The 57,671-nt window shown below is 70.6% G+C and carries 41 protein-coding genes (2 of these 41 only partly in view); 31 read left to right on the top strand and 10 right to left on the bottom strand.

The features are described 5' to 3' along the window. A protein-coding gene (locus tag AB0I81_RS13320; RefSeq protein WP_360654935.1) for an erythromycin esterase family protein crosses the window boundary here: on the bottom strand, positions 1 to 664 show its 5' portion. The gene continues 590 nt to the left of window position 1, outside the view; only the first 664 of its 1,254 coding nucleotides appear in the window; its start codon is at positions 662 to 664; its stop codon lies beyond the left edge, outside the window. 143 nt (positions 665 to 807) lie between these two features. On the opposite strand from AB0I81_RS13320, the gene AB0I81_RS13315 reads away from it, so the two are divergent. After that, positions 808 to 1,965 carry a LacI family DNA-binding transcriptional regulator gene (locus AB0I81_RS13315; RefSeq protein WP_360654932.1) on the top strand — a complete coding sequence of 386 codons (1,158 nt, stop codon included), beginning with the start codon at positions 808 to 810 and terminating at the stop codon, positions 1,963 to 1,965. Between the two features lie 31 nt (positions 1,966 to 1,996). On the opposite strand, the gene AB0I81_RS13310 is transcribed toward AB0I81_RS13315, so the two are convergent. Genes AB0I81_RS13310 through AB0I81_RS13295 form a run of 4 tightly spaced genes read right to left on the bottom strand, consistent with a single transcriptional unit; the run spans position 1,997 to position 5,858 of the window. Next, positions 1,997 to 2,854: a nucleoside hydrolase gene (locus AB0I81_RS13310; RefSeq protein WP_360654929.1), complete on the bottom strand. Its 858-nt coding sequence runs from the start codon at positions 2,852 to 2,854 to the stop codon at positions 1,997 to 1,999. 27 nt (positions 2,855 to 2,881) lie between these two features. Then, entirely contained in the window at positions 2,882 to 3,700 is an 819-nt protein-coding gene (locus tag AB0I81_RS13305) for a carbohydrate ABC transporter permease (protein WP_360655525.1), read from the bottom strand. Between the two features lie 5 nt (positions 3,701 to 3,705). Beyond that, a complete protein-coding gene (locus AB0I81_RS13300) occupies positions 3,706 to 4,593 on the bottom strand; it encodes a sugar ABC transporter permease (protein ID WP_360654926.1) in 888 nt (295 codons plus the stop codon). Continuing rightward, entirely contained in the window at positions 4,590 to 5,858 is a 1,269-nt protein-coding gene (locus tag AB0I81_RS13295; RefSeq protein WP_360654923.1) for a sugar ABC transporter substrate-binding protein, read from the bottom strand. The genes AB0I81_RS13300 and AB0I81_RS13295 overlap by 4 nt, the downstream gene beginning before the upstream one ends. Positions 5,859 to 6,046: 188 nt before the next feature. Here AB0I81_RS13295 and AB0I81_RS13290 point away from each other — a divergent pair, with 188 nt between their 5' ends. The 20 genes from AB0I81_RS13290 (at position 6,047) to AB0I81_RS13195 (ending at position 32,383) form a co-directional block, all read left to right on the top strand. Beyond that, positions 6,047 to 7,486 (top strand): pectinesterase family protein, encoded by a 1,440-nt coding sequence (locus AB0I81_RS13290; RefSeq protein ID WP_360654920.1) that lies wholly within the window; start codon positions 6,047 to 6,049, stop codon positions 7,484 to 7,486. A 4-nt stretch (positions 7,487 to 7,490) separates the two neighbouring features. Continuing rightward, positions 7,491 to 8,729 (top strand): hypothetical protein, encoded by a 1,239-nt coding sequence (locus AB0I81_RS13285; RefSeq protein ID WP_360654917.1) that lies wholly within the window; start codon positions 7,491 to 7,493, stop codon positions 8,727 to 8,729. 51 nt (positions 8,730 to 8,780) lie between these two features. Continuing rightward, positions 8,781 to 9,683, top strand: coding sequence for a nucleoside hydrolase (locus AB0I81_RS13280; protein WP_360654914.1), 903 nt, complete (start codon positions 8,781 to 8,783; stop codon positions 9,681 to 9,683). 19 nt (positions 9,684 to 9,702) lie between these two features. Then, the gene (locus AB0I81_RS13275; RefSeq protein ID WP_360654911.1) at positions 9,703 to 10,620 is read left to right on the top strand and encodes a transketolase; all 918 of its coding nucleotides are present in this window, start codon (positions 9,703 to 9,705) and stop codon (positions 10,618 to 10,620) included. Continuing rightward, positions 10,617 to 11,567, top strand: a complete 951-nt coding sequence (locus tag AB0I81_RS13270) for a transketolase C-terminal domain-containing protein (RefSeq protein ID WP_360654908.1) — start codon at positions 10,617 to 10,619, stop codon at positions 11,565 to 11,567. The genes AB0I81_RS13275 and AB0I81_RS13270 overlap by 4 nt, the downstream gene beginning before the upstream one ends. A 30-nt stretch (positions 11,568 to 11,597) precedes the next feature. Then, the gene (locus AB0I81_RS13265) at positions 11,598 to 13,094 is read left to right on the top strand and encodes an FGGY family carbohydrate kinase (RefSeq protein WP_360654905.1); all 1,497 of its coding nucleotides are present in this window, start codon (positions 11,598 to 11,600) and stop codon (positions 13,092 to 13,094) included. Continuing rightward, a complete protein-coding gene (locus AB0I81_RS13260; protein ID WP_360654902.1) occupies positions 13,084 to 14,100 on the top strand; it encodes a sugar-binding transcriptional regulator in 1,017 nt (338 codons plus the stop codon). The genes AB0I81_RS13265 and AB0I81_RS13260 overlap by 11 nt, the downstream gene beginning before the upstream one ends. A 260-nt stretch (positions 14,101 to 14,360) precedes the next feature. Further along, a complete protein-coding gene (locus AB0I81_RS13255) occupies positions 14,361 to 16,703 on the top strand; it encodes an Ig-like domain-containing protein (protein ID WP_360654899.1) in 2,343 nt (780 codons plus the stop codon). A 19-nt stretch (positions 16,704 to 16,722) separates the two neighbouring features. Continuing rightward, positions 16,723 to 18,711 (top strand): ABC transporter substrate-binding protein, encoded by a 1,989-nt coding sequence (locus AB0I81_RS13250; RefSeq protein ID WP_360654896.1) that lies wholly within the window; start codon positions 16,723 to 16,725, stop codon positions 18,709 to 18,711. A 9-nt stretch (positions 18,712 to 18,720) separates the two neighbouring features. Beyond that, entirely contained in the window at positions 18,721 to 19,719 is a 999-nt protein-coding gene (locus AB0I81_RS13245; RefSeq protein WP_360654893.1) for an ABC transporter permease, read from the top strand. Between the two features lie 6 nt (positions 19,720 to 19,725). Then, a complete protein-coding gene (locus AB0I81_RS13240; RefSeq protein ID WP_360654890.1) occupies positions 19,726 to 20,862 on the top strand; it encodes an ABC transporter permease in 1,137 nt (378 codons plus the stop codon). Then, complete coding sequence (locus AB0I81_RS13235; RefSeq protein ID WP_360654887.1) at positions 20,837 to 21,835, top strand: ABC transporter ATP-binding protein; 999 nt, start codon at positions 20,837 to 20,839, stop codon at positions 21,833 to 21,835. The genes AB0I81_RS13240 and AB0I81_RS13235 overlap by 26 nt, the downstream gene beginning before the upstream one ends. Then, positions 21,832 to 22,881, top strand: coding sequence for an oligopeptide/dipeptide ABC transporter ATP-binding protein (locus AB0I81_RS13230; protein ID WP_360654884.1), 1,050 nt, complete (start codon positions 21,832 to 21,834; stop codon positions 22,879 to 22,881). The genes AB0I81_RS13235 and AB0I81_RS13230 overlap by 4 nt, the downstream gene beginning before the upstream one ends. Next, positions 22,878 to 23,960, top strand: a complete 1,083-nt coding sequence (locus tag AB0I81_RS13225) for a sialidase family protein (protein WP_360654881.1) — start codon at positions 22,878 to 22,880, stop codon at positions 23,958 to 23,960. Before AB0I81_RS13230 ends, AB0I81_RS13225 begins: the two co-directional genes overlap by 4 nt. 41 nt (positions 23,961 to 24,001) lie before the next feature. Further along, complete coding sequence (locus AB0I81_RS13220) at positions 24,002 to 25,126, top strand: sialidase family protein (RefSeq protein ID WP_360654878.1); 1,125 nt, start codon at positions 24,002 to 24,004, stop codon at positions 25,124 to 25,126. A 22-nt stretch (positions 25,127 to 25,148) separates the two neighbouring features. Beyond that, on the top strand, positions 25,149 to 26,600 hold the full coding sequence (locus tag AB0I81_RS13215) for an ABC transporter substrate-binding protein (protein WP_360654875.1): 1,452 nt from the start codon (positions 25,149 to 25,151) through the stop codon (positions 26,598 to 26,600). A gap of 14 nt (positions 26,601 to 26,614) precedes the next feature. After that, positions 26,615 to 27,994: a DUF5060 domain-containing protein gene (locus AB0I81_RS13210; protein WP_360654872.1), complete on the top strand. Its 1,380-nt coding sequence runs from the start codon at positions 26,615 to 26,617 to the stop codon at positions 27,992 to 27,994. Further along, positions 27,991 to 28,992, top strand: a complete 1,002-nt coding sequence (locus AB0I81_RS13205; RefSeq protein ID WP_360654869.1) for a DUF5605 domain-containing protein — start codon at positions 27,991 to 27,993, stop codon at positions 28,990 to 28,992. The genes AB0I81_RS13210 and AB0I81_RS13205 overlap by 4 nt, the downstream gene beginning before the upstream one ends. Next, positions 28,989 to 31,082 (top strand): hypothetical protein, encoded by a 2,094-nt coding sequence (locus AB0I81_RS13200; RefSeq protein ID WP_360654866.1) that lies wholly within the window; start codon positions 28,989 to 28,991, stop codon positions 31,080 to 31,082. Before AB0I81_RS13205 ends, AB0I81_RS13200 begins: the two co-directional genes overlap by 4 nt. Beyond that, the gene (locus AB0I81_RS13195; protein ID WP_360654863.1) at positions 31,079 to 32,383 is read left to right on the top strand and encodes a glycoside hydrolase family 28 protein; all 1,305 of its coding nucleotides are present in this window, start codon (positions 31,079 to 31,081) and stop codon (positions 32,381 to 32,383) included. The genes AB0I81_RS13200 and AB0I81_RS13195 overlap by 4 nt, the downstream gene beginning before the upstream one ends. On the opposite strand, the gene AB0I81_RS13190 is transcribed toward AB0I81_RS13195, so the two are convergent. The 3 genes from AB0I81_RS13190 to AB0I81_RS13180 are packed head-to-tail and all read right to left on the bottom strand — an operon-like array spanning position 32,378 to position 37,944. After that, on the bottom strand, positions 32,378 to 34,156 hold the full coding sequence (locus tag AB0I81_RS13190) for an ABC transporter ATP-binding protein (RefSeq protein ID WP_360654860.1): 1,779 nt from the start codon (positions 34,154 to 34,156) through the stop codon (positions 32,378 to 32,380). The two genes, AB0I81_RS13195 and AB0I81_RS13190, sit on opposite strands and share 6 nt — an antisense overlap. Then, on the bottom strand, positions 34,153 to 36,009 hold the full coding sequence (locus tag AB0I81_RS13185) for an ABC transporter ATP-binding protein (RefSeq protein WP_360654857.1): 1,857 nt from the start codon (positions 36,007 to 36,009) through the stop codon (positions 34,153 to 34,155). Before AB0I81_RS13185 ends, AB0I81_RS13190 begins: the two co-directional genes overlap by 4 nt. Before the next feature lie 57 nt (positions 36,010 to 36,066). Further along, entirely contained in the window at positions 36,067 to 37,944 is a 1,878-nt protein-coding gene (locus AB0I81_RS13180) for a beta-L-arabinofuranosidase domain-containing protein (RefSeq protein WP_360654854.1), read from the bottom strand. Between the two features lie 134 nt (positions 37,945 to 38,078). Between AB0I81_RS13180 and AB0I81_RS13175 the strand changes: the two genes are divergently transcribed. Genes AB0I81_RS13175 through AB0I81_RS13165 form a run of 3 tightly spaced genes read left to right on the top strand, consistent with a single transcriptional unit; the run spans position 38,079 to position 43,614 of the window. Further along, entirely contained in the window at positions 38,079 to 39,785 is a 1,707-nt protein-coding gene (locus tag AB0I81_RS13175; protein ID WP_360654851.1) for a hypothetical protein, read from the top strand. Next, on the top strand, positions 39,779 to 42,451 hold the full coding sequence (locus tag AB0I81_RS13170) for a glycoside hydrolase family 78 protein (protein ID WP_360654848.1): 2,673 nt from the start codon (positions 39,779 to 39,781) through the stop codon (positions 42,449 to 42,451). Before AB0I81_RS13175 ends, AB0I81_RS13170 begins: the two co-directional genes overlap by 7 nt. Continuing rightward, the gene (locus tag AB0I81_RS13165) at positions 42,442 to 43,614 is read left to right on the top strand and encodes a GDSL-type esterase/lipase family protein (RefSeq protein WP_360654845.1); all 1,173 of its coding nucleotides are present in this window, start codon (positions 42,442 to 42,444) and stop codon (positions 43,612 to 43,614) included. Before AB0I81_RS13170 ends, AB0I81_RS13165 begins: the two co-directional genes overlap by 10 nt. Here AB0I81_RS13165 and AB0I81_RS13160 read toward each other — a convergent pair. Continuing rightward, positions 43,602 to 45,230, bottom strand: coding sequence for an acyltransferase (locus AB0I81_RS13160; protein WP_360654842.1), 1,629 nt, complete (start codon positions 45,228 to 45,230; stop codon positions 43,602 to 43,604). The two genes, AB0I81_RS13165 and AB0I81_RS13160, sit on opposite strands and share 13 nt — an antisense overlap. A 15-nt stretch (positions 45,231 to 45,245) precedes the next feature. Further along, positions 45,246 to 48,146: a glycoside hydrolase family 2 TIM barrel-domain containing protein gene (locus AB0I81_RS13155; RefSeq protein ID WP_360654839.1), complete on the bottom strand. Its 2,901-nt coding sequence runs from the start codon at positions 48,144 to 48,146 to the stop codon at positions 45,246 to 45,248. Positions 48,147 to 48,285: 139 nt separating this feature from the next. On the opposite strand from AB0I81_RS13155, the gene AB0I81_RS13150 reads away from it, so the two are divergent. The 7 genes in view from AB0I81_RS13150 to AB0I81_RS13120 are tightly spaced (each overlapping or abutting the next) and all read left to right on the top strand, a layout consistent with a single transcriptional unit that may run on beyond the window. Beyond that, the gene (locus tag AB0I81_RS13150) at positions 48,286 to 50,322 is read left to right on the top strand and encodes a beta-galactosidase (RefSeq protein ID WP_360654836.1); all 2,037 of its coding nucleotides are present in this window, start codon (positions 48,286 to 48,288) and stop codon (positions 50,320 to 50,322) included. Beyond that, a complete protein-coding gene (locus AB0I81_RS13145; protein WP_360654833.1) occupies positions 50,319 to 51,830 on the top strand; it encodes an alpha-L-fucosidase in 1,512 nt (503 codons plus the stop codon). The genes AB0I81_RS13150 and AB0I81_RS13145 overlap by 4 nt, the downstream gene beginning before the upstream one ends. Continuing rightward, complete coding sequence (locus AB0I81_RS13140; RefSeq protein ID WP_360654830.1) at positions 51,824 to 54,370, top strand: family 78 glycoside hydrolase catalytic domain; 2,547 nt, start codon at positions 51,824 to 51,826, stop codon at positions 54,368 to 54,370. The genes AB0I81_RS13145 and AB0I81_RS13140 overlap by 7 nt, the downstream gene beginning before the upstream one ends. Beyond that, complete coding sequence (locus AB0I81_RS13135; RefSeq protein ID WP_360654827.1) at positions 54,367 to 55,359, top strand: hypothetical protein; 993 nt, start codon at positions 54,367 to 54,369, stop codon at positions 55,357 to 55,359. Before AB0I81_RS13140 ends, AB0I81_RS13135 begins: the two co-directional genes overlap by 4 nt. After that, positions 55,350 to 56,738, top strand: coding sequence for an ABC transporter substrate-binding protein (locus tag AB0I81_RS13130; RefSeq protein WP_360654824.1), 1,389 nt, complete (start codon positions 55,350 to 55,352; stop codon positions 56,736 to 56,738). Before AB0I81_RS13135 ends, AB0I81_RS13130 begins: the two co-directional genes overlap by 10 nt. Then, entirely contained in the window at positions 56,725 to 57,603 is an 879-nt protein-coding gene (locus AB0I81_RS13125) for a sugar ABC transporter permease (RefSeq protein WP_360654821.1), read from the top strand. The genes AB0I81_RS13130 and AB0I81_RS13125 overlap by 14 nt, the downstream gene beginning before the upstream one ends. Beyond that, positions 57,600 to 57,671 carry the 5' portion of a carbohydrate ABC transporter permease gene (locus tag AB0I81_RS13120; RefSeq protein WP_360654818.1) on the top strand. Its footprint extends 759 nt past the window's final position, so only the first 72 of its 831 coding nucleotides appear in the window; its start codon is at positions 57,600 to 57,602; the stop codon falls past the right edge of the window. Before AB0I81_RS13125 ends, AB0I81_RS13120 begins: the two co-directional genes overlap by 4 nt.

The raw sequence follows: 57,671 nt of genomic DNA, 5'->3' as shown, positions 1-57,671 counted from the left end.
CGTTCATGTACTTGGCACGGTCCTGTTTCAGGTGGGTGACGAGGTGGTCGGCGGCGGCGATGGTTCTTTCCGTGGGCTGTTTCGATCTGCTCGCGTCGGTGAGGGCGGCCAGTGAGGTCTCGGTTTGGCGGGCGACGGCGGGGGCTGCCTTGGCGAGATAGCGCAGCAGGCGCTTCTTGTTGTGGTCGTAGCGTTGCATGTCGAAGCCGTAGAGGCGGACCTTGTCGTGCTCCTCGGGGGTGGTGGCGTTGTGGTCGCGGATCCACCTCAGCAGGTCCGCCGTCTCGCGGGTGCGGTAGATGTCGAAGCCGAGCGCCTTTGCCGCGTCCTCCGCGCTGCCTCTGCCGCCCATCACGTAGTCGTCGGCCTCGGCCGTGCCGCCGAAGTCGGCCTCCAGCGCTACCGTGCGGAAGCCGTGCTCCCGTACGAGCTTCTGGATGATCAGCTTGCGGGTCTGGGCGAACTCCTTGTTGCCGTGGGTGGCCTCGCCGACTCCGACCACGCGCTTGGCGGCGGCGTCGGAGAGTGGGGCCCGGGACAGCGGGGTCACGGCCTCGGATGTCACGTGTGTGGTGTCGACTCCTTCTCCGCAGCCGGCCGCCGCCACCAATAGCGCGGCCAGGGCGATGGTCAGCAGCTTCGGCCTCATCACGTGCTCGATCATGGGTCGATTTCATCGGATGCGAGGTCGGCCGGTCATCGTGCGCAGGGTTAGATCGTCGGGCGTGGTCATAGACCTCTGGTCATGCGTATGTGGACCTGGGTCGCGACCGTAAGCTTGGGTCGTGACAGCCGGGGGTGAGACGCGTGGTGACCCGCAATGACGTGGCGCGGCTGGCGGGTACGTCGCCCGCCGTGGTCAGTTATGTGATGAACAACGGTCCCAAGCCCGTGTCCGAGGCGGCCAGGAGGCGCGTGCTGGCCGCGGTCGAGCAGCTCGGTTACCGGCCGAACGCCGTCGCCCGATCGCTGCGTTCGCGCCGTACCTGGACCATCGGGGTGATCGCCTCCGACAGTGCGGGCGGCACCAGTCCGTTCTTCGGGCAGTTCACCCGGGCCTGCGAGGAGGTGGCCTGGCAGCGGGGTTACTCGGTGCTGCTCGGCAACTCAGCCGAGGATCCGGCGCGGGCGGAGGAGTATGTCAGGCGGTTCCTGGAGCGGCAGGTGGACGGGCTGGTGCTGATGCGGGTGCCGGTCTCGCATGAGCGGGCGGAGGAGATGCGGGGTCGTGTCCCGGTCGTCACCATCGACCACACCGCGCCGCCGCACTTCTCCCGGCTCGCGGTGGATGACGTGCAGGGCGGTTTCCAGGCCACCCGCCACCTGGTGGAGCATGGGCATCGGCGGATCGGGTTCGTCGGGGGGCCGATGGACATCACGCCCGTCAGGCTCAGGGCCGCCGGCTGGCGCCGGGCTCTTGGAGAGGCCGGACTGCTGTCCGACGGAAGCGGACCGCCTGAAGGAAGCGACGTGCCCGATGGAAGCGGACCGCCTGACGGAAGTGGCGTGCCCGGTGGAAGCGCGCAGCCTGACGGGAGCGGGCCGCCTCACGGGAGCGGCGTGCCTGATGGGGGCGGGCTGGTTGCGGAGGGGGCGTTGAGTTTGGAGGGTGGGTACGACGCGGCGTTGCGGCTGCTGTCCCCGGCCGGGCGGCCCACCGCGCTGTTCGCCTCCATCGACGATCAGGCCATCGGCGCCATGCGGGCCGCCGCCGACCTCGGGCTGCGGGTGCCGCAGGATGTGGCGGTGGTGGGGTTCGACGGGGCCAGGGAGGCGGCGTACACGGTGCCGGGGCTGACCACGGTCAGCCAGCCCATCGGCGAGATGGCCAGGCATGCCACGGAGACGCTGGTGGCGGCCATCGAGAAGGAGAGCGAAGGGCCGCTCACCAGGACTTTCACCGCCACCCTCGTGACCCGCGGCTCCTGCGGCTGCCCCGAACCCCGCCTGCACCGCCAAGCCTGAGATCGGAGGGTGGCGGCGGCCGGATCTGAGGTCAAGAGGCGGCGGCTACTATGCGGCGGACGATCTCCTGGGCGACCGGGGTCGCCGGGGCCGAGGTGGTGATGCGGGTTCGGCCGCCGCCGGGCTCGAAGGTGGTCGATCCGTCCGTACCGACCGTCACGTGGCCTTCCTCGCTGAAGGCGAACAGTTCGGGCGCCACCATGGTCAGCACCGTGATCGGGTCGTGCGGGCAGTTCCACTCCTCGTTCCAGAACCGCCACCACTGCTCGATCTCCGCCTTCAGCGCCTCCCCCAGCGGCCCGGCCGCCGCGATGGCCGACACGGCCGCGGCGTCCATCCGCACGGTGGTGGTGATCTCCAGGCCGGTGACGGTGATCGGGGCGCCCGAGCCGAAGACGATGGCCGCCGCCTCCGGGTCGCACTTGAGGTTGTGCTCGGGCGCGGGATCGTCGAAGCGCCCGCCCATGATCCACAGGTGGCGTACGTCGCGGGCGAAGGCCGGTGCGGCGGTGATCGCCCGCGCGATGTTGGTGAGCGGCCCGACCGCCACCACGTCCACCTCGCCGGGCGCCGCGGTCACCCGATCCACCAGGTACGCCACCGCGTCCCCCTGGTCCACCTCCTGCTCGGCGAGGTCGGGGAACAGCCGGCCCTCGTGCCCGGCCCACCAGACGTCCCGGCCGGTCAGGGTCTCGGTGGCGCCGGGGATGACGGTCAGGGGACGGGAGGCCAGGCCGGCCAGGCGCTTGGCCAGGCGGGCCCGCAGCAGCGTGTCGCCGTACACGGTCGTGCCGCCCAGCAGGTCCACCTCCGGCGAGCCGAGCAGGACGGCCAGCGCCAGGGCGTCGTCCACGTCGGTCCCGATGTCGGTGTCGAAAATGACGCGCATGCTTGGTGACCTCTCTTGGTGCGCGGGCTACTTCAGGCCCGTGGTGGCGATGGACTGGGTGAAGTGGCGCTGGAAGCGCAGGATGATCAGGAGCGGGATGACCGTCAGCACGATCGAGCCCGCGAAGAGCTGGCCGTAGTCGATGGTGAACTGGCCGCGCATGTTCGACAACGCGATCGGGCCGAGCTGGTGCGCGGCGTCGGTGCCGATGAGCAGCGGCCAGACGTAGGCCTGCCACTGGAAGATGAACAGCGTCAGCCCGGCGCTCACCAGTGCGGGCCGCGAGAGCGGCAGGTAGATGCGGGTGAACACGCCGAACCAGCCCAGCCCGTCGATGCGGGCCGCCTCGACCAGGTCGCCGGGGATGGCCAGGAAGAACTGCCGCAGCAGGAAGATGGCCAGGCCGTGGCCCAGTCCCGGCAGGATCAGGCCGGCGTAGGTGTTGGTCAGGTCCCAGTCGCGGAACAGCGTGGCGAGCGGGATCGCGATGGCGTCGAACGGGATGAGGAAGCTGAGCACCACGATCGCGAACAGCGCGCCCTGGCCCCTGAACCGCAGCGCCGACAGCCCGAACGCCGCGGCGGCCGAGATCAGCAGGCCACCGGCCACGGTGACCAGCGCCACGAACAGGGAGTTGAGAATGGCGCGGCCGAAGTCGCCGGTGGCCAGGCGTGCGTAGTTGCCCAGGGTGGGGTCGGCGGGCACCAGCGTCTGCCACGAGAGCCGCGAGATGTGCTGGAAGATGTCCGAGCCGCCGCGCAGCGAGCTGGACAGCGCCCACAGCAGCGGCAGCGCGAAGGCCAGGCCGATCACGGTGGCGAGCAGGGTGTAGAGGCGTCTGGTCATCACGGTCAGGCCCTTCCGCCGCGCAGGAGCCGGAACTGCACGGCGACCACCGCCAGCACGAGCAGTACCAGCAGGGTCACCTCGGCCTGCGCCATGCCGAGGTCGCCGACGGTGTAGGCGCGGGTGAAGATGTCGTACATGGTGACGTTGGTGGAGCCCTCGGGGCCGCCGTTGGTCAGCATCTGTACGGGCGCGAAGACCAGGAAGTTCGACACCGTGTCCGCCACCAGCACGAACGCCAGCGGCCTGCGCAGCAGGGGCAGCGTGACGTGCCAGAACCTGGCCCACGCCGAGGCTCCGTCGATGGCGGCGGCCTCGTACAGGGACTCGGGGATGTCCTGGAGGCCGGCGATCAGGAACATCATCCAGTAGCCGACGCCGATCCACGACAACAGCACGATCAGCGACCACAGGGCCTGGCCCGGTGAGGTGAGGAAGGGCTGCCGGGGCAGGCCGAGCACGGTCAGCACCGAGTTGAGCAGGCCGTCGGGGCGGTAGGCGACGCTCCAGATGGCGGCCGACACGGCGGGTGGGACGGCGATCGGCAGGATCACCAGCACCCGGAAGAAGCGCACGCCCGCGAAGCGGCGGGTGAACAACACGGCGAGAGCGAGCGCGGCGGCGATCTGCAGCGGGTTGACGATCAGGCTGAAGACGAGCGTGACCCGGACGCTCTGCAGGAACGTCGGGTCGGCGAAGAGCGCGGCGTAGTTCTCCAGGCCGACGAACGAGGTCCGGCCGGTGAGCAGGCTCGTGTGGTAGAGGCTGTCGGCGAAGGCCATGCCGGCCGGGATCAGGCGCAGGAGCAGGAGCGCGACCAGGGCGGGGGCCAGGAAGGCCAGCGAGATGAGCACCGGGCGGCCCACGCGCGGGCGAGGGGGGCTCGAAGTCATCGCAGGCGCGCCCAAGCCGTGGTGATCTGCTGGGTGGCCTGCGTCAGTCTTGTTCTCGGGTCCGAGCCGTTGCGGATGTCGGCGAACGCCTTGGTCATGATGTCCTCGAACTGGATGTAGCCGATCGACCGGGGCCGCGCGACGGCCGTGTGCCCGGCGTCGTACGTCATGATCTTGCCCACGCCCTCGCTCCTGTCGCCGCCAAGCGCTTCGAGGGTGGGCAGGTACCGCTCGAAGGCGGCGCGGTTGGCCGGGATGACCGTGGTGGCCTTGGTGGTCAGCAGGTTGCCTTCGGGGTCGAGGGCGGCGTACTCGAGGAACTGGCGGGCCAGCCGCTGCTTGTTCGAGGCCGGGTTGATGCCCCAGGACCAGGAGCCCGTCGGGGTGACCTGCTTGCCGCCGGCGAAGTAGGGGTAGGGCGCCACGCCCCAGTCCAGCCCCTTGGCCTGCGCGAACGTCCCGACGTTCCACGGGCCGCCGGCGTGGAAGGCCACCTTGCCCTCGGCGAACAGCGGAGAGGTCTGGAACGAGCCGACCCCGCGTGGCGCGAGCCCGCCGGTGAACAGGTCGCGATACCAGGTCATGGCCTTGATCCAGCCGTCGGTGGTGAGCGCGGGGGTGAGCATGTCGGGGCCGGTGATGCCGGAGCCGCCGCCAAGGGACTCGGGCAGGCTCTGGAGCTGGTAGTACTGCTCGATCTGCTCGGGGATGACCGCCCACTGGGCGCCGCCGCGCGCCTGCGCCTGCTTGCCGGCCTCGACCGTCTGCTCCCAGGTCCAGCGCTTGGCCGGGTCACCGGGCGGCGGGGGCACGCCGGCCTTCTCCAGCAGGGTCCTGTTGTAGAAGAGGAACTGGTCGGAGGTCCAGATCGGGACGGACCAGAGCTTGCCGCGGTGCTCGTTGACCTCGTACTGGGCGGGCAGGGCGGCCTGTTTGACCCGGTCCTTCAGGTCGCTGAGGTCGGCCAGGAAGCCGCGGGCTGCCAGCGCGGACACGCGCGGCTGGTCCACCGTGTAGACGTCGATCGAGTCGTCCCCTGCGGCCAGGCGCTGCTGGAGTGTGCTGTTGAGCTGGTCGAAGGGGATCTGGGTGTACTCGACCCGGACGCCCGGGTGCTTGGCCCGGAAGCCGTCGATGACCGGCTGGAACGTCTTGGGGTCCTCGGGGCCGACGAACCGAAGCGTGTCGGGCGCGTCTCCGGCGGCACCGCAACCGGCGGCCAGCACGATGGTCAGCACGCTCGCGATGGCCAGGCGTCTGTTCATCAGGAAGCTCCTTGGAGGCCGCTGACCAGGTGATTAACGGAGTCTACACGTGTCAACTCGGGTTAATGGCCGACAGCATGCCATGAATTCGGGCCTCCGAACAAGGCTCACAACTCTTGACCGGGCCTGTTAAGCGGTCTACATATATATTCACAGCCAACTATCCATTCGCTCAAGAGAGGCCGAATGTGAAGGCAACGATCCCGGTTCTCGTCATGGCGACGGCGCTCGCCTTATGCGTTCCGTCCACGGCATCGGCGGATGACGGTCCACGGCTCTCAGTCGCGGGACGCACCGGCGGGACCTGTGTCGACACCCCCCTGAAGATCACTTTCCCGGGCTCCGCGCCCACCCTCGGCACCACCGGGGCCATCGAGATCCGCCGGGCGGACGGCTCGCTCGCCGACCGCATCGAGGCGGCCACCGCCACGAAGGACAAGAAGAACATCGGCAGCGCGATCTCCGACACGGGGCTGCCGCACGACTGGTCGTACGAGTCGATCATGATCGACGGGCAGACGGCCTCCGTCTACCCGCACAAACAACTGGAGTACGGCCAGGAGTATTACGTCACCGTCGAACCCGGCGTCTTCCCCGGCTGGGACGGCGTACGGGACTGGCGTTTCACCACCAGGAAGCACCAGCCGCGCAACCCGCGCCACCTCACGGTCTCCGCCCAGGGCGCCGGTGACTTCTGCACCGTGCAGGGGGCCGTGGACGCCGTGCCCACCGGCAACACCAGGCCGGTGACCATCGACGTCAAGCGCGGCGTCTACACCGAGATCGTGTACGTGCGCGAGGACCGGCCGAAGATCACCGTGAAGGGCGCGGGACCGGGCCGCACCGTGATCCGCTACCCCAACAACGACCTGCGCAACGGCGACAAGGCGCTGGCGAACGGCGGCCCTGCCGACGTGTGCCCGCGCCGCGTGCTGGAGACCTCCGACCTGCACAACTGCTGGCGGCAGACGTTCGGCGTGGACGCGGCCGACTTCCGGCTGAGCGACCTGACCGTGCACAACACGACGCCGGACGGCGGCTCGCAGGCGGAGGCGTTCCGGGGCAACAACGACCGCATCGCGCTGGAGCGCGTGCACCTGCTCAGCAACCAGGACACGCTGCGGTTGCAGGGCAAGGGCTTCGTCACCGACAGCCACATCGCCGGGGACACCGACTTCATCTGGGGCACGGGGACGGTGCTCATCCAGGACTCGACGCTGGAGTCCACCGACGGCGGTTACATCTCGCAGAGCCGCAGCGACAACACGCGTCATGGCTACGTGTTCGTACGCACCAAGCTGACCCGCTCCCCCGGGGTGCCGGACGCGTCCGTGGTGCTGGGGCGCAGCGCCGTGTGGCGGTTCACGCACAGCCAGGCGGTGTTCATCGACACCAGGATGGACGCCCACGTGGCGCCGGTGGGCTGGCAGATCGATCCGAACGACTGCGCGCAGGCCCAGACGGCCTCGATGTGGGAGTACAGGAGCACCGATCTGTCCGGCCGGCCGATCGACACCTCGCAGCGGCTGGCCTGCTCCCGCCAGCTCACCGACGCCGAGGCCGCGCAGTGGCGCGACCCGAAGTTCGTCCTGGGTGGCTGGGACCCCGAGAAGCGCTGGACGGAGTGAGGACATGACGGACACACGAGCAAGCAGGCGCGCGGTGCTGGGCGGCGTGCTGGGCGGGGTCGGCGTCGCGCTGACCGGCGTGCCCGCGATGGCGGGCCCGGCCGCCGCCTCCTCACAGGGAAGCAAGCGGCCGCCCAGGCCGGTCGCTCCGGTGAACGCGGAGGCGGCGGCCAGGTTCGGCCCCGAGTACAAGACGCTGCCGCCCGCCGTCGCCGGCGTGGACATCGAGCCGCTCATCGGCATCTCCGGCGCCGAGGAGATCGAGGCCAGACGGCGCAAGATGGCCGACTTCATCTGGAAGGGCGCGGGCCCGCCCAAGACCCTTCCGTCGGTCGAGAAGGGGGTGAGCGTCCCCGACCTCGCCTCGCTCACCGGCGTGCGCAGGGTCGATCTGCTGACGGTCCCGCTGGACTACAGGATCACCGCCAAGGTGTACGACCTGCTGCCCAGGAAGGGCTGGAACCGCCGCCTGGCCCTGTACCACAACGGCCACGGCGAACCGCTCGACACCATGCTCCGCACCGTCCAGGCGCTGCTCGACCGGGGCTACCGCGTGATGGTGTACGCGATGCCCTTCCACCACTGGAACGGCGGCCAGCAGATCGAGGACCCGGCGAACCCGGGCACGATGTTGCCCAGCCCCTCACACCGGGAGCTGGTGCCGTGGGAGAGCGCGGAGTTCTCCACGCTGACGTTCTTCCTGGAGCCGCTCACCGTCACGCTCAACTACGCCCAGGCCACCTACCGCCCGGCCTCGGTCGAGATGCTGGGCCTGTCCGGCGGCGGCTGGACGACCACGGTGTACGCGGCGCTGGACCCCCGCATCACCCGCAGTTATCCGACGGCCGGTTCGCTGCCGTTCTTCCTGCGGGCCGCCTCGCCCAAGCCGAGCCCCACCACCGGCGACTGGGAGCAGACCAGGGCCTCCTTCCCGGAGTTCTACTCCTCCATCACCGCCGGGACGGCCGACGACTACCTGCAGATGTACGTCATGGCCTCGGTCGGCGAGAACAGGGGGCAGTTGCAGATTCTCAACCGGTTCGACGACTGCTGCTTCAACGGCGTGAGCCACCGCGTCTACCAGGCGCCGGTCCGCGACCGGGTGGCGCTGCTCGCCGGCGGGCGGCCCGAGCAGGGGCGTTGGGACCTGCTGGAGGACGCCACGCACGACGACCACACCATCTCGCCACACGCCCTCTCCGTGATCCTCTGGGATCTTGACACGGCAAATGTCACAACATAATATCGGAATATAGATACACTATTGAATAGATATTCAGGGAGCGGAGACCGCATGGCGGACAGGGCGTTTTCCCACCGGCGCCGAGTGATCGTCAACACCGATGCGAAGAATGAGGCGGACGACCAATTCGCCATCGTCCACGCTTTGCTCTCCCCGAGCCTGGATATCAGGGGCCTGGTCGCCGCTCATTTCGGCAACCGGCGCACCCGTACGAGCCTGGAGGAAAGCCGGGCGGAGATCGACCTGCTGCTGCGGCTGATGAAGCTCGAGGGCCGGGTGCCGGTGGCGGACGGCGCGCCGTACGCGGTGCCCGACACCGGCACCCCGGTCCGCGCCCCCGGCGTCGAGCTGATCATCGAGGAGGCCATGCGCGACGTGGCCGAGCCGCTGTACGTGGCCTTCCTCGGCCCGCTGACCGACATGGCGGCGGCCCTGATGCTGGAGCCGCGCATCGCCGAACGGGACGTGACCGTGATCTGGATCGGCGGCGGCGGGTACGACGGCCGCGGCCCCCAGACCGGCAGGCCCGAGTTCAACCTGTCCAACGACATCCTGGCGGCCAACATCGTCTTCTCCTCGGCGCTCAAGGTCTGGCAGGTGCCCGCGCCGACATACCGGATGATGGCCGTCGGCTACGCCGAGCTGGACGCGAAGGTCGCGCCGTGCGGCGAGATCGGCGAATACCTCGTCCGCCAGCTCGTCGAACACAACCAGGAGCGGCACGGGAACATCGAGTACCGCTCCCTCGGCGACTCCCCCGCGATCGGGCTCATGCTGCACCACGACTGCGGGCTCTGGACGGAACGGCCGGCGCCGAACTTCCGCTACGACGGCTCACTCGACTTCTCCGCCGACAACCGGCCGATCCGCGTCTACGAATCGATCGACGCGCGCTTCATCCACGAGGACTTCTTCGCGAAGCTGCGTGCTTTCGCGGACGGAAACAACCGATGAGAGGGAGGGACGAGGAATCATGCTGACGATCGGCGCGGGTGCGTACACCCATGACCTGCTCCTGCCCGACCACGACGCCATCGCCGAGTGGCGCAGGCTGCGCGACCGGCTCGCGCACGCCGACCGGGCGACCACCGCCGCCGCGCTGGCGACGCTGGCCGGCGGGATCCGGCGCACCGTGATCGGCACGATCGCGGCGGCCGGCATCGGCCACGCGGGCGGCGACCTGTCGGTGACCGACATCCTCACCACCCTGTACGGCGCCGTGCTGCGCGTCGATCCGGCCAACCCCGGCTGGCCGGATCGCGACCGGCTGATCCTGAGCAAGGGCCACTGCGCGGTCGCGTTGTACACCACGCTCACGACCTGCGGCTACTTCTCGGCGGAGCGGCTGAGCTCGTTCGCGGCCCCGCTGTCGCCGCTCAACGGCCATCCCAGCCGCAGGGCGGTGCCCGGCATCGAGACCAGCACGGGCCCGCTCGGGCACGGGCTGCCCGTCGGCGTCGGCATCGCGGTGGGGCTGCGGCTGCGCGGCTCCGCGGCCAGGACCGTGGTGGTGCTGGGCGACGGTGAGCTGCAGGAGGGCAGCAACTGGGAGGCCGCCATGGCGGCCGGGCATCGCGGGCTCACGTCGCTGACGGCCGTCATCGACCGCAACGGGCTGCAGCAGGGCGCGCGGACCAGCGCGACCAACGACCTGGAGCCGCTGGCCGACAAGTGGGCGGCGTTCGGGTGGGAGGCCGTCGAGGTGGACGGCCACGACCATCTGGCGCTGCTGGACGCCATCACCGCGCCGCACGACGCGGGCAAACCGCGCGCGGTGATCGCCAGGACCGTGAAGGGGCGAGGGGTTTCGTTCATGGAGGATCGGGTGGAGTGGCACCACAAGGTGCCGGACTCCGAGCAGGCCCGCCTGGCGCTTGAGGAACTGCGTTGATCGTTGAGGAACTGCACGACTGCAGAGACGCCTTCGCCGAGGAACTGACCCGGCTCGCGCGCGCCGACAGCCGCATCGTGGCCGTGTGCAACGACTCGGTGGGGTCGAGCAAGCTGGCCGGCTTCGCGAAGGAGTTCCCCGACCGGCTGGTCAACGTGGGGATCGCGGAGCAGGACATGGTGGGCATCGGCGCTGGTCTGGCCAACGCGGGCCTGGTGCCGTTCGTGTGCGGGGCGGCGACGTTCCTGACGGCGCGGGCCCTGGAGCAGATCAAGGCCGACGTCGCCTACAGCCTGGCCAACGTCAAGTTGTGCGGGATGAGCCCCGGGTTGTCCTACGGCGCGCTGGGGCCGACCCACCACTCGACCGAGGACCTGTCGTGGTTGCGGGCCATCGCGGACCTGCCCGTCATCGTGCCCGCCGACCCCGCGCAGACCAGCGCGGCCATCCGGTGGGCGGCCGAGACCGAAGGGCCGGTGTTCCTGCGGATCGGCAGGTTCCCCGTGCCCCAGGTGTCGCCGCCGGACGGGCCGGCCTTCACCTACGGGCGGGCGACCCGCCTGCGCGAGGGCGTGGACGCCACGATCGTGGCCACGGGCACCCTGGTGAGCCGGGCGATGGAGGCCGCCGCGCTGCTGGAGGCGCGCGGGGTGCAGGCGCGGGTGGTGAACGTGTCCACCGTCTCCCCCCTCGACCGGGAGGAGATCATGGCGGCGGCCCGGCAGACCGGGGCGGTCGTCACGGCCGAGGAGGCGGTGCCCACCGGCGGGCTCGGGGCGGCGGTGGCGGAGGTCGTGCTGGAGACGCGGCCTGTGCCGATGCGGCTGCTCGGGCCCCGTACGTTCGCGCCGACCGGGGAGACCGCGTTCCTGCTGGAGCACTTCGGGCTCACCCCCGACGGGCTGGCGCGGGCGGTGATGGAGGTGCTGGGACTTGAGCACGCGTGAGCATCCCCTGCCGTTGGGGGTGGACAAGACGTGAGCACGCCTGACAGTCCGCTCGTGCTCGGGGTGGATCAGGGCACGAGCGCGACCAAGGCGATCCTGGTGGACGCGAGCGGCGAGATCGTGGCGCACGCCTCGGCCCCGCTGGCCGTGCGGCACCCCGCGCCGGGCCTGGTCGAGCAGGACGGCGAGGAGTTGTGGCGCAGCGTCCTGGACGCGGTGTCCGCCTGCCTGTCGCAGTCGCCGCCCGGCCGGGTGGTGGCCGTGGGGCTGAGCGTGCAGCGCGAGTCGGTGATCCTCTGGGATCGTGACACGGGCGCACCCCTCGGACCGCTGGTGAGCTGGCAGGACCGCCGGGGCACCGAGTTGTGCGCCGGGCTGGCCGCCGACGGCGTGGCCCCCCTGGCGCGCCGGCTCAGCGGCCTGCCGCTGGATCCGATGTTCACCGCGGCCAAGGCGGCCTGGCTGCTGGAGCGGCACGGTCCCGGCTGCCTGGGCACGGTGGACTCGTGGTTGTTGTTCCGGCTGGGCGGCGGGCACGTGACCGAGGTCGGCTGCGCCTCGCGTACCCAGTTGCTGGACGTGCGGCGGCGCGCCTGGAGCCCGGAGCTGCTGGAGTTGTTCGGCGTGCCGGAGGAGGCGCTGCCCCGGGTGGTGCCGTCCACCGGGACGCACGCCGACGCGGGCGCGCTGCATCCGTCCCTGGCCGGGGTGCCGGTCACGGCGGTGCTCGGCGACTCGCACGCCGCCCTGTACGCGCACGCGGCCGGACAGCCGGGCCGGGTCAAGGTCACCTACGGCACGGGTTCGTCGGTGATGGGCCTGGCGACACCCGGCGGTGATGACGCGGCCCCCGAGGGGCTGTGCCTGACGATCGGCTGGCAGGACGACGACGCGCCGGCGTACGCGCTGGAGGGCAACATCCTGTCCGCCGGGGCCACGATCGCCTGGCTGGCCGGGGTTCTGGACGTCGAGCCCGAGGAAGTGGCGCGGCTCGCGACCCTCGGCCACCGGGGTAGGCTGCACATCGTGCCGGCGTTCGGCGGGCTCGGCGCGCCCTGGTGGGACGACCGGGCGGAAGCGATCATGACGGGCTTCGGCCTGGGCAGCCGGCGGGAGGACATGGCAAGGGCGGCGGTCGACTCGATCGGCCTGCAGGTCGGTGATGTCGTGTCCGCCATGGAGCGCGCGGCGGGCCCCGTCGAGGAGCTGCTGGCCGACGGCGGTCCCACCGCCAACGCCGACCTCATGCAGTGGCAGGCCGACGTGACCGGACTGGCGGTGCGGGTCGCGGCGCGGCCCGAGTTGTCGGCGCTGGGGGCCGCGCATCTGGCCGGGCTTTCCGGCGGTGTATGGTCCCGCCGGGAGTTGTCGGAGCTGCCCCGCCATGGCCGGCGCTACTCACCCGTTCTGCCGGTGTGCGAACGACGTCGCACGCTAGCAGAATGGCACTCGGCAGTGGCCCGGGCTCGCCACCGGACCAGCAGGAGCGGCGGAGCCGAAGCGGAGGCCAGCGATCGTGGGAGCTGACAGTCAGTTCGAGAAGGGCCGTACGGAGCCCGTGAGATTCACCGGTCGCCGGCTCAGCCAGGAGTCCGAACGCATGCGGCTGCTGGTGCGGGTGGCGCGCCTCTACCATGAGCACGGCGTGCGCCAGCCGCAGATCGCCGCGCAGTTGCGCATCTCGCAGCCGCGGGTGTCGCGGCTGCTCAAGGAGGCCGCGGAGATCGGCATCGTGCGCACGGTGGTCGTCGTGCCCAGCGGCGTGCACGCGCTGCTGGAGGAGGACCTGGAGCGCAAGTACGGCGTCGAGCAGATCATCGTGGTGGACGCCGCGGGCGAGGGCAACGACGTCGTGGCCGCGCTCGGCTCGGCCGGGGCGACCTACCTGGACGCCACCCTGATCGGCGGCGAGCACCTGGGCATCTCCTCGTGGAGCGCGAGCCTGCTGGCCACGGTGGAGGCCATGCAGCGCCGCCCGGTGCGGGTGGCCGACGAGGTCGTGCAGCTGATCGGCGGCGTGGGCAAGGGGTCCGCGCAGGTGCAGGCGACCAGGCTGGCCGCCCACCTGGCCGATCTGACCGGCGCCGAGCCGGTCTTCCTGCCCGCGCCCGGCCTGGTCGGCTCGGCGGTGGCGCGGCAGACGTTGTCGGACGACACCGTGGTGCGCCAGGTGGTCGAGGCGTGGTCGCGGCTGACGACCGTGCTGGTCGGGATCGGCAGCCTCAACCCGTCGCCGCTGCTGCAGGAGAGCGGCAACGCCATCTCCGAGGATGAGCTGGAGACGCTGCGCGGGCTCGGCGCCGTGGGTGACGTGTGCCTGCGTTTCTTCGACGCCGACGGGCGGCTGATCGACTCGCCGCTGGAGGAGCGCATCCTCGGCATCCCGGCCGCCGACCTGCTGCGGGTGCCGCGGCGCATCGCGATCGCGGGCGGGCGGCGCAAGACGGCCGCGATCCGGGCGGCGCTGAAGGGCGGCTGGGTCAACACCCTCATCACGGACGTCGGCGTGGCGGAAGAGCTGCTCAAGGACTGAGCCGTCTCCTCCGTCCCCAGCAGGGCCGTCGTGCGCTTCGCACGGCGGCCTTCGCCGTTCCTGGGTGCCCGCTGAGAGTTTACGCAGGCGTCATCTGCCGAGAAACCACTCTTGACACTGACATGCGTGTCGTTCACGATGTGATGAATCCACTCCATTCATGGCTGAATAAAAATTCTCACCAGCGACAGCGTGGTCCGGAGTGTGCCGAAGGCCGGCACAGCCCTGCCTATTTCCGGGGCGGAAAGAGAGCGTCATCCATGACCGAGGCCCCTGGCTTCGATCCCCAGCAATCAGGATTCAGCCGCCGTACGTTCGTGCGCTCGGCTGCTTTGGCCACGCCCGCCGTGGCTATCGGCGGCGGCATGCCGGCCGCCGCGACCGCCACCCCGACGCCGCAGCCCAGCGGCTCACCCTCGCCCTCGGCGACGGCGGCGGCGGCCAAGAAGGTCCCCGCCTTCCCGGGGGCCGAGGGAGCGGGCATGTACACCTCCGGCGGGCGCGGCGGCGCCGTCTACGAGGTGACCACCCTGGACGACGACGGTCCCGGGTCACTGCGTGAGGCCTGCGCCAAGTCGGACGGCACGATCGTCTTCCGCGTCGCCGGCAACATCAAGATCAAGGGCGGGCTCGACATCACCGGGTCCAACCTCACGCTCGCAGGTCAGACCGCCCCGGGCCACGGTGTCACCGTCATCGGCAACGAGACGCAGATCAAGGGCAACAACATCATCGTGCGCCACCTGCGCTTCCGCGGTGGCGACGAGCTGGGCACCCCGATCGACACGTTCAGCGCCCGCAACGTGCGCGACATCCTCATCGACCACTGCTCCTTCTCCTGGGGCGTGGACGAGTGCTTCTCCGTCTACGGCAACACCAACGTGACCGTGCAGTGGTGCATCATCTCCGAGGGCCTGACGAACTCGGTGCACGACAAGGGCCGGCACGGCATGGGCGGGCTGTGGGGCGGCGACAACATCACCTACCACCACAACCTGCTCATCCACCAGAACGCCAGAAACCCTCGCTTCAGCTTCTCCGAGGGCATGAACATGCTGGTGGACCACCGCAACAACGTGATCTACAACCACGGCATCACCTCCTGCTACGGCGGCGAGTGGTCCAACGGCATCAACATGGTCGGCAACTACTACAAGCCGGGCCCCAACACGCTGCCGAAGATCGCCAGGGAGATCGTCGCCCCCGGGCGGCTCGGCCAGTGGCACGTCACCGGCAACGAGATCGAGGGCCACGCCGACGTCACGGCGAACAACGCGCTCGGCATCACCTACGCCATCGGCGGCATCACGCTGCTGCCCAAGGCGGTGGAGTTCGAGAACGGCATCACCGAGCAGACGCCGCAGCAGGCGTACGCGACCGTGCTGGAGCAGGCCGGCGCCACCCTGCCGCGCAGGGACGCCATCGACGCCCGCCTGGTCAACGAGGCGCGCGCCGGCACGGGACGGCACATCAACTCGCAGAAGGACGTGGGCGGCTTCCTGCCCTTACCGTCGGAGGTCGCGGCCCCGGCCGACAGCGACCACGACGGCATGCCGGACGAGTGGGAGACCGCCCAGGGGCTCAACCCCGAGAGCGCCGACGACGCCCAGACGGTCGGCACCGACGGGTACACCAACCTGGAGCGCTACCTCAACTCCATCCAGCGGGCGGGCGGGCGCAACCCCGAGGTGACGATCACCTCCCCCAAGATCGACCAGGTGTTCGCGGCGAACAAGGACAAGCAGGCCGTCGCGATCCAGGCCGACGCCAAGGCGCTCGACGGCGGGACCATCGCCAAGGTCGAGTTCTTCCACGGTGACACGAAGATCGGCGAGGCGACGGCGGCGCCGTACCAGGCGACCTGGGAAGGCGTCACGGACGGCACCTACTACCTGACGGCCAGGGCCACCGACAGCACCGGCTCGGCCACCACCTCCTCGCTCGTGCCGATCCACGTCAACCGCACCAGGACGCACGCCGGGTGGCAGGTCAAGGACATCGGCGAGGTGCCGATCCCCGGCAACACGGCGCTCAAGGACGGCGTGTTCACGATCAAGGGATCCGGCAAGATCGCGGGCTGGAAGGACTCCTTCCACCTCGCCTACAAGGCGGTCGGGTTCAGCAAGCGCGGCGAGGTCCTGGAGATCACCGCGCGGATCGACAAGGTGAGCAAGGGCCACGTCGACGCCGTGGCCGGGCTCATGGTGCGGCAGGACCTGGAGCCCAACTCGCCGTTCATGATGGCCGGCATCGGCTACTCGGCCAGCAACGAGGACGGCTCCGGCAGGCGCGCCAAGGCGATCAGGGTCGCCTCCCACGGCACGGCGCCGAGCGTCGGCGTGTGGCCGGCGGCCGGTGAGGACCCGCTGGACGAGAAGCCGTACTGGCTGCGCCTGGTCTGCCGGAGCCTGCCCAGCAACGACGTCGAGTTCGAGGCCTTCCTCTCGGAGAACTCGCTGAACTGGGATCGCATCGGCTACGAGCGCATCGCCATGCGGACAGGACGCTTCTACGTCGGCCTGGCCGTGGACGGCAACCAGGAGGCGAACGGCGTACACGCCTACACCACGGCGACCTTCAGCCTGGTAAAGGTCAATCGTTAGACCCCGAAACGGAGCACCCATGACAGATCAAGCTTTCACGAGGAGGAGCCTGCTCCGCGGCGGGGGACTGCTGGCGCTGGCCACGGTCAGCGGCTGCAGCTTCTTCGACACCAGCCCGAACACGGGCGCGAACGGCGCCGCGCGGGTCGCCGACCTGTCGGCCAAGGAGGCGCCGGCGCTGGCCGAGCTGGTCAAGGCCGGCAAGCTGCCGCCGCTCGCGGAGCGCCTGCCGAAGAACCCGCTCGTCGTCACCCCGCTGCAGGAGCCGGGCGCGTACGGCGGCACGTGGAACTCGGCCATGGTCGGCGAGGACGACTGGGACTGGCTGATCTACACCCTGGCCTACGAGCCCCTGGTCCGGCTCAAGCCCGGCACCAACGGCCAGAAGGGCCCCGACGACATCATCCCGAACGTGGCCGAGTTCGAGGTCAAGGACGACGGCCGCGAGTACGTCTTCAAGCTGCGCGAGGGCCTGAAGTGGTCCGACGGGAAGCCCTGCACGGCCGACGACCTGCTGTTCGCCTTCGAGGACGTGACCGTCTACAAGGACCTGCACACGACCGGCGTCTACGACCTGTTCCTGGAGAACGGCACCACGGACGAGCTGGTCAAGGTGGAGAAGGTGGACGAGCGGACGGTCCGCTACGTCTACAAGGAGCCGAAGGCGGGACTGCTGTTCCAGATCGCGGTCTCCACGTTCGAGCGCGGCGGCGCGTCCGGGATGCTGCTGCCCAAGCACTATCTCGAGCAGTTCCACAAGAAGTACAACAAGGACGCCGACAAGCTGGCCAAGGAAGCCCAGTTCGAGGACTGGACCCAGCTGTTCATGCAGAAGAACGACGTCGCGCACAACGCCGACCTGCCGACTCTGCACCCGTGGAAGATCACCCAGGCCATCGGCAACGGCACGGCGGTGATCGCCGAGCGGAACCCGTACTACTGGAAGACCGACGACAAGGGGCGTCAGCTGCCCTACATCGACCGGTTCAGGTCTGACCTCCTCGGCGACGTCGAGGTGGAGCTGCTGAAGATCATGAACGGCGAGATCCACATGCAGCTCCGCAACTTCAACACGCCGGAGAACAAGCCGCTGGTCGCGCAGAACTCCGCGAAGGGCAAGTACCGGCTGTTCAACGTGCCGAGCCGGCTGAGCAACACGATGATCATCCAGTTCAACCAGACGATCGGCGACGACGACCTGCGCGAGTTGTTCCAGAAGAAGGACTTCAGGATCGGGCTGTCGTACGCGATCAACCGCAAGGAGATCATCGACGGCGTGTACGCGGGCCAGGGCGAAGCCTGGCAGGCCGCGCCCTCCAAGAACAACTCCGTCTACGACGCGGAGTTCGCCAAGCAGTACACCGAGTACGACGTCGCCAAGGCCAACGAGTTCCTGGACAAGGCCGGGCTGACGGAGAAGGACTCCGGCGGCAGGCGGCTGGGGCCCAACGGCCAGCCGCTGACCATCACCGTCATGACCAGCGCGGAGTTCCCGCACCACGTGCAGGCGCTGGAGTTCGTCAAGAAGCACTGGGAGGCGGTCGGGGTCAGCCTGCGTACCGACCCGGTGTCCGACACCCTGTTCACCGAGCGCACGATGGGCAACAACCCGCAGGCGTCCACGTTCACGTGCAGCGACTTCGACGTGATCACCGGCACCGGCGGCAGCCACTACTACGTGCCGAGCAACTCCGGCAGCGCCCGCTACGCGATCCGCTGGGCCCTGTGGTACGGCAGCAAGGGCAAGAACGGCGACGAGCCGCCGGCCGAGGTGAAGAAGCAGCTTGAGGCGTTCACCGCGATGCGCAACGAGCCGGACATCAACAAGGCGATCGAGCACGCCAAGGAGGTCGTGCGGATCTCCAAGGACCAGTTCTACGCCATCGGGATCAGCTCCCACCCGGACGAGTACGGCATCGCGACGAATACCTTCAAGAACGTGCCCGACTCCATGTCCGTCTGTCCCGTGAACCCCGGGCCGACCCAGCCCGAGCAGTACTCCCTCTGAGGCGCCGACATGCTGGGTTATTTCGGCCGCCGCCTGCTGTACGTGGTGGTGACGATGGCCGCGATCTCGATCGCCGCCTTCGTCATCATCAACCTGCCGCCGGGCGACTACGTCTCAACGGTGATCGCGAACGCCCAGGCGGGCGGCGAGGGCCTCACTCCGGCGGAGATCATCAACCTCCGGCAACGGTACGGCCTGGACGATCCGATCTTCGTGCAGTACTGGAACTGGATCACCGCCATCGTGCTTCACGGCGATTTCGGTCAATCGTTTGCCTGGAACGCCCCGGTCGCCACGCTGATCGGCGAGCGGGTCGCGCTCTCGGCGATCCTGTCGATCAGCTCGTTGCTCATGGTCTGGGCGATCGCGTTCCCGATCGGGATCTACAGCGCGGTCAAGCAGTACTCCATCGGTGACTACGGCTTCTCCTTCCTCGGCTTCATCGGGATGGCGATCCCCGAGTTCATGCTGGCGCTGATCCTCATGTACATCGGGTTCCGCTTCTTCGGGGCCAGCGTCGGCGGACTGTTCTCACCGGAGTTCCAGGACGCCGCCTGGAACCTGGGCAAGGTCCTGGACCTGATGAGCCATCTGTGGGTGCCGATCGTGGTCATCGGCGTGTCCGGCACCGCCGGCATGATCCGGGTGACCAGGGCGAACCTGCTGGACGAGCTCTACCGGCCCTACGTGCACACGGCCAGGGCCAAGGGCCTGCCGGAGTGGAAGCTGCTGCTGAAGTACCCGGTGCGGATGTCGCTCAGCCCGTTCTTCAGCACGGTCGGCTGGTTGCTTCCCGGGCTGATCGGCGGAGAGACCATCGTGTCGGTCGTCATGAGCCTGCCGACAGGCGGCCCGCTGCTGCTCAGCGGAGTGATGAACCAGGACATGTACCTGGTCGGCAGCTTCATCATGATCCTCAGCACGCTGACGGTGATCGGCACCGTGGTGAGCGACATGGCGCTGGCGTGGTGGGATCCGCGAATTCGCAAACGGTACAAGAGAGAGTAGCGCCGCATGTTCCTCAGGCGACCGAAGACGCAGGAAGTAGGGACGCTGCCGCAGTGGCGGCTGATGTGGCGGCAGTTCCGCCGGCACCGGCTGGCGATGGCCGCCGCGGCGATCCTGATCCCGATCTACTTCGTGGCGATCTTCGCGGAGTTCTTCGCGCCGATGTCCAGCGCGACGGCGAACACGGCGCTGACGTACGCGCCGCCGCAGGTGGTGCAGTTCTCGGGCGAGCACGGCCTGCACGTGAACGGGTACACGACCCAGCGCGACACCAACACCTACGAGCAGACCTACACCGAGGATCCCAGCAAGGTGATCAAGGTCGGGTTCTTCGTGCACGGTGACGAGTACAAGCTGCTGGGGCTGATCCCGTCCGACATCCACCTGTTCGGGCCCGTGGTCAAGGGTGAGCCGTTCTTCCTGCTGGGCTCCGACGAGAACGGCAGGGACCTCTTCTCCAGGCTCATCCACGGCGCGCGGGTGTCGTTGTCGATCGGGCTGGTCGGCGTGCTGGCCAGCTTCTTCCTCGGCATGCTCATAGGCGGCATTTCCGGATATTTCGGGGGCGGCGTCGACAACGTCGTGCAGCGGGTCATCGAGTTCCTGATGGCGATCCCGACCCTGCCCCTGTGGATGGCGCTGTCCGCCGCGCTCCCCACCGACTGGGGGCCGATGACCCGATATTTCGCCATCACAGTGTTGCTGTCGTTAATCGGGTGGACCGGCCTGGCCCGCGACGTGCGCGGACGGTTCCTGTCGCTGCGCGAGGAGGACTTCGTCACCGCCGCCCGCCTGGACGGCGTGGGCCGGCTGTCGATCATCTTCCGGCACATGATCCCGTCGTTCGCCAGCCACATCATCGCCTCGTTGTCGCTGGCCATCCCGGCCATGATCCTCGGCGAGACGAGCCTGAGCTTCCTCGGCCTGGGCCTGCAGGCCCCCGCCGTGAGCTGGGGCGTGCTGCTGGAGGGCGCGCAGAACGTGCGCGTCGTGGCGAACGCGCCCTGGATGCTCGCGCCCGGCATCGCGGTGGTGATCGTCGTGGTCGCCATGAACTTCTTCGGTGACGGCCTGCGTGACGCCGCCGACCCGTACGGCAATAGGAAGGTGAGCAGGCGTGCCCGCAGACGACGTGCTGCTTGAGATCGAGGACCTGCGTACGCACTTCCTCATGGACGACGGCGTGGTGTGCGCCGTGGACGGCGTGGACCTGCGCGTACGCAAAGGCGAGACGCTGGCCATCGTCGGCGAGTCGGGCTGCGGCAAGAGCGTCATGGCCCGCTCGATCCTGCGCCTGGTGGACCCGCCGGGACAGATCGAGGGCGGGAAGATCACCCTGCACCGCGAAAGCGGGCCCGTCGAACTGGTCGGCGCGGACACCAAGCTGCTGCGCCAGATCAGGTGGAACGACATCGCGATGGTGTTCCAGGAGCCGATGGCCTCGCTGAGCCTGGTGCACACCATCGGCAGCCAGATCGTCGAGGCGGTGCGGCTGCACGACAACGTCGGCAAGGCGCAGGCCCGCAAGACCGCGATCGAGATGCTCGACCGGGTCGGCATCCCCATGCCGCAGCGGCGGGTGGACTCCTACCCGTTCGAGCTGAGCGGCGGCATGCGGCAGCGGGCCATGATCGCGATGGCGCTGTCCTGCCGGCCGAGCCTGCTGATCGCCGACGAGCCGACCACCGCGCTGGACGTCACCACGCAGGCGCAGATCCTGGAGCTGCTGCGCGACCTCCAGGACGACTTCGGCATGGCGATCATGCTGATCACCCACGACCTCGGCGTGGCGGCGCAGGTGGCCGACAGCATGGCGGTCATGTACCTGGGCCGGGTGGTCGAGTACGGCTCCGCCGAGCAGGTGCTCTCCGCTCCCCGCCACCCCTACGCGCAGGCGCTGCTGCGCTCGATGCCCCGGCTGGGGCGCGCCAAGCAGCGGCGGCTCACGGCGATCAAGGGCATGGTGCCGCCGCCGTACGCGCGGCCCGACGGGTGCTTCTTCCACCCGCGCTGCGACCACGCGATGGAGGGGAAGTGCGACGCGGTGGCACCGTCCCTGCTCAAGGTGGGCGACCGAGAGGTGTCTTGCCTGCTGTACGAGGAGGAGGCCAAGTGAGCACGGAACCCCTGCTCAAGATCGAAGCGCTGTCCAAGCACTTCCCCATCCGCAGCGGCCTGCTGGGCCGGCAGGTCGGCGCGGTGAAGGCGGTGGACGAGGTCGATCTGGAGATCGCCGCCGGCAGCACGCTCGGCCTGGTCGGGGAGTCCGGCTGCGGCAAGACGACGCTCGGCCGGTGCATCGTGCGGGCGCACGACCCGACCGGGGGGCGGATGCTCTACCGGCGGCGCGACGGCTCGGTGAGCGACGTGGCGGGGCTGACGGACAAGGAGCTCAAGCCGTACCGGGCCGAGGTGCGGATGATCTTCCAGGACCCGCACTCGTCGCTCAACCCGCGCAAGACACTGCGCGAGATCATCGGCGAGCCGATGCGGGTGCACAGGATCGGCACCTCGGACGAGATCGACGACCGGGTCGGCGAGCTGCTGGAGCGGGTCGGCCTGCGCCCCGAGTACGCCAACCGCTACCCCCACGCCTTCAGCGGCGGGCAGCGACAGCGGGTCGGGATCGCGCGGGCGCTGGCCCTGTCGCCCCGGCTGGTCGTCGCCGACGAGGCGGTCAGCGCGCTGGACGTGTCGGTGCGCGCCCAGATCCTGAACCTGCTGATGGACCTTCAGGAGGAGTCGGAGCTCGGCTTCCTGTTCGTCAGCCACGACCTGGGCATCGTCGAGCACGTCTCGGACGTGGTCGCGGTCATGTACCTGGGGCGGGTGGTGGAGCAGGGCCCGACCGAGGAGCTGTACACGCGGCCCATGCACCCCTACACCGAGGCGCTGCTGTCGGCGGTGCCCGACCCCGACCCGGCGGCCAAGAAGCACCGCGAGCGGATCAAGCTGCTGGGCGACATCGCCGACCCGGCGAACGTGCCCGAAGGTTGCCCGTTCAACCCGCGCTGCGTGTACGCCAAGGACACCTGCCGCACCGAACGGCCGCCGCTGCGCGAGGTCCATGGGCGGCGGGTGGCCTGCCACTTCGCCGAGGAGCTGGAGCTGCGCGGCGTGCCGGACCCCGACCTACGAGAGGACCCGGTGGTGAACGCATGAGTGACCCCCGACAGGACGGCGCCGTGAAGCAGGCGGCCGATCCGCGCTTCGACGGCATCGTCCGCCCGTCCGCCGTGCTGCCCGGCGCCCGCGAGGCGCTGCTGCCGGTGCCGCACGGCATCGACAACCACGCGGCCAACCTGCTGCGCACGCGCGCCGGCGACCTGCTGCTCACCTGGTTCAGCGGCCCCAACGAAGGCGACCCCGGCACCAACGTCGTGGTCTCCCGCCTGTCCGGCGACCGCTGGGAGGAGCCGCTGCTGGTGGCAGCCGACCCGGCGCGCAGCGAGCAGAACCCGGTGTTGTTCGAGGACGGCGACGGGCTGGTCTGGCTGCTGAACACCTCGATGGAGCCGCACGACCAGACGACCGCGCACGTCGCGGCCCGCACCTCGGCCGACGGCGGCCGCACGTGGAGCGAGCCGCACGTGTTGTTCTCCCGTCCCGGCAGCTTCATCAGAAACCCGCCACAGATCCTGGCCGACGGGACGTGGCTGCTGCCCGCCTACCACTGCGGCGCCACGGGCGACCGCAGCCTGGTCCAGGTCAGCGCGGACGGCGGGCGCACCTGGAGCGAGCACGACGTCCCCGGCAGCGGCGACGTGGTGCAGATGACGATCGCGCGGCGGCCGGACAACCGGCTGCTGGCGATGTTCCGCGACCGGCGGGCGGGGCGGATCTACGCCTCCACCTCCTCCGACGGCCGCACCTGGTCCGCCCCCGAGCGGACCGAACTGCCGAACAACGACTCCTCCGTCCAGCTCACGAGGCTCGGCGACGGACGGCTCGCGCTCGTCTACAACGACGCGAGCCTGGAGAACGACCAGTTCAGATGGGTGACCAAGAACGGCAAGCGGCGCAAGAAGGCGCTGCGTACCCCGCTGGTCGTCGCCCTCTCCGAGGACGGCGGCGCGAACTGGCCGCACCGGCGCGTGTTGCAGGATTCCGACTCCGAATATTGGCAGAGCGAGCTCGGCTATTCGTATCCGAGCGTCATCGACGGCCGAGAGGGACGACTCGACGTCGCCTTCTCCTATTTGCGGAAGACCATCAAATATCTGGAGATCAATCCATCATGAAAATTCGGCAGAGCCTTTTATACGGCGCTCTGGCGGTGGCAGTGGGCGTTCCTTCGTACGTCGCCGGGCATGACGACGGCAACGTGAAGGTGGAGCCCACCGGCGGGTACGCCTGCCGCCAGGACGTGGCCGCCCCCGACCCGAACGTGCCCAAGGTGCACGCGGCCGCCATCGCGCAGGCCCCGCAGGGCGACATGCTGACCGTCTACTACGGCGGCACGTCGGAGGGTGCCGCGAACCAGGCGCTCTACATGTCGCGGCTGGCGGCCGGCCAGAAGACCTGGTCCAAGCCCGAGGTCGTGTACGACGAGGCCGGCAAGGCCGACGGCAACCCGGTGCTCTGGTCGGACGGCAAGCGCGTGTACCTGTTCTTCGTCACGATCGAGGGACACGGCTGGGAACAGGCGCCGATCAAGCTCATCACCTCCGACGACGGCGGGCACACCTGGAGCGAGCCCACCGTCCTGCGCAAGGAGTGGGGCTGGATGACCGGCACCAACCCGATCCGCATGTCGAACGGCGAGGTGCTGCTGCCCATCTACGACGAGGTCAACTCCTCCTCCGGCTTCTACGTCTTCGGCCAGGACATGAGCACGTGGAAGTCCTACCCGGAGGACAACGCGAACTGGATCAAGACGCCGAAGAGCTCGATCCAGCCGACCGTGGCCGAGGTGGAGCCGGGGCGGCTGGTGGCGTACATGCGGACCGGGGACGGCGCGATCTACAAGAGCGAGTCGACCGACTTCGCCCGCACCTGGAGCGCGCCGGTGGCCGAGCCGATCGGTAACCCCAACTCCCGCGTCGCCGTGCACAAGCTGGCCAGCGGCAACCTGGTGCTGGCCTACAACCCGTGGGTCGAGCACCGCTCCCCCATGCGGCTCTCGCTCTCGCCCGACAAGGGGCGCACGTGGGAGAACACGGTGGACGTCGAGGCGCAGTCCGGCCCGCAGTTCACCTATCCCGTGCTGACGCAGAGCAGCGACGGATTCATCCACATGGTCTATTCCTACAACCGCAACAACATTCGCCACGTCGTGTTCAACGAGCAGTATCTCCGCGACTCGGTGGGCCTGCTCTCGAACTGGCCCGAGCACACGATCACCGAATTCAAGAACGGTGTCCGGCGGAATGTCGTGCGTAAGTGCAGCTACACCCCCACCAAATAGCCTGGCTTAGGAGAGAGACCATATGAAGAGCAAGTCCCGCGGCTTCGCCCTGCTCGCGCTCGCCCTCACCGTGACCGCCGCCGCGCCCGCGGCGGCCAACGCGAGCCCTCAGCCCTCGGCCGCCTGCAAGGACGTGCCGAACAGGTACAACCTGCCGTTCAGCGTCTGCGACGACGAGTTGTTCATCTTCGCCGCCAACTTCAAGCCGTTCGAGGCGACCGTCGACAACGAGCAGGCCGCCGCGACGAGGGTCTTCGACGAGCTCATCGGCAACAAGCTGCGCGAGAAGTTCCCCAACGTCAAGATCAAGTACGCGACGTGGGACTACCCCGTGCGCTACGACGAGCTCAAGGCCGCCGGGGTCACCCCGGACCTCATCATCGAGGACCCGAAGAACCGCATCGACCGCGACCTGGAGCCGATGGGCTGGGTCGGCGACCTCACCGCCGACCTGCAGAAGGCCGGCATCGACGTGAACACGCTGAACAAGGCCGCCGTGGAGCTGACCAAGTCGCGCTCCGACGGCGGGATCTACGGCGTGCCGCTCTTCATCGACGAGCACGTGCTGCTCTACAACAAGAAGATCTTCGACAAGTTCAAGGTGAAGTACCCCAAGCCGGGGATGACGTACGACGAGGCGTTCAAGAAGGCCAAGCAGCTGACCAGGGACGACGGCCTGAGCCACTACAAGGGCTACATGCAGCACCCTGACCAGTACCTGGACTTCAACCAGGCCGGGCTCTACCCGTTCCAGCCGACGTCGAGCGAGGAGCCGAAGCCCGAAGAGATCAAGGTCGACATCAGCAGCGACGCCTGGAAGACGTACGTCGACAACCTGTACCGCTTCCTGGAGATCCCGCGCAACGACTTCACCACCGTCACCGACTACTTCAAGGGTGACATGAGCCAGCCGGGCCACCTGGCCATGGCGGTCGACACGATCTCGCGGCTGAGCATGTACGCCGGCAGCGAGTTGTTCATCGAGGACGGGGACGAGGCCGCCTTCGCCGAGCAGGCCAAGAGCGTCGACATCGGCGTCAGCGCGATCCCGGTGCTCAAGAGGGGCGCCAAGACGGTCTACCAGCCGAACACGCGGGCCGCGTTCGTCCCGCCGTCCTCGCCCAAGAAGGACCAGGCGCTGCAGATCGTGAAGTGGCTGGTCTCCGAGGAGGGCCAGACCGAGCTGTCCAGCCACGGCGTCAAGGCGGTCCTGCAGACCGACAAGGTCGTGCAGAGCTTCGGCAAGGCGATCCCCGAGCTGGCCAAGCTCGACACCTCGGCCGTCTACTGGGGCGAGAACGCCGCGATCTCCAACTACCAGAACACCGAGTACTGGGACCTGCCGCTGTGGTCGGTCTACCGCCAGCACATCCTGCGTGACGGCGGCACGCCCGAGCAGGCGCTGGCTCTCTCGCAGCAGCAGGACATCCCCAACTACATCAAGGCGCAGTCCGAAGCTGGGAAGGATTGGTAACACTGTCCCCCATCGTGGAACGCTGGGGCGTCCACGAGATCGAGCTGGCCGGGCCGGCCGGCGGTAACCCCTTCGCGGAGGTTCACCTGTCGGCCCGGTTCCAGTTCCGCAATCGCATCGTCGAGGCCGAGGGCTTCTACGACGGCGAAGGCGTCTACCGCGTCCGGTTCATGCCGGACGCGGTGGGTCCGTGGAGCTACACCACCGTTAGCAATGTGACAGAGCTGGACGGGCACAAGGGCGGCTTCGAGGCAGTGCCGCCCGGTCCCGGGAACCATGGCCCCGTACGGACCAAGGGCATCGACTTCGCGTACGCGGACGGCACGCCGTACCTGCCGTTCGGCACGACGGCGTACCACTGGACGCACGACATGGACGAGGAGCGCGAGCGGCAGACCTTGCGCACGCTGGCGGCCTCGCCGTTCAACAAGTTGCGCATGTGCGTGTTGCCGACCGGGCCGATGCGGCCGCCGGAGGTGCCCTTCGCCGGGCAGGACCCCGACGGGCTGGACAAGACCCGGTTCAACCCGGTCTTCTTCCGCCACCTGGAGGCCCGCGTCAAGGATCTGCTCGACCTCGGAATTGAGGCCGACATCATCCTCTTCCATCCGTACGACTTCGGCGTGCGCGGCATCCAGGACATGGGGTGGGAGACCGACCACGCGTTCCTGCGCTACACGATCGCCCGCCTGGCCGCCTACCGGAACGTGTGGTGGTCGGCCGCCAACGAGTACGACTTCAACAAGTCCAAGACCGTGCGCGACTGGGACGACATCCTGCGGGCCATCGTGCGGCTGGACCCGTACGAGCGGCTGCGCTCGATCCACAACGGGACCCGCATGTTCGAGGTCGCGACCCTGTGGGACAACACCAAGCCGTGGGTGACCCACCACAGCGTGCAGCACTGGGACTCCACGCCGACCGACACGTGGCTGAAGGAGTGCCCCAAGCCCGTGGTGATCGACGAGATCTCCTACGAGGGCAACATCGGCAAACGCTGGGGCAACGTCACCGGCCAGGAGCTGATGGAACGCTACTGGGAGGGCATGACGCGCGGCGGCTACGTGGGCCACGGCGAGTCGCTGGCCGGATACCAGGAACGGGCGTGGATCGGCAACGGCGGCGGCCTTTACGGGGAGAGCCCCGCCAGGATCGCCTTCCTGCGCCAGATCATGGAAGCCCGCCGCGACGGCGTGCTGCTGCGTTACCTGGGGCGGCGGCAGGCGGCCCAGGTCACCGTGGACCTGCCCCCCGGCGGGGACTACGGGATCGAGCTGATCGACACCTGGGACATGACGATCACCCCGGTGGACGGGGTGCATCGGGACCAGGTGCGGGTGGGGCTGCCGCGCCGGCCGTACCTGGCGCTGCGGATGACGAGGGTGGAGCGATGATCGACGAAGGCATGGCGACCACCGCGCTCGGCTGGCACCTCCAGGAGGACAAGCGGCGAGCCCAGACGCTCGCCACGCTGGAGTCCTCCCCGTTCGACCGGGTGCGGATGGCGGCGCTGGCCTCGCGCTGCTCGCTCGACTCCCTGGAGGATCGGGTCTCGGAGCTGGCCGCGATCGGCGTGACGGCCGAACTGGTGCTGCTGAGCTCCGGGGAGGGGGTCACGGACGTCGAGGCCGCGGCCCGGTACGTGTCGGAGGTCGTGCCGAGGCTGGCCGTGCACCGGAACGTGTGGTGGTCCCTGACCGACGACCCCTCCCAGTTCCCCGGCCTGTCCGAGCACGACTGGGTGCGGCTGGCCGACCTGGTGGCCGAGGAGGATCCCGGGCACCATCCGCTGTCCATCACCGTGGAGGCCGGCTCGCCGCTGTTGTGGCGGCGCTCGTTCACCCACGGCAGCGTACGGGCGCGCAGCCCGCGCGACGCCTGGGTCCAGACGCGCGACCACCACAAGCCGGTGCGGATGGACATGTGCGGCTACGAGGGCGACGCCGACGACCCGTGGCGCAGCCTGACGGCCGAGGAGGTCGTGAACCAGGCGTGGGACGGGACCGTGCGGCGGCGCTGCGTCACGCACGGGGAGTCCTACCGGGACGAGGACGGGCTGACCTGGTCGGAGGCCGGCGGGACGTTGTCCGGCGGGGCGGTGCCCCGGCTGGCGCTGCTGCGGCAGATCCTGACCGCGATCCCCGCCGAGGCGCGGTACGTCGATCGGGACGCGCCCATGTTGGAGCTGACGGGCGAGTTCTACCTGGAGTTCTGCGGGGAGCACCGCTTTCCCGAGCGGACGTACGACGTGCCCGAGGGGCGGTACGAGGTCGAGGTGATCGACACCTGGGAGATGACGGTCACGTGGGGCGAGGTGCAGGAGGGCCCGACGGTGACGGTGCCCCTGCCGGGCACGGTCGGCCAGGCGATCAGGCTGCGACGGCGCCCATGACCACCGCAGACCAGGCCCCCGCGGCCCCCGTAACCGCCGTAGCCTCCACGGCCGCCGCGGCCCCCGCGACCGCCGCAGCCTCCGTGACCGCCGTGGCCTCCGATGTCCCGGCCGTCATCGCCGAGCCGGGCGGGAAGGTCGTCGAGGTGGTGGACGGGCCTGGCGGCCCCGAGGTGCGGCTCGGGCGGCGTGACGCCGACGGGCCGCACCTGCGGGCTCCCCTGCGCGGCCTGCTCACCGCCTCGACCGGCCGCCCCTGGCGGATCAAGCCCGCAGAACCGGGCACCGTGCACCTGCGTGACGCGTCGATCGTGGCGACCGCCAGCGCCGGGGCGCTGAGCGCGTACCTGGAGCTGGCCTTCACCCCGGACGGCCTGCTCACCCTCACCACCACCTGGCGCAACGACTCCGAGCGGGAGGTCACCGACGTCGCGGCCGGCCTCCTGCTCCCCCTGCCCGCCGACGACGCCCACGTGACCATGCCCGGCGTCCTCTACAACGGCAACCCCTCCTCCGACCCCGCCCGCAAGGTGCCCCGCATCGAGCGTGGTTTCGTGTGCGAGGAGCACCGGCTGCCCATCCCCGCCGTGAACGCCGCCTGGGAGGACCGCTACGTCAGCGTGTTCGCCCATCCTGAGCCCGTACGCGACCGGGACGGCAGGGTCACTTACGGCTCGCTCGGCCTGGTCCGCTCCCCCGGGCTCACGGTGGCCGCCACGACCGGGGTGATCATGTTCGACGGCGAGCCGGACGTCTGTTACGTCAGCAAGGCGGAAGTAGCGGACAGACCGGTCGGCTACCGGGACCTGGCCCCCGGCGAGACGATCACCACCCGCCACACCCTGGACTGGGGACCGGTCGAGCCACGCGGCCTCGGCTTCACCAAGCTCGTGCACACCGACCTCTACCAGAGCGAGGGTGCCCGGCCGCTGCCGGCCGACGAGATCGTCCGGCTGAAGACCATCGCCATGGACTCGCGCTGGGACGGCGACGGCTACCTCGCCTACGAGGGCGTCCGCCACGGCCGCCCCCGCTCCTACCTGTACGGGTGGACCGGCCAGTGCATGAAGCTGGCGCGGTGCGACGCCATGCTCGGCCGCTTCGAGCGGGCCGGCCGCGCGGCGGACTTCTACGTCGAGGGCAGCGCGACGCCGGTACGCGGGCTGCGGCACGCCCGCTACCTGGTCGACGAGGAGCGGTGGGAGATGTTCCGCAGGAACGACGCGGACTTCGTCTCCAGCCGCGCCCACGGCGAGACGATCGCCGACCTGGCCGCGCTCGCGGTGCAGTTCAGGGAGGCCGGGCTGGACGTGCCGCCGCAGTGGCAGGAGGCGGTGGAGGACGCCGCCGCGCTCTTCTGGCACACGCGGCTGCCCGAGGGCGTCGTCCCACTCGGCTGGACCCCGGACGGGACCGCGGTCTCGCCCATGATCACCGCGGCGGGGATCGCATGTGTGCAGGCCATGCTCGGGGCGTACCGGCTGAGTGACAAGCGCATGTGGCTGATGCGCGCCGAGGAGGTGCTGGCCGCCTACCACCGGCTGCACGCGGCCACGTTCGAGCGGCCGTTCGCGCACGCCACCCTCGACGCCTCCGGGGAGGACAAGGAGGCCGGGATGTACTTCTTCCTGGCCGCCTACGAGCTGTACCGGCTGACCGGCCAGGAGCAGTACGCACAGTGGGCGGAGACGGCGGCCGACTGGCTGCTGACGTTCGTCTACGTGTGGTCGCCCGAGTACGACAGCGGCAGCACGTTCGAGCGGCGCGGCTTCAAGGCCAGCGGCTGGCCGGCGGTCAGCGTGCAGAACCACCACCTCGACGTGTTCTTCCCGACCTCCGAGCTGAGCGAGTTCGGCCTGACGACCGGCCGGACCTGGTACGCCGAGCAGGCCGACCGCATCCTGCATGCCATGGGCCAGGGCATCTGTCAGGAGCCCGGCGACTGGGGGTTCCAGACCCCCGGCGAGCAGGGCGAGGGATTCTTCCAGACCAACTGGCAGCGTACGGGCGAGGCGAACACGTGGAACCCGTCCTGGGTGATCGCGCTGCCGCTCTACCACGCGCTGCGGATGAGGAGGGTGCCGTCATGACAGAGGAAGAGGCCTGGCTGTACGCCGACGAACTCCGGGACCGGGTGCGCCCGCCGGAGTTCCCCGACCGCTGGTTCGACGTGACCGACTACGGGCAGGGCACCGAGGCGTTCAGGGCCGCGATCGAAGCCTGTCACAAGGCGGGCGGCGGGCACGTCCGGGTGCCGCCGGGAACGCACAGGACCGGGGCGATCCACCTGCTCAGCAACGTGGACCTGCACGTCGAGGCGGACGCCACGATCCTGTTCAGCACCGACCCCGACGACTACCTGCCCGCCGTCTACACCCGCTTCTCGGCGATCGAGTGCTACAACTACTCGCCCTTCATCTACGCCTACGGCCAGGAGAACATCGCGATCACCGGCAGCGGCACGCTCGACGGGGCGGCCGGTCCCGAGCACTGGTGGCCGTGGGTGGGCACACCGGAGTTCGGCTACCGGGAGGGCATGCCGAACGAGGCCGAGGACTGGGCCGAACTGCAGCGCATGGCCGCGGCGGGCGTACCGGTCGAGGAGCGGATCTTCGGCGCGGGTCACTACTTCCGGCCGAACATGATCCAGCCGTACCTGTGCCGCAACGTGCTGGTGGAGGGCGTGCGGATCGTGCGCTCCCCCATGTGGGAGATCCACCCGGTGCGATGCGAGAACGTGCTGGTCAGGAACGTGTCCATCTACTCACGCGGCCCCAACAACGACGGCTGCGACCCCGAGTCCTGCAAGTCCGTGGTCATCACCGGCTGCGTCTTCGACGTCGGCGACGACTGCATCGCCATCAAGGCCGGGCGCGGCCCGGACGGCCGCCGCGTCGGAGTCCCCTGCGAGGACGTCCTCATCGAGGACTGCGACATGCGCTACCGCTACGGCTCCGTCGCCATCGGCACCGACACCACCGGCGGCATCCGCAACGTCTTCGTGCAACGGTGCCGGTGGGGTGGCGAGGGGCTGTACTTCGGGCTCTACATCAAGACGAACTCGGTGCGCGGCGGGTTCGTGGAGAACGTGTTCGTGCGCGACGTGGAGGTGGACGGGCTGACCAAGGAGGTCGTCTCAATCGACCTCTACCACGGCGACGGCCACAACGGCGACGACCCTCCCCCGATCCGCAACATCAACGTGGCGGAGGTGCGCAGCGCTAACACCCGCAGCGCGTACCTGCTGCGGGGCTATCCCGAGCAGCCGCTGCGCGACATCACCATCCGAGACAGCACCTTCACGGGGGTGCTGCGGGCGGACGTGGTGAGCGACGTGGAACGCCTGTCCGTCACACGCGTCACGGTCGCAGAACCGAACACCGGGTCATGAGTACGCGGCGGCCTGGGCGTTGTACAGCGTGGCGTACCGGCCGCCCAGTTCCATCAGCTCCTCGTGGCTGCCCTGCTCCAGCACCCGCCCCTCCTCCAGCACCACGATGTGGTCGGCGTTGCGCACGGTGGAGAAACGGTGGGAGACCAGTAGCGTGATGCGGCCGTGTTCGGCGGCGGCGTGGCGCAGGAAGTGCTCGTACAGTTCGTGCTCGGCCTGCGGGTCCAGCGCGGCGGTGGGTTCGTCCAGGACCATGAGCAGCGGGTAGCGGGGCATCAGGGAGCGGGCCAGGGCGAGCCGCTGCCACTGGCCGTGGGACAGTTCGGCCCCCTCGTAGAGCCGGCCGAGCTGGGTGTCGAGGCCGGCGGGCAGGGTTGCGACGATCGGGCCCGCGCCGGCCTTGTCGATGGCCCGGCTCACCGCTCCCCTGTCGTCGATGGCGGGCAGCCGGCCGACGCCGACCGTCTCGCGTACCGGGAGCTCGAACTTCACGAAGTCCTGGAAGACGCCGGTCAGCCGCTCCCGCCAGGCGTCCAGGTCCAGTTCGGCGTACGGCAAGCGGTCGGCCGCCAGGCAGCCGGCGGTGGGGGCGTACATGCCGGTCAGGAGTTTGACCAAGGTGGTCTTGCCCGCGCCGTTGGCTCCCACCAGCGCCACCGTGGAGCCCGCGTGCAGGGTCAGGTGCACCTCCGACAGCACCGGCTCCGCCGCGCCGGGGTAGGTGAAGCAGACGCCGTGCAGCTCTATGCCGTACTGCAGGCCGTCCGGCGGCGGGCGGGTGCCGGTGGCGCGGTTGCTGTCGGCGTACCGGAGCAGCCATTGGTGGTGGTCCATGGCGTGGGCGGCGCCCGCGATCCGGGTGAAGGAGTGGACGGTGCTGTAGACCTGGAAGCGGAGCTGGGTGCCGAGGGTGATGACCAGCATCAGCTCCCCCAGCGTGGCCTGCCCGGCGGCGACCATCCGGGTGGTCAGCACCAGCGCGGCCACCAGCCCGGCGGCGTAGCAGAGCCAGCCCGCGAGCTGCCAGCCGATCGCGCCGAGGCGCGCCCTGAGCAGCGCGCCCACCACGTGGGTGCGGGCGGTGTGGGCCGCCTCGTCCAGTACGGGGCCCGCGCCGGAGACGTAGATCTCCTTGCCGGTCTCCGGCTCGATGCACATCCGGTGCAGGCGCTGCTCCAGCCGCGAGTGCCCGGCGGTGGCCAGGCCGGCGGCGGCCAGGCGGCGGCTGGCGCGTCCGGCCGCCCACAGCGGCGGCAGCGCCAGCAGGGCCAGCCCGCCCAGCGCCGGGTGCACCGAGGCCAGCAGCCACACCGACAGCGCGGCGCTGATCAGCGTGACCGCCGTGTCGGTGACCGCCCAGCAGGAGCCGGCCAGCGAGTGGGTCTGGCGGCGCAACTGGCTCAGGCGGTCGAGGTAGTCGGGGCGTTCGAGGTGCTCCAGGGTGGGGATGGCGGTGGTGGCGTGCAGGATCTCCCGGTTGACCTCGACGTCCACCCGGTTGATCAGGTCATCCTGGTAGTTGCTGCGGGTACGGCCACACGCCCCCAGGGCGGCGTAGGCCAGCGTGCCGACGATCACGGCCAGGACGAGCGGGCCGATGGCGTGCCGGCCCGCGGCGTCCACCAGCCAGCGCTGGCCGAGGGCGATGAGCGCGTTCGTGACGGCCTGGACGACCGACAGCGCGGCGATCAGCGTGACGATGCGGGGGTCGGCGCGCCAGGCGAGCGCGAAGAGGTGCGGGAGCAGTCGCGGCCACTTGAGCTTGGCGGTCATCCTTCGCTTCCCGTCATGGTGGTGAAGCGGGCGGCCTGGAGGCGGAAGAGCCGGGCGTAGGCGCCGTCCCGTGCCAGCAGGTCGTCGTGATCGCCCTGCTCGGCGACCCGGCCGGCCTCCAGGAGCACGATCCTGTCGGCGTTGCGGACGGTGGAGAGCCGGTGTGAGATGAGCAGCACCGTGGTGCCCGGCACCTCGGCGACGACCTGCCGATAGAAGCGGGTCTCGGCCTCGACGTCCAGGTGGGCGGTGGGCTCGTCCAGGATCAGTACGTCGCGCCCGTGCCCGACGGCGAACACGGCCCTGGCGATGGCCACCCGCTGCCACTGCCCGCCCGACAGATCGACGCCGTCGGAGCGGTCGCGGGTGAGCGGGGTGTCGTAGCCGGCGGGCAGCGCCTCGATCACCTCGTGGATGCCGGCGCGGCGGGCCGCGGCGCGGATGCCGTCCAGGTCGTCGCGGTGCTCCGGCGCGGCCATCGCGATGTTGTCGGCGGCCGGGAGCGGGTAGCGGTTGAAGTCCTGGAAGACCACGGCCACCCGGCGTCGCCACGCGGCCAGCTTCTCGGCGGTCAGGGGTTGGCCGTCCACGAGCACGCGGCCGGTGGTAGGCAGGTACAGACCGGCCAGCAACTTGATCAGGGTGGTCTTGCCAACGCCGTTGTGCCCGACAAGCGCAAGCACCTCGCCGGGGCGGACGGTCAGATCCAGCCCACCGAGGACACCATGCTCGGCACCGGGGTAACGGAAGCCCACGCTCTCGGCCCTGAGCTCCGGCGGCGCGGAGAATTGGTGCCCGGCCTCGCTGAATGTCATAGGTTGATGGCTCGCGGTGAGGCGGTCGAGTGCGCGGACGGCGCCGAGGCCGAACTCGATGTCGAACGCCTCATGACCCATGGCCGCGATGCCGAAGACGGCCCCCGCCGCCACCAGCACGGTCACGAGCGCGGAGAGGGACAGATCGCCGCGAACGGCGGCCAGCCCGGGGAACAGCAGCACCAAGCAGGCGCTCGCGGCGGCCAGGACGGCCGTCAGCCACTGCTGTCGCAGGATGCCGCGCCGGTGCTCCCAGATCGTCCGGGCCCAGGCCAGCACCTCCCGCGTACGCCGCCGCACCACCCACTCCGCCAGCCCGAACAGCCGGATCTCCTTGGCGGCCGGCCCCGTCGAGGCCACCTCGGACCAGTACTCACCCCGCCGCCGCAACTCCTCCCGCCCGTCGGCGACCTCGGCCAGGCCGATCCACCAGCGACGCAGCAACGCCCGCTGGGTCAACGCCAGGGCCAGCACCACGACCGCCAGCACCACGGAGAACTGCGTGGCCACCACGGCGGCCGAGCCCGCCGCGCTCAACATCCTGAACACCAGGCGGAGCTGGCCGACGGCGGCGGTGCCCGGCGAGCGGATCCGTCCACCGCCCAGGTCGGAGGCCCGGGACGCCTCATCGGCGAAGGCCGGGTCCTCCAGGTGCGCCATGCCGGCGGGCGCGAGCGCGAGCAGCCGTACCCGCCGCATCACGCGGGCGTCCACGTGCCCGGCCAGGTACTGCTCCAGCGCCCCCGCGAGCGCCTCCAACGCCTCGGTGACCGCGAGCAGCGCCGCCATCGCGACCAGCGGCCACACGACGGACGCCTGCGCGCCGAACAAAGAACCGAACAAAGAGCCGGGCAAGGAGCCGGGCGGGAAACCGGACAAGGAGCCGGTGAGCGCGGCCACCAGCCAGCCGGTGGACAGGGCGGTGGCGGCCGGCGCCAGGGCCGCCAGGCCGTGCACCAGCACCAGGCCGGCGGCGGCCCGCGGATCTTCGAAAGACAGTCGTAACAGGCGGGTGCGCTCGGCGACCAGCCGCCTCACGACCCTAACGCTTCCGGATCTTCCCTTTCCCCCGAACCTGACATGGCGCCTCCACGATCAGTGCATGGGCGCCCAGATCGTCATCGGCCCGGCGCCACGGTTGGCCCAGGCATAGTACGGCACGAACCTGAGATCGATCGGCCCCGTGTGCTCGGGCTCCCGGGGTGCGGTGGCGGTGCGATAGGGGAAGCCGGCATCGTCGTCGCGGTGGGCGTGGGCCCGGCCTCGGGCGATGACCGGCACCACCTCGGAAGGCAGGCCGGGGACCGGGGTTCCGTCGCGCAGGGCCGCGTCCGCCGTGACGCACAGGTCGTCCACGATGACGCCGGGGTGGTCGGTCTGTTCCAGGCAGTAGACGAGCGGGCCGCGCTCGACGGCGACCTGCCCGCGCGCCACGTCCAGCCGGGGCACGGCGACGGTCAGGCGGGGTCGGACACCGAGGTCCAGGGAGATCCGATCGCCGGTACGCCAGGTGCGCCGGACGCGGTGGTAATCCCCGGGCACGAGCTCCTCGCCGTCGATGACAGCCGCGTCCGCCCAGGACGGGATGCGGGCGGACAGGGTCCACGGGTGGTCGGGGGTTTCGCGGACCACGATCTCGACCCGGCCGTTCCACGGGTAGTCGGTCTCGACCTGGAGCAGGACGTCGCCCGCGCGGACGCTGCCGGAGGCGTACAGGTGGAGTTGCACGCCGTCGTCGGAGCGGGTGGCCAGGTAGTGGTCGAGGGAGGACAGCAGGCGCATGACGTTCGGCGGGCAGCAGGCGGTGCCGAACCAGTCCTGGCGGCCCCTGGCGGCGGAGCGGCGGTCGTCGGGGTTGGCGCCGGCGCGCACCCGCAGCGCGTTGACGTAGAAGAAGCGGTCGCCGGTGAGTGAGATGCCGGGCAGGACGGCGTTGTAGAGGGTGCGTTCCATCAGGTCCGCGTAGACGGACTGGCCGGTGGCCAGGAGCAGGCGCCAGGACCAGTGCACGCTGGCGATGGCGGCGCAGGTCTCGCAGTAGGCGGTCTCGGGGGACAGCTCGTGCGGGCCGCCGAACTGCTCGCCGTACCAGACGGAGCCGAGCCCGCCCGTCAGGTATGTCTTGGTCGCCACCATGTCGCGCCACTGGTGGGCGAGCGCGTCGAGGAGGCCGCTGTCGGCGTTCTCGATGGCGACGTCGGTCGCGCCGGCGGCCAGGTACATGGCGCGTACGGCGTGCCCCTCGACCGTGGTGGCCTCGCGCAGCGGCACGCGGTCCTGGCGGATGCCGGGCCCGTGGTGGCCCTTGAGCGGCAGTTGCTCGCGCCCCCGGCCGTCGACCATGCGGGTGGCCAGGTCGAGGTACGGGCGCGTGCCGGTCTCCCGGTACAGCTCGGCCAGCGCGGTCTCGACCTCCGGGTGTCCGTCGAGCGCGTCCGGCGGCAGGTCCTTGACCAGGTGGTCGGCGAAGCGGGTGGCGACCCGCAGCAGCGTGTCGTCGCCGGTGGCGCGGCGGCCGGCGACGGCGGCCTGCATGAGGTGCCCTGCGCAGTAGAGCTCGTGGGCGGAGGCCATGTCGGAGTAGCGGGCGCGGCCGGTGAGCTGGGTGTGGGTGTGCAGGTAGCCGTCGGGGGCCTGGGCGGACTCGACCAGTTTGGCGGCCCGCTCGTAGGACCTGGCGAGGTCCCGGCTCTCGGCGCGCCCGCGTTCCCAGGCCACGGCCTCCAGCCACTTGTAGACGTCGGAGTCGGCGAAGACCTTCCCGCGGTGCTCCCCTCCGGCACCGCGGGCGGCCAGTTCGAGGTTGGCGAAGGCGCCGGACTCGCGTACCCGCTCCTCGCCCAGGGGGATCGTCACGTCGCGGTTGACCTGCTGCCGCGCGCCCCAGAAGCCTCCCTCGATGCGCCCTCCGGGGGCGGGTCGCAGGGTCACTGCCGCCTCGGCGCGTGGCCGCACCACCGAATCTTCGCTCATACGGCCATCCTGCCTCAGCGTAACATATCCAACAAGACATGAATATCTATACATCTCTTGACGTCACCCCAGCGGCAAAGGAGGCTGAATGGGACATCTATGCATGCCTGAATATTTATGAGGGGTTTTGAGAGATGCCTGAGATCCCCGACACGGTGCTGCTCGAGGAACGGGCCGAGCTGGCGATGAACGCGGTGGCCGGGTTGCCGGACGCGGACATGGGCGGCATCCCGTACTTCAGCGCCGACCTGCTGGCCCGCCCTGCGGTGCTGCGGCACGGCGACTGGGACTGGGGCTCCAGCCACGGCCGGCTGCTGGACGCCTCCCTGCTGGCCCGGCAGATGACGGGCAAGGACACGTGGCGGGAGGTCGAGAAGGGCTTCAGGGAGCGGCTGGCGACCTTCTTCGGCGAGGACGGCCTGAGCTACCGCCAGGCCCGCCCCGAGGTGGGCTGGCCCGCCAACGCCAACCTCATCGACCAGCGGGCCGTGATCCTCTCGCTGACCACGTGGTTCGTCTCCGACGGCGACCCGGAGGCGAAACGGCTGGCCGACCGGCACGTGGCCGCGCTCAAGCGGATCGCGATCAAGGAGCGGGACGTGTGGTTCTACCCCGCCTCCGAGTACACCCCGGACGGCTGGCCCTCCCCCAACGCCATCGCGCTGCACCTGGCGCCCGACCCCGCCTCCTTCAGCGGCCGGTTGATCATGCCGCTGCTCCGCTACCACCAGGCCACGGGCAACCAGGACGCGCTGGAGTTGTGCGGCTGGTTCGCGCGGCTGATCGTGCACAAGAGCGGGGTCTACAACGAGGACGGCAGCTTCAACCCGGCGCGGGCCTACCGCAGCGGCCACTTCCACACCCGCCTGGGCACCCTCGAAGGGCTCGCCCGCTACGCCCGCCACACCGGCGACCACGAGCTGACCGCGTTCGTACGCCGCAGCTACGACTGGGCCCTGACCCAGGCCACCGCGTTCGGCTGGACGCCCGGCGACCTGACCGACCAGCGCTACGAGCACGAGAGCTGCTCCCTGGTGGACCTGATCGGCACCGGCACCACGCTGGCGGCGGCCGGGCACACCGCCTACTGGGGCGTGGTCGAGCGGTTCCTGCGCAACCACCTGGTGGAGTCGCAGCTCACCGACCTGAGCTGGGTCGAGTCCGCGCCCGACACCTCGGGCGACAGGCCGGGCTGGACGACGCACGTACGGGTGGGCGAGCGCGTGCTCGGCGCCTTCGCCGGATACGGCGCGCCCAACGACTACGTCTGCGACGTCGAACTGGGCCGTGGTCACACCGCCGACGTGCAGGCGTGCTGCGTCGGCTCCGGCGTACGCGGCCTGTTCTGGGGCTGGAACTCGATCGTCACCGTCAAGGACCGGATCCCCCGGGTGAACCTCCTGCTCACCCGGGCCACCCGCCAGGTGACCGTGCTCAGCCACCTCCCCCACGAGGGCCGGGTGGACCTCGACGTGCACGAGGACCTGCCGGAGCTGCGGATGCGGGTGCCCGACTGGGCCGGGTACGCCAAGGTGCGCGTGTCCAGGGGCGGCGAGGAGATCACCGGCTCCCAGACCGGCGTGTGGGCGCCGGACGGTTACCTGTCCATCCCCGCGCCACGGGCGGGCGAGCGGATCACGGTCACCTTCCCGGTGCCGGAGACGACGAGCACCGAGGTCGCGGCCGGCCGCGAGTACCAGGTGCGCTGGCGCGGCGACGACGTGATCGGCATCAGCCCCGAGGGCACCGCGCGGCCGATGTACAGCGGGCGCAAGGTCCATCCGACCGCCCCGCGCAGGAACTACGAGCTGGCCCGGCCGGCGAAGGAGTGGACGTGGTAGACAACTGGCAGCTGCCCGAGGCCGGACCCGCCGCCGCGCTGCGGCCGTACGACCTGCGGTGTGAGCATCTGCGCACGCCGCTCGGCGTCGGCACGCAGACGCCCAGGCTGAGCTGGCGGCTGGCCTCCGACCGGCGCGGCGACGCACCGGCCGGGCACCGCGTCCGGGTGCACGGCCCCGGCGGCCTGCTCGCCTGGGACAGCGGCTGGATCGACGGCCAGGACGTCAGCGCCGACTACGGCGGCGCGCCGCTGGCCTCGTTCGCCCGCTACGCCTGGCAGGTCGAGTTGCGCGGCGGCGAGTCGGCGCAGTCGTGGTTCGACACCGGGGTGCTGCACGCCGACGAGTGGCGGACGGCCTGGATCGGCCACGACCCCGAGAGCAACCCGCCGTTCGAGCCGCCCAAGGACGACGGCGAGCCGCGCACGTTCCACACCAAGAGCCTGCCCGCGCCGCGCCACTTCCGCCGCGAGATCGACCTGCCGCCGGTGACCGCCGTGCGGATCGCCTGCACCGCGCGCGGCCTGTACGAGCTGCGCGTCAACGGCCACCGCGTCGGCGACGCCGAGCTGACCCCCGGCTGGACCGACTACCGGCAGCGCGTGCCGTACCAGGTCTACGACGTCACCCACCTGGCCGGGGACGGGCCGCTCTGCGTCGGCGCGATCCTGGGCGAGGGCTGGTGGTCGGGCAGCCTCGGCTGGGACGGCCGGCAGCAGGCCAACCGCTACGGCCGGCACCCGCAGTTGCTCGTGCAGGTCGTCGCCGAGCACGCGGACGGCTCGCGCACGGTGATCGGCACGGACGAGCGGTGGCGGGAGACCACCGGCCCGCTGCGCTACGCCGACCTGCTCCATGGCGAGTGGTACGACGCCCGCCTGGAGCACGACGGCTGGGACCTGCCCGGCTTCGACGACTCCACCTGGGCCCCGGCCCGCGTCGTGGACACCGGCACGGACATCCTCGTGCCCTCCGCCGCCGAGCCCGTACGGGTGACCGAGGACCTGGCGCCGGTGGAACGGCGCGAGCGCGACGGCCGTACCATCGTCGACCTCGGCCAGAACATCGCCGGCCGGGTCCGCCTGACGATCAGGGGCGCCGCCGCCGGGACCCGCGTCACGCTGCGGCACGGCGAGGCGCTCACCGCCGACGGCGACCTCTACACCGAGAACCTGCGCTCGGCCGAGGCCACCGACCACTACGTGGCGGCGGGGCGGCCGGAGGAGACGTTCGAGCCGCGCTTCACCCTGCACGGCTTCCGGTACGTCGAGGTCACCGGGCACGCCGACTTCGAGGTCCTGGGCCGGGCGATGCACTCCGACACGCCGGTGGCGGGCGAGTTCTCCTGCTCCGACGCCATGGTGCGGCAGCTCATGAGCAACATCCGGTGGAGCCAGCGGGACAACTTCGTCTCCGTGCCGACCGACTGCCCGCAGCGCGACGAGCGGCTCGGCTGGACGGCGGACGCGCAGGTGTTCCTGCCCACCGCCTGCTACAACGCCGACGTGGCGGCCTTCTTCACGAACTGGCTGGCCGACCTGCGTTACGCCCAGACCGACGAGGGGGCGGTGACGGACGTCGTGCCGCACGTGATCACCGAACGGCACGGCGCCCCCGCCTGGGGCGACGCCGCCACGATCATCCCCTGGCACCTCTACCGGGTGTACGGGGACGAGCGGGTGCTGCGCGACAGCCTGCCCAGCATGCGCGCGTGGGTCGATTACATCGAGCGCAACAACCCCGACCTGATCTGGCGCAAGCGGACGGGCAGCCACTACGGCGACTGGCTGCAGGCGGGCGTGACCACCTCGCGCGACGTGCTGGCCACCGCGTACTTCGCGCTCAGCGCCGACCTGACCGCGAAGGCGGCCGAGGTGCTGGGCGACGCCGAGGCCCGGGAACGGTACGCGGACCTGCGGGAACGCATCGGGAAGGCGTTCGCGGCGGAGTTCATCGCGGCGGACGGGCGGATCGAGGGCGACACGCAGACCGCGTACCTGCTGGCGCTGGCGCACGGCCTGGTCCCCGACGGGCTCGTGCCCGCCGCCGTCGCCCACTTGGTGGCCGACCTGGAGCGGCGGGGCAGGCGGCTGACCACCGGGTTCGCCGGGGTGGCGCTGCTCGGGCCGATCCTGTCGGAGCACGGGCACGCCGACCTCGCGTACGCGCTGCTGCACGACGACCGCTACCCCTCGTGGGGGTACTCGATCAAGCGCGGCGCCACCACCATCTGGGAGCGGTGGGACGGCTGGACGGAGGAGCAGGGCTTCGGGCCCGTCGCGATGAACTCCTTCAACCACTACACGCTGGGCTCGGTCGGGGCGTGGTTGTACGGCGGGGTCGCCGGGCTGGGGCAGGAGGAGGACTCGGTGGGCTTCCGCCGCCCGCTCATCCGCCCGCTGCCCGGCGGGAACCTGCGGTGGGCCTCGGCCGCTTACGAGTCGCCGCTCGGGCGGCTGGCCAGCCGGTGGGAGGTGGACGGTGACACGCTGCGGCTGACGGTACGCGTCCCGCCGGGCGCCACGGCCACCGTGCACGTGCCCACCACCGACCCCGCCTCGGTGCGGGAGTCCGGCGGGCCGGTGGAGCCGGTCGGACGGACCTCTTCTGCGGTGATCTGCCAGGTGTCGTCCGGCGAGTACTCCTTCACCTCGGCATGGCAGTAGCGGCCGGCCGCCCGGTGACCACCTGGGCGGCCGCCTCCGAGGCGCTGTGGAGCGTGCCGGGCGAGCTGACGGTCCGCAACGTGGTGCGGGTCGCCGTGGGCGGTTACGGGCTGCGGGTACGGCTCACCAACGCGTTCGGGCGGCGGGCGGTCACGTTCGGGCGGGTGTGCGTGGGGGTCTGGCGGGCCGGGGCCGCGCTGGAGCCGGGGACGAACCGGGGGGTGACGTTCGGCGGGGGCTGCTCGGTGACGCTCGCGCCGGGTGCCACGGTGCTCAGCGATCCGGTGGAGAGGTACGTGCGGGCGTGGCAGCGGCTCGCCGTGAGCATCTACCTGCGAGGCGAGTGCGACACCCTGACCGGCCGCAACCGCGCCACCGCCCCGTCCGACCCGCCATCCGCCGCCCCATTGCTCTCCGCGCCGCCTCCCAATGGGTGGGAGCCCACCGTCTCGCCCGCTTATCGTTCGCTCCCCGGCGATCACGCCGCCGACGAGGGCGACGGCGCGTACACCGAGGAGGTGGCGATCTGGCACTGGCTCGACGCGCTGACCGTGGTCACGTCCGAGCCGGTGCGGGTCGTGGCGGCGCTCGGGGACTCCCTCACCACCGGCGTCGGCTCCGAGACCGGCCACGGCTGGGCGGACCTGCTCGCCCATCGGGTCGCGCCCGGGGTCGGGGTGGTCAACGAGGGTGTGTCGGGCGGGAAGGTGCTCGCGGCGGGGACCGGCCGGCCCGCCGAGCGGCGACTGGCCGAGGAGGTGCTGACCAAGCCCGGCATCGACACCGTGATCCTGGCGGCGGGCGTCAACGACCTCGGGGCGGGCGCGCGGGCGGAGGACCTCATCGCCGCCTACCGCCGCATCGTGGCCACCGCGCACGCCGCCGGGGTGCGGGTGGTCGGCGCGACGATCACGCCGTTCGCGGGTGCCGAGTTCCACACCTCCGAGGGGGAACGGGCCAGGCAGGCGGTGAACGCGTTCGTACGGGAGGGCGGGGTGTTCGACGGGCTGGCCGACTTCGACGCGGCCCTCCGGGACCCCGCCGACCCCGGCCGCCTGCTGCCCCGCCACGACTGCGGCGACCACCTGCACCCGAGCGCGGCCGGCCACCACGCGATGGCCGCCGCGATCGACCTGCCGTCACTGACCTCTCAGACCGGGTAACGGATCGCCGGCTCCGGGCGGTGGATGCCCCGGGGCCGGTAGCCGAGGGCGTCGGAGATGCCGAGGTAGTCGGCCAGCAGCCAGATGATGGCCAGCCACATCTCCGTGCCCTGCAACCCGGGTGTGCGGGTCGGGGCGCTCCCCTGGCGCAGTTCGAAGCTGAGGCCCGCGCCGTCCTGCCAGCCGTCCAGCGCGCGGGCGAGGTGCTCCCTGGCCCACGCCTCGCCCTCCGCCCGGCGGTGCCGGGTCTGCTTGCCCAGCAGCCACAGCGGGTGGATGACGTCGAGCACGTTGCAGGCGTTGCCGGTGTCGGGGCCGAAGTAGCGGGGGTCGCGGGCCTGGGTGAGCACGGTGTCCACGGCTCGTTCCGGGTACGGCAGCGGCATCCCGAACTGGGCGAACGTGCCCCGGGTGAGCCGGTAGAAGCCGTTGACCACCATCAGCCAGCCCGAGTCGTTGTCCGGCTCGCCCCACATGCCGTGGGTCTGGCGTACGCGGGTCAGCAGCCAGCCGTACAGGGTTTCGAGGTCGCCGCGCAGGTCGAAGCCGGCGAGGTTGCGGTAGAGGCCGGTGCCGATCGCGTCCACGACCGAGCCCGACGTCCACGCCTCGCGGGTCCAGTCGAGGCCGTCGAGCGTGGCGGTCAGGTCCTTCGCGGTGAGGTCGTGCACGGCGTGGACGGGGTGCCGGAAACCGGTTCCGAGCAGGTCGAGCGCGTACCCGACGCAGAGCACGTGGTAGGCGGTGACGCCCTCCAGCTCCGGCCGGCCCTGCGCGTCGAGCTCAGGGACGAGGCCGGTGGCCGGGTCCTGGCGGTCGCGGAGGAAGGCGACGATCTCGTCGCGGGCCGGGGTCGGGGGCGGGCCGCCGAGCAGGAGGTCGGCGATCTCCACCGCGTCGCACCAGGCGCGCACGGTGGGCCGGGCGCCGGGACGGTCCACGTACCGCTCACCGGTCCAGCAACGCGCGAGCACCTCCCCGGCCTGCTCCCGCGCCCGCCCGGCGAACTCGGCCAGCCGCCCCTCCAGGTCGCCCTTGTGGGAAGAGCTGGCGCGGGGGTGGCGGCGGTCGCGGAGGGGGCGGGCCGGGTTGCCGGCGACCATGGCCCAGGCGGGTACGTCCTTGGTGACGACCGAGCCCGCGCCGATGACGGCGTGGTCGCCGATCGTCACCCCGTCGAGCACGACGACGTTCGAGCCGATCCACACGTCGTCGCCGATGCGGATGCCCTTGGAGGTGATCGGCTGGCGGAAGACCGGGCGGTCGGGCTCGGTGCTGTGGTTGAAGCCCAGCAGGGACGTGTGCGCCCCGATCCGGACCGCGTCCCCGAGCTCAACCTTCCCCCGCACCACCGCGTACGGGTTGACCGTGCAGTCGTCGCCCATCGCGATGTCGTCGGTGACGTAGGCGTGCGCGGCGATGTAGCAGAAGTCGCCCATCCGCAGGCGGTCGGTGTGCACGGCGGCCAGCGGCGAGATGAACACCTTGCCGGCCGCGTCGAGGCCGATCCCGTCCCGGAGCCCCGCCAGGTGCCCCTCCTGGGCGCGGCGGTCCTCCTCGGTCGCGTGGTCCCAGTACAACCAGGGGCGGTAGTCGAATTTGGACGATTCCGTCATACGATCAGTTTCCTCTCAGTCCACCAGGGCCAGCATCATCGACCAGGTGTAGCGGCGGACCGCCTGCCGGTACCGCTCGGGCAGGGCCGGGCCGCAGGAAGCGCTGCCGAGGCCCTGCTGTCCGTGGTCCAGGTTCAGCCACACGCGGCCGGAGTCGGCCAGGTCGTGCGGGCGGCGGGCGGCCTGCAGGGCCTCGCTCGTCCAGCGGCGGGCGGTGAAGTCCAGGTGCGGCTCGCCGTCCACGCGCAGGGTCGGCAGCCCCTGGCCCGCCACCTCCAGCCAGCGGGTCTCGACGTGGTTGCCGTTCTCCTGCGGTACGACGTACGGGGTCTGCAGGTCGTCGATCGGGCGCGAGTAGCGGCCGACGCGGGCGGCGGCCCGGCTGTCGGCGTAGGACTCGTCAGGGCCGGGGCCGAACCAAGTGACGTCGGTGTAGCCGCCGGGCAGGGCGAACCTCGTGCCGACGCGGGGCGGGTGCACGGTGAGGTGCCCGTAGGCGGTGTCGTCCCAGTCGCCCACGGGGTCGGCCTCGATCAGGAGGCGCAGGGCGCCGTCCTGCCAGCGGTAGGTGTAGGTGGTGCGGAAGCCGAGGGTGCGGGTGGCGGGACCGCTGCGGCCGTGCACGACGAGGGTGTGGTCGTCGGGCCGGTCGATGTCGCCGGTGCGGTGCAGGAAGCGGTCCAGGCCCACCGACTCCCAGTCGGCGGCCAGGGCGTTCCTGGGACCCTGGCCACGGTCGTTCTCGGTGGGGGCGCGCCACACGTCGAACACCGGCCCGTCCAGTTCGAGCTGCCCGACCCGGGTGAGACGCCCGGTCCTGGCGTCGAACACCGCCCCGCCCAGCCGCAACTCCCCTGTCGCGTCCGGCAGCTTACGGGCTGGGCGGCGGCGAGGCGGTTCCTGGCCAAGGCGGGACTGCCCGAACGCGACCACGTGACCGGCCGGAGCCCAGCGGGTGTCGGCCGCCAGGACCGCCTCGACCGTGAGCCAGGTTTCGCCTTTTCCAGCGACGGCGGCGGGCGGCAGCGGAACCCGTACCGACGAGCGGGCGGGGCAGTGTGGCACGGGGAGTGCCCCGCCGGTGCCGCGCTCACCGTCGATCTCCACCCACCAACGGAACTCCAGGTGGTCGAGCGCGATCATGTCGTGCTTGTTGGTGACGACGACCTCGCCGCCCTCCACCGCGATCCCCACCGGCTCGATCGCCTTGCTCAGCTCGGACAGCCCAGGTGACGGCGTGCGGTCCGGGAACAGCAGGCCGTCCAGGCAGTACCGGCCGCCGTTGGGCTCGTAGGGGATGTCGCCGCCGTGCCGGTAGTACCGCCGGCCCTGGTCGTCGAGCGCCGCCAGCCCGTGATCGATCCACTCCCACACGAACGCCCCGCAGAACCGCTCGTACGACTCAAGGATCGTCTGGTAGTCCACCAGCGACCCAGGGCCGTTGCCCATGGCGTGGGCGTACTCGCACAGCAGGAACGGCAGCCCCCGACGCCGCACGTCGTCGGGCGAGTCCGGCTCGACCCCCTCCGGCGGCTCCTCCTTGCGCTGACCGATGCGCTCAAGGTCGTCCTGCGCGGGGTACATGAGGCTGTAGAAGTCGGAGTGGCGGTAGCTGGGGTCGCGTTCGTAGTGCAGCGGCCGGGTGGGGTCGCGCTCGCGGATCCAGTCGTCGATGGCGGCGAAGGCCGAGCCGCTGTCGCTCTCGTTGGCCAGGGACCAGACGACCACGCTGGGATGGTTCTTGTCCCGTTCGACCATGCGCCTGGTCCGGTCGAGCAGCGCGTCGTGCCACATCGGCTCGGCGGGCGGGTTGCCGGCCCAGCCGGAGTAGATGAAGCCGTGCGTCTCGATGTCGCATTCGTCCACCACCCACAGGCCGTACTCGTCGCACAATCGCAGGAACTCCGGATGCGGCGGGTAGTGGGCGGTGCGGACGGCGTTCACGTTGTGCCGCTTCATCAGCTCGATGTCGCGGATCATGGTGGCGCGGTCGAGCGAGCGGCCCCTGTCCGGGTCGTGCTCGTGCCGGTTGACGCCTCTGAACAACACCGGGACCCCGTTGATCAGCAGCCGGCCGTCCGCGATCTCGACCGTCCTGAAGCCGATCGCCAGCTCGATCGTCTCCCCGGCCGCCGTGAGCGTGCCCCGGTAGAGGCGGGGGTGCTCGGCGCTCCACGGTTCGACCCGCTCGATCGTGACCCGCTCGCCGGTGGCGGCGCCGATCCCGAGCTCCGGCACCTCGACCAGGCCGGGGGCGTCGGCGGTGACCAGGAGAGCGCCGGAGCCGTCCCGGTAGGAGGCCAGCACGGTGAAGTCGTCGATGCCGCCCTCGGGCCTGGACAAAAGCTCCACATCACGAAAAATCCCGGGCAGCCACCACATGTCCTGGTCTTCGAGGTAGCTCCCGGACGACCAGCGCTGCACGCGTACGGCCAGGACGTTCTTCCCCGGCCTGAGCCGTTCGGTGACGTCGAACTCGAACGGCAGCCTGCTCCCCTTGGAGTGGCCAAGCAGTTCGCCGTTCAGCCAGACGGCGCCGCAGGAGTCCACACCCTGGAAGCGCAGCACACTGCGGCCGGCGGGCCAGTCCGGGGGCAGGTCGAAGCGGAGGCGGTAGTCGCCGGTGGGGTTGTCGTCCGGCAGGTGCGGCGGATCGATGGGAAAGGGGTAGGCGGTGTTGGTGTAGAGAGGCTGGTCATGGCCCTCCAGCACCCAGTGCGACGGCACCCGGATCGTCTCCCAGGCGGTGTCGTCGAGGTCGGGGTCCGGCAGCGCGGGCCCGGTGCCCCGGGCGGTGCCGGAGAGGCGGAAGCGCCACTGGCCGTTGAGCGACAACCGGGGCGCGTCGGAGACGAAGTCCGCCCGCGCCGCCCGCCGCCCGGAGCCCGGCCCGGGGTCCTCGTGGAAATCGACCATCCGAACGTCCCTCCGGTGAGACAAAACGTTTTAAACCCTACAAGCGGGAACGCTCCGACTCTAGATCCCAGAGGCATTGACATCCAAGGTTGAATAAATATATCATCTAGTAAATCGTTTTAACATCGCTGGGGATCTCATGACGCCATCACCCCCGACGAGCAGGGCCGGCATCCGCTTCGGCACCGCCTACTACTGGGAATACCAGCGCTCCCCCGATCTCAAGCGCGACCTCGACCTCATGGTCCAGGCCCGGATCGACACCATCAGGGTGGGTGAGTCCGTCTGGTCCACCTGGGAACCGCGCGACGGCGTGTTCGACCTCGACTGGATGACACCGATCCTGGACGCGGCACACGAGCGCGGCATGAAGGTCCTGCTCGGCACCCCGACCTACGCCATCCCGCCCTGGTTGCAGCGCAAGCACCCCGAACTGGCGGTCGTGCGGGCCGACGGCCGCCGGATCCCGTGGGGCGCGCGGCAGGAGATCGACTTCACCTCACCGATCTTCCTGCGGTACGCCGAGCGCGTCATCCGCGCCGTCATCGGCGAGCACGGCGGCCACCCGGCCGTGCTCGGCATCCAGCTCGACAACGAGCCCGGTCTGCTGCTCATCCACAACGAGCCGGTGTTCGAGCGGTTCAAGGGCTGGCTGGCGGAGCGGTACGGCGACGTCGGGCGGCTCAACGAGGAGTGGGGCCTGACGTACTGGTCGCACCGGCTCGGCCACTGGGACGAATTGTGGCCGCCCGCCGGCAACACAACGCCCTCCTACGACCTGGCGTGGCGGCGCTTCCAGGCCGAGCTGACCTCGGAGTTCATCGGCTGGCAGGCGGGCATCGTGCGCGGGCTGGTGCCGGAGGACCGGGAGCTCACCACGTGCCTGGCCTACCAGCGGCCGGCGCTGAACGACGTACAGCTCTCCGAGCATTTGACGGTCACCAGCGGGAACGCGTACTACCTGCCGCAGGACGCGCTGACCCGCGACGACTCCACCGAGGTCGCCTGGTTCGCCACAGGACCGAGCGGCCTGCTGCAGGCGGCCGACCGCATGTACGCCAGCAAGCAACGGCGCTACTGGGTGACCGAGACCAACGCCACCTCCATCGCGGTGTCCCAGCTCAACCTGCCGCCCTACGACGGTCAGCTCCGCCAGGCGGCGTGGGCGCTGGTGGCGCGGGGCGCGGAGATGATCTCGTACTGGCACTGGCACACGCTGCCCTACGGCGCGGAGACGTACTGGGGCGGGATCCTCGGCCACTCCCAGGAGCCCGGCCGCGTCTACGGCGAGATCGCGGCGCTGGGCGCGGAGCTGGAGCGGGCGGCGGAGGACGTCACGGGGCTGACGCCGGACGCCGACGTCGGGTTCCTGTTCTCGCACGACGACAAGTGGGCGCTGACCTTCCAGTCGCCGCTCACCCTCGACGGCCGCAACCCGGACCGGGACGCCTACGAACGTATCCAGGCCGCCTTCTACCGGGGCGCGATCGACGCCGGCCGCCAGGTGGCGTTCATGTCGCCCGCACAGTTCAAACGTTTGCCCACGGTCGTGGCCCCCGCTCTCTACTGCCTCTCCGACGAGATGGCCGCGGAGCTGGAGTCCTACGTAAGGGACGGCGGCCACCTGATCCTGACCTTCCGCTCCGGCTACGCCGACGAGGAGGCCAGGGCGCGATCCGAGATCGCGCCGGGCCCGCTGCGCGCGCTGGCCGGGGTGCGCTACCTGGAGTACTCGACGCTGCTGGAGCCGGTCCCCCTGCACGGGCTCGGCAAGCAGGACACGGCCACGTTCTGGGCCGACGCGCTGGAGGTGGAGGGTGCCGAGGCGCTCGCCTTCTACGACCACCACCACTTCGGCCGCTGGCCCGCGATCACCCGGCACCGCGTGGGCGACGGCACGGTGACCTACGTGGGCACCCTGCCGGGCCGGGAGCTGACGGCCGAGCTGTTCAAGAGCACCGCGGGCACGGGCCTCGTGACCACGGACGCGCCGCGGGTCACCGTGCACTCGGCGGTCAACGACCGTGGCGAGCGCCTCTGGTTCGCGCACAACTGGTCCGACCGCGAGCACACGGTGACCCTGACCGCCCCGGCGACCGAGGTGACCGGCGACCGCCAACCCCTGGAACCGGGCCCGCTGCGCCTGGCCCCCTTCGACGTACGAGTGGTGAAATGACGCGATTTGAGCCCACGTGGGAGTCGCTGCGCACGCACCGGATCCCGCAGTGGTTCGGCGAGGCGAAGTTCGGCATCTGGTCGCACTGGGGCGCGCAGTCCGTGGCCCGCTCGGGCGACTGGTACGCCCGGCACCTCTACGGCATGCAGCCCTGGTCGGAGCCGTGGGAGCGCAAGCGGGCCGACCGCCAGCACGCCCACCACCGCGCCCACTTCGGTCCGGGAGGCGGCACCAAGGACCTGTTCCCCCGCTGGCGGGCCGAGCGCTTCGACCCCGACGAGCTGATGGACCTCTATGTCCGCAGCGGCGCCCGCTACTTCATGTCGATGGCCACCCACTGCGACAACTTCGACCTGTACGACTCCGGGGAGCGCGGCTGGCACACCGCCCGCGTGGGCCCCGGGCGGGACATCGTGGCGGCGTGGGAGCGGGCGGCGCGCGGTGCGGGCCTGCCGTTCGGCCTCAGCTTCCACAACAACTGGACCTGGCGCTGGCTCGACGTGGCGCACGGCAAGGACCCGGAGACCGGCGAGCCGTACGACGGCGCGCTGACCAGGGGCGACGGCACCGGCACCTGGTGGGAGGGCCTGGACCCGGCGGAGCTCTACCCGCCGCGCCACGACCCGGGCACCAAGCCGCCGGCCGCCGAGGCCGAGCGGTTCTACGCCCGGGTGCGCGCGGCGCTGGACCGCTACCGCCCCGACCTGGTCTACCTGGACGACGGCCGGATGCCCTTCGACGCGGGCAGCGTGGTGGAGTCGCAGCCGGTCAGCACGGCGGGCCTGGACCTGCTGGCGCACTACTACAACACGTGCGGCACCGGCGGCATCGTCTCGATCAAGGACGTGCCCGACCTCGACCGGACGGCGGTGCTGCTCGACTGCGAGCGCCGCCAGCTCGATGAGGCCCAGCCGCACCCGTGGCAGTTCGACACCAGCGACGGGGAGTGGTTCGACTGCTCCGACGACGACGCGATGTTCCATCCGCGCAAGAGCTCCCAGCAGGTCATCCACACCCTGATCGACGTGGTCGCCAAGAACGGCTGCCTGCTGCTGAACATCCCGCAGCACGCCGACGGCACCGTGGACGCGCACGCCCGCAAGCTGCTCGACGAGGTGGGCGACTGGCTGCGGGTGTGCGGCGAGGGCGTGTACGGCACGACCCCCTGGCTGCGCGCCGCCGAGGGTGAGACGGGCATGGGCGAGGTCAAGGGCTACGAGCACTACAACGAGGCCGACCGCGCCTACCTGGCCAGCGACGTGCGCTTCACCCGGCGCGGCGACGACGTCTACGCGACCCTGCTGGCCTACCCGGGCACCGGGAAGGCCGCGATCACCAGCCTGGGCGAGGCGGCCGGGCTGCTGAAGCGCGACCCGTCGCGGGTCGAGCTGCTGGGTCACGGCCCCGTCCCCTGGCGGCGGACCGCCGGGGCGCTGCACGCGGACCTGCCGCCCGAGCCGCCCACCACCGCCGCCCACATGCTCAAGATCACGGGAGCGTCATGCTGAAGAACCTGCGAACGTGCGACCTGACCGACCCCCTCGGCCTGGAGACCGCCCGTCCCGTGCTGAGCTGGCAGCTCGACGGCGTGGCCGAGCAGAGCGCCTACCACGTACGGGTGCCGGGGTTGTGGGACAGCGGCGAGGTCGAGTCCGCCGACCAGCGCGTGACCTACGGCGGCGAGCCCCTGACCAGCCGCACGGCCGCGCGCTGGCAGGTGCGGGTGCGCGACGCCGAGGGCCGCTGGTCCGATTGGAGCCGGGAGGCCCGCTTCGAGCTGGGCCTGCTCGAAGCCACCGACTGGACGGCCTCCTGGATCACCCACCCCGACTGGTACGACGAGAACAACGACCCGCGCGTCGGCGAGGGCCACCCGCTACCGCTGCTCGCGGGCGAGTTCACCGCGAAAGGTGCGATCGCCCAGGCCCGCCTGTACGTCGCCGGTCTCGGCGTCTACGTGGCGTCGGTGAACGGCGCGCCGGTGACGGACGCCGTGCTGGAGCCGGCGTACTCGGACTTCACCCAGCGCGTCGTGTACGCCGTCCACGACGTGACGGCGCTGCTGCGCGAGGGCGGCAACGCGCTGGGCCTCGCGCTCGGCCCCGGGATCGCGCACGTGTTCCCGCACCAGGACCGCTACATGAAGTTCTTCGGCTCCAAGGGCGCCCCGCGCGCGATCGCGCAGCTCGACGTGAGCTATGCCGACGGCACGTCCGACCGGTTCGGCACCGACGCGAACTGGCTGGCCACGCAGGGCCCGACCACCCGCTCCCACTGGTACGGCGGCGAGGACCACGACGCCCGCCTGGAGCTCCCGGGCTGGGACGCCCCCGGCGCGGACCGCTCGGGCTGGCGCCCGGTGACCGTCCGCCCCGAGGACGCCGGGATGCTCCGTTCCCGCGCCTGCCCGCCCGTCAAGGTCACCGAGGACCTGCCCGCCGTCGAGAAGCTGGTCGCGACCGACGGCACGGCCGTGTTCGACGTGGGCGCGGTCGTCGCGGGCTGGCCCGAGCTGCGGCTCAACCTTCCGGCAGGCAAGTATCTGCGGCTGCTGCCGGGCGACCAGCTCGACGACTTCGGACGGGTGGTGCAGTCCAAGCCCACCACCGGCGCGCCGATCTTCAACACCTACGTCACCAAGGACGGGCCGCAGACCTGGCACCCGACCTTCCGCTACGACGGCTTCCGCTACGTCGAGGCGCAGGGCCTGCCCGAGCACGTCGGCGCGGACGCCCTCGCCGCGCTGGTGCTGCGCGCGGACAACGCGCCGATCGGCCGGTTCGAGACCTCCGACCCGCTGCTCAACGACATCCACACGATCATCGACCGCGCGGTGCGCGGCAACATGTACAGCGTTCTGACCGACTGCCCGCACCGGGAGAAGCTGGGCTGGCTGGAGCAGGCCCACCTGCTGTTCGACGTCGTGGCCTACAACTACGACGTGGCCGCCTACTGCCGTGAGCTGCTGGTGACGATCGCGGAGGCGCAGACGGAGGACGGCCTGGTCCCGGACACCGCGCCCGAGTACGTCGTCTTCGACGGCGCCTTCAGGGACGACCCGAACTGGGGCAGCGCGCTGATCCGCATGCCGTGGCAGATCTACCGCTGGTACGGCGACACCTCGGCCATGGAGCTGCACTACGACGCGATGGGCCGCTACCTGGACTACCTGACGGGCAAGTCCGGGGACGGCATTCTCAGCCACGGGCTCGGCGACTGGTTCGGCCTGGACCGTACGACGCCGGTGCCGCTGGTGGCGACATGGGGCTACTGGCGGGCGGCGCGCACGATGGCGAAGGTCGCCGGGGTGCTGGGCCGCGACGACGACGCCAAGCGCTACCGGGCGCTGACCGACGCCATCTCGGCCGCGTTCACCGGCGCGTTCTTCAAGGACGGCCGGTTCGGCGGCGGCGGGCAGGCGTCGGAGGTGTTCGCGCTGGACATGGGCGTGGTCCCCGAGGACCTCGCGCCCGGCGTGCTGGACCGGCTGGGCGGGGCCGTGCGCGAAGGCGACATCACGGTCGGCGAGATCGCGCTGCCCGCGCTCTACCAGGTGCTGACCAGGGCGGGCCGGCACGAGGAGCTGTTCGGGTTCGCCACCTCCACCACCCACCCGAGCTACGGCTACCAGGTACGCAACGGCGCCACCGCGCTCACCGAGGCGTGGGACGGGCCGACGCGCGGCCTGTCGCAGAACCACTACATGCTGGGCGCCATCGACGCCTGGTTCTACGGCGGCCTGGGCGGCATCGGGCAGGCCCCCGGCTCCAACGGCTTCCGCCGCCTGCTCATCGAGCCGGCCGCGCCCGGCGACCTGACCTCGGTGCGGGCGAGCACCGCCTCGCCCTTCGGCCCGATCGGCGTGTCGTGGCAGCGGGCGGACGGGGCGTACTCGCTGGAGGTGGAGGTGCCGGCCGGCTCGTCGGCCGAGGTGCGGCTGCCCGACCTGGGCCTGTCACGGTACAAGGCCCCCGAGGGTGCGGTCCCGGTCGGGGAGCGGGCCTGGCGGGTGCCCGCCGGGCAGTGGACGTTCGGGGCGGGCCGATGAGCGCGTTCGATCCGGCGCGGATCAGGACCCCCGACAAGGCCGGGCGGCTGCTGGTCGGGCCGTCCGGTGAGCCGGGCCGCTTCGACAGCCTCTTCGTGGACTGCCCGTTCGTGGCCTCCGACGGCGGCGAGTACCTGATGACGTACGTCGGCTTCGACGGGACCGGCTACCAGACCGCGCTCAGCCGCTCATCGGACCTGGAGAGCTGGACGCCGGGCGAGGTGGTGTTCCCGCGCGACCCCGATCATCCGTACCGCCGCTACAACGCCGCGCTCACCTCGATCGTGCGCGACAACCGGCTCGGCTCCGACGGGCAGGTGACGTGGATCGACGGCAGGGCGGTGGGCACGTACCACGCCTATCCGGAGGCCGGGATGGAGGTCGGCGCGGCGATCATCGGGTTCTGTGAGAGCGATGACCTGCGGAAATGGCGGGACGTCGGCTCCGTGCTGCATCCGAAGGACGGCGGCGAGTGGGAGCGCGGCGGGCTGTACAAGTCGTGGCTGATGCGCCACGACGGCCTCTACTACTGTTTCTACAACGCCAAGAACCGCACCTACGACGGCTGGCGCGAGCAGATCGGCTACGCGGTCTCCCCCGACCTCGAGCACTGGGAGCGCCCGCGGGACACGCCGATCGTGCCGAACGGCGGGCCGGGCTCGTTCGACGAGCGCTTCGCCTCCGACCCGTGCGTGTTGCGGGACGGCGACTGGTGGGTGATGTTCTACTTCGGGCTGTCCTTCGACGGGCACGCCCGCGAGGGGTACGCGGTCTCGCGCGACCTGCGTACCTGGGAGAAGGGCGAGGAGATCCTCGTCGACGTGGGCCCTGCCGGGTCGGCCGACGACACCTACGCGCACAAACCCGCCGTCATCACCCGGGAAGGCCGCCTGCACCACTTCTACACGGCGGTGCGGCGCGTGGAGCCGTACCAGGTGGGCGAGCGCACGATGGCCGAGCGGCGGGGGGTTTCCGTGGCATGGTCCTGAGGATCGGCAGGCGCGCGGCGCTGCGCACCCTCGCCGGGGCGGCCGGCCTGGCCGCCCTGTCCGGATGCACCATCGTGGACGGCGAGCCGGTCGCCGGCACGCAGGGGCTGAGCAAGAAGCCCGCGCCGGGACGGCGCACGAACATCGTCTTCTACAACCTGTTCGGCGGCATCGACGGGCAGGGCTGGGTGGAGCTGGCCACCCGGTTCGAGTCGGTGCAGGACGAGATCGGCGTCGAGGTGGTGTACGCGCCGACGACCGGCCAGGGCGAGCAGCAGAAGCTGCTGGTGTCCATCGCCGCCGGCGACCCGCCCGACCTGGCGCAGGTGATCCCGTTCCAGGTTCCGCAGTGGGCCGAGCTGGGCATCATGACCGACCTGACCGACCTCGTACGCGGGGCGGGGCTGGGCGAAAAGGACTTCCTGCCGGCCGTCTGGCAGGGCATGCGGTGGAAGGACCGCGTCTGGCAACTCCAGTGGGACGTGGACCCGAACTTCCCCTTCTACTGGAACAAGAAGTTGTTCGAGGAGTGCGGCCTCGACCCGGAACGGCCCCCGCGCACGGTCACCGAGATCGACGAGCTGTCCAAGGAGATCACCCAGGTCGGCCGGTCCGGCGCCTCCCGCGTCGGCATCGTGCCCTGGCAGGTCGCCGGCTTCGCCAACGCCGCCTTCACCTGGGGCTTCGCCTTCGGCGGCGAGTTCGTGGACCCGCGCACGGGCCAGGTGACGCCCGACGACGAGCGGATCGTCGCGGCCGTGGACTGGATGGCCAGGTACGCGAAATCGCTGGGCGGCGCCGACCGGCTCAACGTGGCGCCGCCGACCCTGCAGATGAACCCCTTCGGGTACGGGCACATGGGCATGGCGCCGCTCGGGCCGCGCAGCATCCGGCAGATCCTGGAGGCGGAGCCGGACTTCGACTACGGCTCGACGTTGCTGCCGTACCAGCCGCCGGGCGCCACCAAGCCGGGCGCGGGCACCTGGATCGGAGGGTGGGGCGCGTTCATCCCCAAGGAGGCCAGGCATCCGGAGGCGGCGTGGGAGTTCCTGCGCTGGTTCTCGGCCACGCCGGAGGGCACGCTGGCCGAGTTCGAGACCGTGAACTACCCGCCCGGCTACCTCGGCTCGCCGGCGCTGGAGCGCATGAAGGCCGACCCGATCCTGCGGCCCTCCTACGACGCGATGTTCGCCGCGACCAACATCAAGCCGTCGTTGCCCGCGACCAACTACTTCAGCCAGCAGCTGGAGATCCACGTCGCGCGCGCGATCTACGGCGAGATCCCGGCGGCCGAGGCCCTGCGCGTGGTCAGGGACAACACGCGCAGGGAGGCCGAGCGCTTCGAGAACCAGATGGGACTGCGACATGCGCCGACGTAACACGATGTGGGGGCTGGTGTTCACCGCGCCGGCCATCATCGGGCTGCTGTGGTTCACCGCCTATCCGGTCCTGGCCTCGTTGTACTACAGCTTCACCTCCTACACGCTGGTCAACCCGCCCGAGTGGATCGGCCTGGCCAACTACACGGACCTGCTGACCGACCAGGTGTGGTGGTCGTCGCTGTGGAACACGCTCTACATCGTCGTCTGGTCGGTGCCGCTCGGCATCGCCGTGGCGCTCGGGCTGGCGCTGCTGCTCAACATGGGGGTGGGCGGCAGGTCGATCTACCGGACCGTGTTCTACCTGCCCACGATCGTGCCGGCGGTGGCCTCGGCGGTGCTCTGGATGTACATCTTCGACCCCCAGTACGGCCTGCTGAACGACGCCCTGGCCAAGGTCGGCCTCACCGGGCCCGGCTGGTTGTCGGACCCCGACTGGGCCAAGCCCGCGCTGATCGTGATGAGCGCGTGGGGCGTCGGGAACCTGATGGTGATCATGCTGGCGGGGCTCCAGGACGTGCCCGCCACGCTCCAGGAGCAGGCCGCCTCCGACGGGGCGGGCTGGTTGTCCAGGTTCCGGCACGTCACGCTGCCCTACGTCAGCCCGCACATGCTGTTCGCGCTGGTCACGGGCCTGATCGGCGGCTTCCAGTTCTTCACGCCGGTGTACGTCATGACCGGCGGCACGGGCAACCCGGCGGGCTCGACCCTGGTGTCGGGCCTGTACCTGTACCAGAACGCGTTCCAGTACTTCAAGGTCGGCTACGCGTCGGCGATCGCCTGGGTGCTCTTCGCGATCGTCGCCGCCATCACCGTCGCCACGTTCCGGCTGGTGGGCCGCCGCGTCTATTACGGAGGCCAATGATGTACCGGCGGCTGCTGCAGGCGATGGCCGCCCACGCCACGCTGATCACGCTGAGCATCGTGTTCCTG

Origin of the sequence: Nonomuraea sp. NPDC050404, assembly GCF_040655495.1 — a bacterium.
Classification (GTDB): Bacteria; Actinomycetota; Actinomycetes; order Streptosporangiales; family Streptosporangiaceae; genus Nonomuraea.
The sequence above is the reverse complement of the archived record's forward strand: the minus strand, read 5'-3'. Positions and strand labels throughout refer to the sequence as shown.

Bases quoted from the DNA above. Each gene is read 5' to 3' on its own strand.
- AB0I81_RS13310 (WP_360654929.1), bottom strand. From the start codon at position 2,854: ATGCGCGTCATTTTCGACACCGACATCGGGACCGACGTGGACGACGCC.
- AB0I81_RS13305 (WP_360655525.1), bottom strand. From the start codon at position 3,700: ATGACCAGACGCCTCTACACCCTGCTCGCCACCGTGATCGGCCTGGCC.
- AB0I81_RS13300 (WP_360654926.1), bottom strand. From the start codon at position 4,593: ATGACTTCGAGCCCCCCTCGCCCGCGCGTGGGCCGCCCGGTGCTCATC.
- AB0I81_RS13295 (WP_360654923.1), bottom strand. From the start codon at position 5,858: ATGAACAGACGCCTGGCCATCGCGAGCGTGCTGACCATCGTGCTGGCC.
- AB0I81_RS13285 (WP_360654917.1), top strand. From the start codon at position 7,491: ATGACGGACACACGAGCAAGCAGGCGCGCGGTGCTGGGCGGCGTGCTG.
- AB0I81_RS13280 (WP_360654914.1), top strand. From the start codon at position 8,781: ATGGCGGACAGGGCGTTTTCCCACCGGCGCCGAGTGATCGTCAACACC.
- AB0I81_RS13275 (WP_360654911.1), top strand. From the start codon at position 9,703: ATGCTGACGATCGGCGCGGGTGCGTACACCCATGACCTGCTCCTGCCC.
- AB0I81_RS13255 (WP_360654899.1), top strand. From the start codon at position 14,361: ATGACCGAGGCCCCTGGCTTCGATCCCCAGCAATCAGGATTCAGCCGC.
- AB0I81_RS13250 (WP_360654896.1), top strand. From the start codon at position 16,723: ATGACAGATCAAGCTTTCACGAGGAGGAGCCTGCTCCGCGGCGGGGGA.
- AB0I81_RS13245 (WP_360654893.1), top strand. From the start codon at position 18,721: ATGCTGGGTTATTTCGGCCGCCGCCTGCTGTACGTGGTGGTGACGATG.
- AB0I81_RS13240 (WP_360654890.1), top strand. From the start codon at position 19,726: ATGTTCCTCAGGCGACCGAAGACGCAGGAAGTAGGGACGCTGCCGCAG.
- AB0I81_RS13225 (WP_360654881.1), top strand. From the start codon at position 22,878: ATGAGTGACCCCCGACAGGACGGCGCCGTGAAGCAGGCGGCCGATCCG.
- AB0I81_RS13215 (WP_360654875.1), top strand. From the start codon at position 25,149: ATGAAGAGCAAGTCCCGCGGCTTCGCCCTGCTCGCGCTCGCCCTCACC.
- AB0I81_RS13205 (WP_360654869.1), top strand. From the start codon at position 27,991: ATGATCGACGAAGGCATGGCGACCACCGCGCTCGGCTGGCACCTCCAG.
- AB0I81_RS13200 (WP_360654866.1), top strand. From the start codon at position 28,989: ATGACCACCGCAGACCAGGCCCCCGCGGCCCCCGTAACCGCCGTAGCC.
- AB0I81_RS13195 (WP_360654863.1), top strand. From the start codon at position 31,079: ATGACAGAGGAAGAGGCCTGGCTGTACGCCGACGAACTCCGGGACCGG.
- AB0I81_RS13190 (WP_360654860.1), bottom strand. From the start codon at position 34,156: ATGACCGCCAAGCTCAAGTGGCCGCGACTGCTCCCGCACCTCTTCGCG.
- AB0I81_RS13180 (WP_360654854.1), bottom strand. From the start codon at position 37,944: ATGAGCGAAGATTCGGTGGTGCGGCCACGCGCCGAGGCGGCAGTGACC.
- AB0I81_RS13175 (WP_360654851.1), top strand. From the start codon at position 38,079: ATGCCTGAGATCCCCGACACGGTGCTGCTCGAGGAACGGGCCGAGCTG.
- AB0I81_RS13165 (WP_360654845.1), top strand. From the start codon at position 42,442: ATGGCAGTAGCGGCCGGCCGCCCGGTGACCACCTGGGCGGCCGCCTCC.
- AB0I81_RS13160 (WP_360654842.1), bottom strand. From the start codon at position 45,230: ATGACGGAATCGTCCAAATTCGACTACCGCCCCTGGTTGTACTGGGAC.
- AB0I81_RS13155 (WP_360654839.1), bottom strand. From the start codon at position 48,146: ATGGTCGATTTCCACGAGGACCCCGGGCCGGGCTCCGGGCGGCGGGCG.
- AB0I81_RS13150 (WP_360654836.1), top strand. From the start codon at position 48,286: ATGACGCCATCACCCCCGACGAGCAGGGCCGGCATCCGCTTCGGCACC.
- AB0I81_RS13145 (WP_360654833.1), top strand. From the start codon at position 50,319: ATGACGCGATTTGAGCCCACGTGGGAGTCGCTGCGCACGCACCGGATC.
- AB0I81_RS13140 (WP_360654830.1), top strand. From the start codon at position 51,824: ATGCTGAAGAACCTGCGAACGTGCGACCTGACCGACCCCCTCGGCCTG.
- AB0I81_RS13135 (WP_360654827.1), top strand. From the start codon at position 54,367: ATGAGCGCGTTCGATCCGGCGCGGATCAGGACCCCCGACAAGGCCGGG.
- AB0I81_RS13130 (WP_360654824.1), top strand. From the start codon at position 55,350: ATGGTCCTGAGGATCGGCAGGCGCGCGGCGCTGCGCACCCTCGCCGGG.
- AB0I81_RS13125 (WP_360654821.1), top strand. From the start codon at position 56,725: ATGCGCCGACGTAACACGATGTGGGGGCTGGTGTTCACCGCGCCGGCC.